Below are 57,091 nucleotides of genomic sequence, written 5' to 3'. Positions count from 1 at the left end.
AACGAGGGCACCGAGTTCCAGCGCGACGGCTCGCAGTTCGACCGGCTGTTCAAGGACGGCGACAGCTACACGATCGGCTCCATGACCGCCTATGCCATGCACACGCCCGGCCATACGCCGGCCTGCATGACGCATGTGATCGGCGATGCCGCCTTCGTCGGCGACACGCTGTTCATGCCCGATGGCGGGTCGGCCCGCGCTGACTTTCCCGGCGGCGACGCCCGCGAACTCTATCGCTCGATCAAGCGGGTGCTGGCACTGCCCGACGAGACGCGGCTCTTCATCTGCCACGACTACGGCCCGAACGGCCGCGACATCAAATGGGAAACCACGGTCGCGGAGGAGCGTCAGCACAATATCCATGTGCGTGACGGCATCACCGAGGACGAATTCGTTGCCATGCGCGAAGCGCGCGACGCCACGCTCGACATGCCGAAGCTGATCATTCCCTCGCTGCAGGTCAATATGCGCGCCGGACACTTGCCACCCGAGGAAGAAGACGGCAAAACCTATCTGAAGGTGCCGGTAAACGGACTTTGAGGGGCCTGCGCGCCCACCTTCACCACGCAGCACCGCAAGAGGTTCAAGACATGGAAATCCGCCAGATCAACCAGGATTTCGCCGTGGCCGGCCAGATCGGCGCCGAGCACGTTCAGGCCATCGCCGATGCGGGCTTCAAAAGCGTGGTTTGCAACCGGCCCGACAGCGAGGAAGGCGCGGTTCCGCATGACGAGGTCGAGGCCGCGGTTCGCGCGGCGGGGCTGGAGTTCCGCTTCATTCCCGTCGTGTCCGGCGCCGTGACCCAAGACAACGTCTCGGAGATGGCGGCGGCGCTTTCCGCGCTGCCCCGGCCCGTACTCGCCTACTGCCGCACCGGCGGGCGCTGCATGAACCTTTACGGCCTGGTGCAGCAAACGGCCGGCTAAGCGGCACCGAGAACGCTTCCAGGCGAAGCGGAAGCCGGTTCGCCGTTCGCAAACGCCGTAAAAAGTTAGAGCCGATCTGCGCTTGCGTGAAAGGCAGAACGGCTTAAGGGCGGCGCACGCCGGCCGCCCCGCGACCTGCAACAAGACTGGACCACGCGCCGGCGCCTGCCGCCGGCCGCCCGTGGCGTGCGCGCTGAAGGAACCTGCGGCATGAACAACAATAGCGCCGACAAGACCGGCCTCCTGCGCCGATATCTGCCGGTTCTCGACTGGGGACGGGACTATGGCCGCGGCGTGCTCGCCGACGATCTGCTCGCCGCCGTGATCGTCACCATCATGCTGATCCCGCAATCGCTCGCTTATGCGCTGTTGGCCGGCCTTCCGCCGGAGATGGGCCTTTACGCCTCCATCCTGCCGCTGCTCGCCTACGCGCTGTTCGGCACCAGCCGCGCGCTGGCGGTCGGACCGGTCGCGGTCGTGTCCTTGATGACGGCGACCGCGGTCGGAAGGATCGCCGAACAGGGCAGCACCGATTATGTGACGGCGGCGATCGCGCTCGCCTTCATGTCGGGCGTCATCCTTTTGGCGATGGGCCTGTTCAGGCTCGGTTTCCTCGCCAATCTGCTGTCGCACCCGATCGTGTCCGGCTTCATCACCGCCTCCGGTCTGCTGATCGCCGCCAGCCAGCTCAAACATGTGTTCGGCATCGACGCCGGCGGTCACAATCTTCTTGAAATCCTTGGATCGCTGGCGCGCAACCTGTCCGAGATCAACCCGATCACCGCCACCATCGGCGTCTTGTCGGCCGCCTTCCTGTTCTGGGTGCGCAAGGGCCTGAAACCGCTTCTCATGCGCGCCGGCCTCGGCGCGCGATCGGCCGACGTGATCGCCAAGGCCGGCCCGGTCGCCGCCGTCGCCGCCACCACGGTCGCGGCCTGGGGCTTCGGGCTCGCAGAGGCCGGCGTCAAGCTCGTCGGCGCGGTCCCGCAGGGCCTGCCGCCGCTCACCATGCCCGACCTGTCGCCCGATCTGTGGGCAAGCCTGTTCGGCTCGGCAGCACTGATCTCCATTATCGGCTTCGTGGAATCGGTTTCCGTGGCGCAGACGCTGGCGGCCAAGAAGCGCCAGCACATCGAGCCCGACCAGGAACTGATCGGGCTCGGCGCCGCCAACGTGGCGGCCAGCGTCACCGGCGGCTATCCCGTCACCGGCGGCTTCGCCCGTTCGGTCGTCAATTTCGACGCCGGCGCCAGAACGCCGGCGGCCGGTGCCTTCGCCGCCGTCGGCCTGGCGCTCGCAACGCTGTTCTTGACGCCGCTTTTGTTCTTCCTGCCGCAGGCAACGCTCGCCGCGACCATCATCGTGGCCGTGCTCTCCCTGGTCGATTTCTCGATCCTGCGCCGCGCCTGGACCTATTCGAAAGCCGATTTCGCCGCCGTTTCCGTAACGATCCTGGCAACATTGCTGGTCGGTGTCGAGGCCGGCATTTCCGCCGGCGTGGCGCTGTCAGTGCTGATTTATCTCTACAACACCTCGAAGCCGCATATGGCCGTCGTCGGCCGCGTGCCCGGCACCGAGCATTTCCGCAATGTCTGCCGCCACACGGTCGAAACCCAGCCCGGCATCCTGTCCTTGCGCGTCGACGAAAGCCTCTATTTCGCCAATGCGCGCTACCTCGAAGACAGGGTCTACGATCTCGTCGCCCAGACGCCCGACATCCGCCACGTCGTGTTGATGTGTCCGGCCGTCAACCATATCGACATGAGCGCGCTGGAATCGCTCGAGGCGATCAACCACCGCCTGGCCGACATGAACGTCACGCTGCATCTTTCGGAGGTCAAGGGCCCGGTCATGGACCGGCTCGAGCGCACCGATTTCCTCGACCACATGACCGGCGAGGTCTTCCTGTCCCAGCACATGGCGATCGCCAAGCTGGCGCCGGCCGCGACGGCTCAGTAAAGCCAGCGCAGCAGGAACAGCGAGATCGACGGAAACAGCACCAGGATCGCTGTGCGGGTCAGGTCCGCCGCCACGAAGGGCGCCACACCGCGATAGGTGTGCGAGATCGGCGTGTCCTTGGCCATCGAGTTGATGACGAACAGGTTCATGCCGACCGGCGGCGTGATCAGCCCCACCTCCACCACGATCAGCACCAGGATGCCGAACCAGATGGCGAATTCCTCCGCCGTCAGCCCGTAATCGAGCGCCGTCACGATCGGAAAGAAGATCGGAATGGTGAGCAGGATCATCGACAGCGAATCCATCACGCAGCCGAGGATCAGGTAGAGCAGCAGGATGAAGACGAGCACGACCCACGGATTGAAACCCTGGCCCGAAATATAGGCGGCGATTTCCTGCGGCACCTGCGACAGCGCCAGAAAGCCGTTATAGATCGAGGCGCCGAACACGATGAAGAAGATCATCGCCGTGGCGGTCGCCGTCGCCAGCACCGAATCGATGAAGGTCTTGCGCGTCAGCCCGCCATTGGCGAAGGCGATCAGACCCGTGCCGGCCGCGCCGACCGCCGCCCCTTCCGTCGGCGTGAACCAGCCGAAATAGATGCCGCCGACCACGGCGAAGAACACCATCAGCACCGGCCACACGTCGACGAGCGCGCGGAAGCGTTCCTTGTAGGGCGCGCGCGGGCTGGCGCCGGCGGAATCCGGAAACACGCGCACATAGATCGAGATCGCGATCATGTAGCCGATCGCGGCCAGGACGCCGGGCACGAAGGCCGACAAGAACAGCTTGGCGATGTTCTGCTCGGCCAGGATGGCGTAAATCACCAGCACGATCGACGGCGGGATCAGGATGCCGAGCGTGCCGCCGGCAGCCAGCGTGCCGGTGGCCAGCGCACCGGAATAACCGTAGCGGCGCAGTTCCGGCAGGGCCACCTGGGCCATGGTCGCGGCCGTGGCCAGCGACGAGCCGCAGATCGCGCCGAACCCCGCGCAGGCGCCGATCGCCGCCATCGCCACCCCGCCGCGGCGATGGCCGAGCCAGGTCTCGGCCGATTTGAACAGGGCCCGCGACATGCCGCCCAGGCCCGCGAACTGGCCCATCAGCAGGAACAGCGGGATGATGGACAGGGAATGGCTGGAAAAGGTCGAATAGGTTTCCAGTTTCAGCTTGCCCAGCATCGGCTTCCAGGTGCCGGTGACCAGATAGGTGCCGACGATGCCGCACAACAGCATCGACAGGCCGATCGGCAGCCGCAGGAAGATCATGAGCAGCAGGACCGGAAAGGACCAGACGCCGATTTCGAGATTGCTCAATGCCCGCCCCCATGGCGCTGCGCGAAAAGCGTCCTGCCCGTCGCCACTTCCCGCACCCGCATGGCCGTCATGTAGAGCGAGATGATCACGGCGACCACCGCCCCGACCATCGCGGCCGCAAAACCCCACCAGACCGGAAACTGCAGGATGAAGGTCGTCTCGCCATAGCGAAGCTTGTCGGCCATCCCGTAGGCCAGCCGCCAGGTCAACACGATGAGCGTGAGCGTCATCAGAATTTCGGCGACCAGGTCGATCCATCGATTAGCGCCGGCCGAAAGATAGCTGGTGAACAGGTCTACCGTCGCATGACCGCGGTTGAGTTGGCACCAGGGCAGAAAGGCGAAGACGGCAAACGCCGTTCCCGCCTCGACCAGTTCGAAATCGCCCGGCACAGGCGCCAGGCCGATCGGCACCAGCGAACGCCCGGTAACGCTGATCACGGTCAACACGGTGATCGCGGCCAGGACGATGCCTCCGACAATGGCCATCATCCGGGCAAGCGCGTAAATGACGCCGGAAATCCTCTCCATGATCCTCCCCGCTCGCAGGCTCGCGGCCGCGCTGGTCCCTTGATCGGCACCGATTTTTGCTATGCCCTATAACAATTAAAAGTCGCCGACAAGCCTTGATGCCATGGCATCGTTTGATGCGCAACGATCTGTGCCGCACGCACCGATCCCGACATATCACCTGCACATCGGCCTATGTGCGCCACGGACTGGAACGGGATGCGGGGCGCGCTGCAAAGCCCGCCCCGCCACCGGCATGCCGGATCACATATTGGTGTATTTCTCAATGAGGGCGCGGGCTTCGTCGATCAGCGCCTGGCCGTCGATGCCCTTGGCCTCCATCTCCTCGACCCACTTGTCGTAGACCGGCTGGGCGGCCTCCTTCCAGCGGGCGACCTCGTCCTCGTCAAGCGTGATGATATTGTTGCCGCGGTCGACCGCGGCCTGCTTGCTCGGTCCGTCAGCCGAGGCCTGGGTCCGTCCGGCGAAGGCGGAGAACTCGCGGCCCGAATTGTCGTCGATCGCCTTTTTCAGATCGTCCGGCAGGCTTTCGTAGCGCTCCTTGTTCATCGCCAGAACGAAGGCGGTGGTGTAGAGGGCATGGTCGCCGCCGAACTCGGTATGGTTGCTGACCAGTTCCGGCACTTTCAGCGCCGCCGTCACTTCCCAGGGAATGACCGCCCCGTCGATGACGCCTTTCGACAGCGCCTCGGTGACCGCGGGCACCGGCATGCCGACCGCCGTCGCGCCGAGTTCGCCGAGCAGACCGGTGATGATGCGCGTCGGCGCGCGCAGCTTCAGGCCCTTCATGTCGGCGAGCCCGTTGACCGGCTTGCTGGAATGGATCATGCCCGGTCCGTGCACCCAGGTGCCGATGATGTGGACATCCTTGAAGTCGGTGTCCTTCATCTCCTTGTCGAACAGATCCCAATAGGCGCGCGACGTCGCATCGGCATTCGTCATCATAAAGGGCAGTTCGAACACTTCCACGCGCGGGAAACGGCCGGGCGTGTAGCCGACCACGGTCCAGATCACGTCGACCGTCCCGTCGATCGCCTGGTCCATGAGCTGCGGCGGCGTGCCGCCAAGCTGCATCGACGGATAGTGCTCGACCTTGATGCGGCCGCCCGAGGCCTCCTCGACATCCTTGGCCCACACATCGAGCACCAGCTTGGGCACGTTCGCCTGCGCGGGCAGGAACTGATGCATCCTCAGCGTGACGTCCTGCGCGAAGGCCACGCTTCCCGCCAGGAACGTGGAGGCGGTGACCGCGCCGGCGAGTGCCAGCATCTTCAAGCAATTCATTTTCATTCTGTTCCTCCCATTTGATCCTAAGCCGGAGCTTGGCGACTGACGGCCACGACCAGCGTCCGGTCGGAATCTATCCTTAGCGGAAAAAGTGTAACAATAAAGCGGGCCGCGGCGATTTTATCGTAACATTGTTGCGCGCGATTACGCGCATGACCGGGTTGCTGGCCGGAATTCGGCGCCTGGCGGCCACCGGCGTTTAGCGCACCGGCAACCCGCCGGCTTCCTTGAGCGTTTCGAGCACGATCGCGGTTTTGACGTGCTGCACCGATTCGTGCGGCAACAGCACGCCGTTGACGAATTCCGACAGCGAGCGAAGATCGGGCGTGACGACTTTGAGCACATAGTCCATTTCGCCGGTCAAAGCGTGCGCCTCCTGCACCTCCGGCAGGCGCGACAAAAGCTCGGCGAAGCGGCGCGCATTGTCGCGATTATGGGTGGCAAGCGTGACGGATATGATGTTGACCAGCGAATAGCCGAGCTTCTCGCGGTCGAGCACGGCGCGATAGCCGCGTATGTAACCGTCCTCCTCCAGCCGCTGCCGGCGCCGGGAACATTGCGACGGCGACAGGTTCACCCGCTCGGCGATATCGTTGTTCGTCAGGCGCGCATCCTCCTGCAAATGCGCGAGTATCTTGCGGTCGAATTGATCGATCTGCGTCACGCTTCCCTCATAAGGCCTATATCGTGCATGATTTGTGCGAAAAAAGACCATTTTGCCGCCCAGATTGCAAGCCCCGTGCGGCGCCGTCGCGTTACACTGTTAAAAATCGCAAACGCGCCTTTCCCGCGCCGCCGACACCGAGGAGGACAGCATGGGACCGTTCCCGCACGACGCGCCACCGGCTAAAATCACCGAAAACAATCCGGCCGGAACGGACGGCTTCGAGTTCGTCGAATTCGCCCACCCCGAACCGGAAAAGCTCGGCGAGCTGTTTGCCCGGATGGGCTACAGCGCCGTTGCCCGGCACAAGACCAAGGCGATCACGGTCTGGCGCCAGGGCGACATCAACTACATCGTCAATGCCGAACCGGGCTCGCACGCGATGCGCTTCGTCGACCAGCACGGTCCCTGCGCCCCCGCAATGGCCTGGCGGGTCGTCGATGCCAGGCATGCTTTTGAACACGCCGTGTCGAAGGGCGCCACGCCCTATGAAGGCGACGACAAGACGCTCGACGTGCCGGCGATCGTCGGCATCGGCGGTTCGCTGCTTTATTTCGTCGAAAAATACGGCGACAAGGGCTCCGCCTACGAGGCCGAATTCGAATGGATCGGCAAGCGCGACCCGAAACCCGAAGGGGTCGGATTCTATTATCTCGACCACCTCACCCACAATGTCTATCGCGGCAATATGGACAAATGGTGGGACTTCTACCGCGAACTGTTCGGGTTTTCGCAGATCCATTTCTTCGACATTGACGGCCGCATCACCGGGCTGGTCAGCCGCGCCATCACCTCGCCCTGCGGCAAGATCCGCATTCCGCTGAACGAGTCCAAGGACGACACCAGCCAGATCGAGGAATATCTGAAAAAATACCGCGGCGAAGGCATCCAGCATATCGCCGTCGGCACGGACGCCATCTACGACGCCACCGACAGGCTGGCCGCAAACGGTCTGAAATTCATGCCCGGCCCGCCGCCGACCTATTACGAGCGCAGCCACGAGCGCGTCAGCGGCCACGACGAGCCGATCGAACGCATGAAAAAGCACGGTATTCTGATCGACGGCGAAGGCGTGGTGAACGGCGGCATGACCAAGATCCTGCTGCAGATCTTCTCCAAGACCGTGATCGGCCCGATCTTCTTCGAGTTCATCCAGAGGAAGGGCGACGAAGGTTTTGGCGAGGGCAATTTCCGCGCCTTGTTCGAATCGATCGAGGAAGACCAGCTTCGCCGCGGCGTGATCAAGACCGAAGCTGCCGAGTAGGCCGCGCCTTCAACTCGAAACGACGGAAAAAGCGGCGGGTTTCCGCCGCTTTTTCTTTGGCGATTTCGGCGGCCCGTGCATCAGGCGGCGTTCTTGCCGGCCAGCCACGCGGGCAGGCAGCGCAACGCCCTCAGGGTGGACTACGCCGGCTCTTGCCGGCAAGGTGGCGATGCGCCCGGCGCCAAGGTCGCGCCGTGAGTGCTTCCCCCGTGTAGCAACGCATCGAAGGATGACACGGTGACAGCAGACCAGATTCTTGCGGCCGTCGCCGCGCTCATTGCCGGAACGGAAAATCCCGACTTCGACCAGTTGCGCTCCGGCGGCCACGACGATCGCTATCCGGTCGAGGTCCATGCCTGCGATTTTCCGCCTGCGCCGTTCGAGGTCGAGGGCTCGACGATCCTCTGCGGCACGGTCAGCGTGCCCGAGGATTACGACAAGCCAGAAGGGCGTCGCGTCGGGCTGAAATTCGCGCTGTTCGATGCGCTCACCCAGTCGCCCGCCCCCGACCCGCTGGTCTATCTGCATGGCGGCCCGGCTGGAGGCACGCTGCACATGATCGATGCCGTCGCGACCGCCGCCTTCCCCAAACACCGGCTGACGCGCGACATCCTCACCTTCGATCAGCGCGGTGCCGCCCTTTCCGCCGGTTCGGTGGCCTGCACGACGGGCCTGGCGGATCACATGCTGGAGCTTGCGGTGGCGACGAAGGACTCGCCCGCTCGGGAAGCGGCCTATCTGTCCGAACTGGTCGCCCCTTGCGTCGAGGAGATCAAGGCCTCGGGCGCTGATCTGTCGGCCTACAATACCGAGAACAACGCCCGCGACGTTCGCGCCCTGGTGTCGGCGCTCGGCTATGGCGAATACAATGTCTATGGCATCTCCTATGGCACGCGCCTGGCGCTGGAAGTCATGCGCACAGCGCCCGAGGGCGTGCGTTCGGTCGTGATCGACGGAGTCGCGCCCGCCTTTGTCCCGATTCTCGACACCTTCAACACCCCCTTCGCAGACGCGCTGGACAAGCTTGCCGACCAGTGCGCGGCAGACGCCGCCTGTCACGCGGCCTACCCGGATATCAGCGCCTCGTTCAATGCGGCGTTCGAAAAGCTCCAGACCGACCCCATTGCCGGCGGCCCGCGAGACCAGTCCCTGGATGCGGGCGCGCTTTATCACGCGACCTTCGAGCTGCGGAACAAGTGGCGCCTGCAATACACCATCACCCCCTACTTGCCGCGCATCTTCGCCGAGGCGGTCGAGGGCAAGCGCGATGCCTTCGACGCGATGGTGGCCGGGTTCGGCAAGGCGCCGGATCCGAAGGCCGGTCTGGGAAGCGCCGAGCTGACGGAGGACGCGCGCGCGCTTGCCGCCGCCGCGCTGGACATGGCGGCCGCCATGCGCACCCTCGGCGCCTCGGCCGATGCGGTGGTCAGACAGTTGCGCGGAGACCTCAATGCCACGCTGCGATCGGTCAGCGTCGCCGAGGCCTTCGACCGGCGCGCCAGCGAAGCGCTGCGCGAGATGACCGACCGCGAAGCGGCGGCAAGGTTCATGACCGACTATACGGTGATGCGGTCGGGCCCGCCGTCGCGCGAGGCTCTGGAAAGCTTTGTTCGGGAGCATTTCACGGGACAGGATCGGGCCGACCTTCTGGCCCTCGTCGCCGCCATGGGCCCGGCGGATATCGAGCGCACCTTCGCCATCGCTGCGGAAACCACGAAACCCTACGAGATCGCAGTCGCCAAGGCGATCGGGTTCGATATCTATATCTGCCAGGAATCCGACAACAGCCTCGAAGGTTACGACCGTGTGACGAAGGAGATTGCCGCGCGCTACCCGATCTTCGGCGACGAGGATCTCCGCAAGATCGCCACTGGCGCGATCGACCAATGCGCCTATTTTGAGAAACACCGCCGCGAAGGGTTCCTGGACGCCGTCGTCTCGGACATCCCGACCCTGGCGCTGAACGGCACGCTCGACACCCAGACCTCGATGCACTGGGGCGCACTGGCCGCCGAGACGCTGGGCAATGCGCGCAACTACATCATCCCCGAGGCCGGGCACGGCACGATCATCTACCAAAGCTGCGCACGGGATATTGCGGCCGCCTTCACCAACGACCCGACGGCGGAACTGGACGTCTCCTGCATCGAAACGCTGCAGCCGAGATTCGTCCTGCCCGACGACCCGCTGCCTTAGCCTTGGAGCCGGAGGCATGCGCCGGGGCTACCCTCCCGGCGAGCTTTCGGCTCAAGACCCGCCCGTCGCCAGCCATCCCGCCATCAGCACGAAGCCAATCGCAACCAGTGCCAGATAGGCAAGCATGCGCCGCCGCAGCGCCTGGGTCTCGGCATCGCGCGCCACCTTGTAATTCGTCGCCGTGAACGGCATCGCGGCATAGCGCGGCAATCCGCTGCGATTGCGCAGGCCATCGGAACGGGCCTCGATGCGATAGCTAAGGCGGATCGCCTGAACGAAAAGCACCAGCATCGCCACCGCCCACAAGCCGCTGACCACGAAAAACAGGCCGTTCATTCCCCACGCACTCCCCGGCAGACGGATACACGATCACATAGCCTGACGCGGCCGCGACTGGCCGAAAAGGTCGCGATCCGCGTGCAAGCCGGCACGATAGCCGAAGCCGCCGCCATTACAATCTCTCGCTCACCGACCGAGATCAGGGCCGGTATTTCTCCACCGTCTGTTCGATCGCGCCGAAAATCGAATGGCCGGACGCGTCCTTCATCTCGATGCGCACCGTGTCGCCGAAGCGCATGAAGGGCGTTTTCGGCGCGCCGGTCTCGATGGTTTCGATCATGCGGATCTCCGCGATGCAGGAATAGCCGACGCCGCCCGCCTCAACCGGCTTGCCCGGCCCGTCGTCGAGCTTGTTGGAGACGGTGCCCGACCCGATGATCGCGCCGGCCGAAAGCGGCCGCGTCTTGGCCGCATGCGCAATCAGGGTCGGAAAGTCGAACGTCATGTCGGTGCCGGCATCCGCGCGCCCGAACGGCTTGCCGTTCAGGTCCACCCACAGCGGCAGCGCGAGCTTGCCGCCGTCCCAGGCCGCGCCGAGCTCGTCTGGCGTGACCGCGACCGGCGAAAAGGCGGAGGACGGTTTCGACTGAAAAAAACCGAACCCCTTGCCGAGCTCGGCCGGGATCAGGCCGCGCAGCGACACGTCGTTGACCAGCATGACGAGCCGGATCGCCGCGCGCGCCTCATCCAGGCTGGCGCCCATCGGCACATCGTCGACGATGACGGCGACCTCGCCCTCCATGTCGATGCCCCAGGCCTCGTCGGCCATCAGGATCGGGTCGCGCGGCGCCAGAAAGGCATCGGAGCCACCCTGATACATCAAGGGGTCCGTCCAGAACGAGGCCGGCATCTCCGCGTTGCGCGCCTTGCGCACCAGTTCGACGTGGTTGACATAGGCGGACCCGTCCGCCCACTGAAAGGCGCGCGGCAGCGGCGAATGCGCGTCGTGCTCGTGAAAGCGCTCCGCCGGCACGGAGCCGTGCTCCAGGCTTTCGGCCAGCGCCTCCAGATGCGGCGCGATCCGCTTCCAGTCGTCGAGGGCACCCTGCAATGTCGGCGCCAGGAACGAGGCGTCGGCATAACGTGTCAGGTCGCGCGAAACGACCGCCAGCCTGCCGTCGCGGGTTCCGTCTTTCAGCGTCGCGAGTTTCAAGTCCGCCTGCTCCCATGCTTTTGGCCGGCCCCGGCCCGGTCACGAAGGCCGGCCGGGTTTGACCCGTTGCGAAATTTGTTGCACCCGTAACGATCAAAAGTGCAACCATCAACGATTCTCGCCATGTCCTCTTCCCGCCATGAGACCATGGATGCGGCCGCGCTGGAACTGGAAAACTTCCTGCCCTACCGCTTCAACCGGCTGGCCGATGCGGTCAGCCGCGACTTCGCCCGCATCTACAAGGAACGCCACGGGCTGACCCGGCCCGAATGGCGGCTCTTGGCCACGCTCGGCCAGTACGGCACCATGACGGCGACCGCCGTGGGGCGCCATTCGGCCATGCACAAGACCAAGGTCTCGCGCGCCGTCACCGCGCTGGAAAAACGCCATTGGCTGACCCGCCTGCCCGACGGGGCCGACCGGCGGGTGGACAATCTCGCGCTGACGAAGGCCGGTGCGCGCGTCTATCGCGAACTCGTCCCGATCGCGCGCGATTTCGAGCAAAAACTTCTCGCCCGCATCAGCCCGCAGGATCGCGCCGCGCTTCTGGCCGGCCTGCGCGCGCTCGAACGCGCATTCGGTTGAGCGTCGCCCCAGCTCGTCCGGCGTGCGGCACACGCCCTACCAGTCCATCACCACCTTGCCGGCGCTGCCGTCGCGCATCGCCTCGAAGCCGGTCCGGTAGTCGTCGATGCCGATCCGGTGGGTGATCAGGCCCGACACGTCGAGCGGCCCCTGCACCAGGGCGATCATCTTGTACCAGGTCTCGAACATTTCCCGGCCGTAGATGCCCTTCAGGGTCAGCATCTTGAAGATGACCTTGTTCCAGTCGATCTCGAAGGCGGTCGGCGCGATGCCCAAAATGGCGATCTTGCCGCCATTGTTCATCACATCGATCATGTCGCGAAAGGCGATCGCCGAGCCCGACATTTCCAGCCCGACGTCGAAACCCTCCTTCATGCGCTCCTCCTCCATCACGTCGGCGAGCTTTTCCGCCGACGCATCGACCACGTGATGGACGCCGAGCTTGCGCGCCAGCGCGAGCCGCACCGGGTTGATGTCGGTGATGACCACCTTGCGCGCACCGACCGCCTGGGCCACCAGCGCCCCCATGATGCCGATCGGTCCGGCGCCGGTGACCAGCACGTCTTCGCCCACCAGATCGAACGACAAGGCGGTATGGACGGCGTTGCCGAGCGGATCGAAGATCGCGGCGATCTCGTCGGGCACGTCGTCGGGGATGGCGACCACATTGTGCTGCGGCAGGCTGAGATATTCGGCGAAACTGCCCGGCCGGTTGACGCCGACGCCGAGCGTGTTGCGGCACAGATGGCCGCGGCCGGCACGACAGTTGCGGCAATGGCCGCACACGATATGCCCCTCGCCCGACACGCGCTGGCCGACCCGGTACTCGCTGACGGCCTGGCCGACATCGACGACCTCGCCGACGAATTCGTGCCCCGTCACCATCGGCACCGGCACGGTCTTTTGCGCCCATTCGTCCCAATTGTAGATGTGGACGTCGGTGCCGCAGATCGCCGACTTCCCGACCTTGATCAGGACGTCGTTGGGGCCGATCTCGGGCACCGGCACCCGTTCCATCCAAATCCCCGGCTCGGCTTTCGCCTTCACCAGCGCCCGCATCATGTTGGACATGGCTCAAATTCCCAAACGTAACGAAAAACCGCCTCGCAAACCGCGCCTCGACGCCGCCTGCCGTTCGTCGAAACCGAAACAGTCAGGATTGCTCCAGTTCGATCACATTGCCCTCCGGATCCCTCATATAGACCGCCAAGAAGGCTGACTTGGACGTTCCAAGTTCAGTAATTTTCCCCTGATCCGTTCCGCCCAACCGAATGATTTCGCTTCTCATCGCTCGAATATTTTCCACCTCGAAGGCAATGTGAGCAAAGCCCGGGTCATTGACGTGTGGTGGTGGGCGCTTTCTGGTTTCCTTGTCTTGGTGAATTTCCAGAAATGGCTTCTCACCGCCGGGCACCGCGACGTTCAGCGGTCACCGACAGCCTCACGCAATCTGCGGGCCATGTCCATGCGCTGATGGAGAATCGCGACGATCGCGACTTGATTGTCGGACCGCAATTTCCAGAACACGAAATGACTTTCGTATCGCGCAAAAAAACCGTCAACGTCGAAATCGCTTGGGATGCGCTGCCACGCGACCCGCCGTTCGGCGATGTCCTCGAACAGGGCAAAGGCGCCATCCAGATATTCGTCTGCCTGAACCGGGCCAAAGCGATCGAGCGTATAAAGAAATATCTCCTCCAGCCGTGCCGACGCGGCCGGCTGGAGGAAGTATTTTTTCATCGTCGTGCTCGCGCCAGCGCCCTTCGCCGGATATCGTCCGCCGAAAGATGTTCGTACTCGCTGTCAGGCGTGGCAAATCCATCCTGCAATCGCAGCTTCATGGCCTCGAACGCTTCCCGCTCGGCCCGCTCCTTGTCGTGTCGAATGAGGGCGCGGACATATTCGCTGACATTTTCGTAGTCGCCGCCAGAAATCGTTTCGGTCACAAAGTCGCGAAGCGAACCGCTGACTCGCACATTGAGGTTCATCGTTTCCGACATTGGTCATCTCCCGAACCGCTTTGCGACAATATCTTTAATATTGTCGCTGATCAAGCAATGATGCCCAGTTCCCTGCCGACCGCGCCGAACGCGTCGACGGCCCGGTCGATATCGTCAGGCGTGTGCGCCGCCGACATCTGGGTGCGGATGCGCGCCTGGCCCTTGGGTACGACCGGGAAGGAAAAGCCGATCACGTAGATGCCGCGTTCCAGCAGCCTGTCGGCCATGGCGCCTGCCAGCCCGGCGTCGCCGATCATCACCGGGATGATCGGATGGTCGGCACCGGCAAGCGTGAACCCGAGCTTGCTCATCCCGGCCCGGAAGCGCGCCGCGTTGGCGTAAAGCCGCTCGCGCAGCGCGCCGCCGCCTTCGATCAGGTCGAACACTTTCAGCGACGCACCCGCGATCGCCGGCATCAGCGTGTTGGAAAACAGATAGGGCCGCGAGCGCTGGCGCAGCCAGTCGACCACCTCGCGCCGGCCGGCCGTGTAACCGCCGGACGCCCCGCCGAGCGCCTTGCCGAGCGTGCCGGTGATCAGGTCGATACGGCCTTCCACGCCGCAATGTTCGGGCGAACCGCGCCCGCCGGCGCCGACGAACCCGACCGCGTGGCTGTCGTCGACCATCACCATGGCGTCGTGTTTTTCGGCCAGATCGCACACGCCCTCGAGATTGGCGACGATGCCGTCCATGGAAAACACGCCGTCGGTCGCCACCAGCCGGAAGCGCGCGTCGGCCGCCTCTTTCAGACAGCGCTCCAGGTCGGCCATGTCGTTGTTGGCGTAGCGATAGCGCCTGGCCTTCGACAGTCGCACCCCGTCGATGATCGAGGCATGGTTGAGCGCGTCGGAGATGATCGCGTCCTCCTGCGACAGCAAGGTCTCGAACAGGCCGGTATTGGCGTCGAAACAGGAAGAATAAAGGATCGCGTCTTCCATGCCGAGGAAGCCGGCGATGCGCGCTTCGAGCTGCTTGTGCTCCTCCTGCGTGCCGCAGATGAAGCGCACCGAGGCCATGCCGTAGCCGTAGCGGTCGAGCGCTGCCTTCGCCGCCTCGCGCAATTCTTCGCTGTCGGCAAGGCCGAGATAGTTGTTGGCGCAGAAATTGAGCACTTTGCCGCCGCCGGCGACCGCGATCTCGGCCGACTGGGTGGACGTGATCACGCGTTCGGATTTGTAGAGCCCGGCCCCCCGCAGTTCGGAAAGCTCGCTCTGCAGATGGGTGAGAAATGTCGTCGTCATCAAGAACCTCCTCGGTTCTTGTCGCGCATTCGGCGCATGCAAACAATGGTCGCCGAGCGCGCTCCGCGATATTCGCGCCGGATTGCCGCGCCAGGGCCGGCCGCGTCGCGAAAGCAAATGTTAGGACTGCCCAACTAGCGTGAAGGCACTGCCGGGAAGGAGAAACGGTACCGTGACCGGAGAGCTGGCCGACCACGAGGAACGCGACCTCATTTTGTCGATGCGCATGGACGCGATGCTCAATTCATCGCCCGCATCGTTTCTCAGCATTGTCGGCGGGTTGGTCGCGGTCTACGTCTACTGGGCACCATCGGTTGCATTTGGCCTGATCGCCTGGCTGGCCTGCATCGTGGCCGTCGCTCTCACCAATTTGCTGTCCACGCTCCTTTACGCCCGCGGCCTTCCGTCGGGCTGGAACGCCCGCTCCTGGGCCCGCTTCGTTAGCGTCATGCATCTGTTGTCCGGCCTGGCATGGGGCGTCGGCGGCGGCTGGATGCTCAGTTTCGCGAACGAGCATCAGGCGCTCGTGACCGTATCGATCGGCCTGGCCGCCGTCACCGTATCGATCCCGTCGGTCGTGCACCTGCCCGCCTACAATCTGTTCCAGTTGCCGATCTTCTGGTCCTACGCCGTCGGCGCGTTGTTCAGTTCGCTGCAATACAGCTGGCCGATCGCGATCGGCTTCTTTCTTCTCGGCGCCTTTGCCATCGTCATCGGCCGGGTGCTCGGCTACCAGCTTTCGACCGCGCTGCGTCTGTCGATCGAGAACAAGCGCCTGGCCCAGCATCTGGAGGAGCGCAGCGCCGCGCTCGAGGCCGCCAACCGCGAGCTCGAGATCGAAAGCCACACCGATCCGCTGACCGGCCTGGCCAACCGGCGCCGGCTGATGAGTTTCGCCCGCGCGGTGCGCGGCCGTTGCGCGATGATGATCGTCGATATCGACCACTTCAAATCGTACAACGACACCTATGGACATGTCGAAGGCGATACCTGTCTGGTGAGCGTGGCCAAAGCGCTGCTCGGCAGTGTCCGCCCGGAACACGATCTCGTCGCGCGCCTCGGCGGCGAGGAATTCGCGATCGTGCTGAGCGATGTCGGGGCTGAAGAGGCACGGGCACGCGCCGAGGCGATCCGCGCCAATGTCCAGGCGCTGCCAATGTCGGGCCCACACCGCGTCAGGTGCCGTGTTACCGTCAGCATCGGCGTCTCGACGCGCGCGGCGGATCGGCCGAAATCCCTGTCCGATCTGATGGAGGAGGCCGACGCCGCCGTCTATCGCGCCAAGTCGGAGGGCCGCAACCGGGTCTGCTTCGACAACCGCCCGCGCGCCCAGGACGTGGCCTGAGCGGGTTTTCCGCCCGAATTCCGGATCGCTCGACGTTCAGACAGGCACCGCGCGTGCTCCGCACTTACGCATGCCGCCACCCAACGCCCCTAAGGATGAAACTAATCCGGCGCAGTCTCCGTGGCTATGGGGCGATCTCAACACAGGAGACTTGTTATGCGCCAATTTCCAACTGCCGCTTTTGCCCTTGCCCTGTCGGGCTCCGCCGCGCTCGCGATGTCGAATGACGCGGTCATGGTCACCGACCAGGACGTTTCGTCCGGCGTCGTGACCGCCGACAAGATCACTGCCGAAGCCAATGGCTGGCTGGTCGTGCATCGCACCGATACGCAGATGAAACCTGGACCCGTCATCGGCTATGCCCCGCTCAAGGCCGGCGACAACATGGATGTCAGCGCGATCCTCCAAGAGGAGGTAAAATCGGGCGAGATGCTGATGCTTATGGTCCACGGCGAGGCCGGCGGCATGAAGACCGGCGTGTTCGAATACACGCTTGGCGCCAAGGAGGACGGTCCCGTCCGGGTTGACGACAAGCTGGTCATGACCGTGATTTCGGCGAAATAGACGGACCGGTCTTCGCGATAGTTCCGAAAATGCCCGAAGGGGGCGACGAACGGGCCTTCCCCGCGCTGTGGGAAGGCCCGTCCCGTCAGAAGAACGCCTGCAGGCCGGTCTGGGCGCGGCCCAGGATGAGCGCGTGCACGTCGTGCGCGCCCTCATAGGTGTTGACCGTTTCCAGGTTCTGCGCGTGACGCATGACGTGGTACTCGATCTGGATGCCGTTGCCGCCATGCATGTCGCGGGCAAGCCGGGCGATGTCGAGCGCCTTGCCGCAATTGTTGCGCTTGACGATCGAGATCATCTCCGGCGCCATGCGCCCTTCATCCATCAGCCGGCCGACGCGCAGCGAGCCCAACAGCCCGAGCGAAATGTCGGTCTGCATGTCGGCGAGCTTCTTCTGGTAAAGCTGCATGCCGGCGAGCGGCTTGCCGAACTGCTTGCGCTCCAGCCCATATTGCCGGGCGCGGAACCAGCAATCCTCGGCCGCTCCCATCGCGCCCCAGGAAATGCCGTAGCGCGCCCGGTTGAGGCAGCCGAACGGCCCTTTCAGGCCGGATACGTTCGGCAACAGCGCATCCTCGCCGACTTCGACGCCGTCCATGACGATTTCGCCGGTAATGGAGGCCCGAAGCGAAAGCTTGCCGCCGATCTTCGGTGCCGACAGCCCCTTCATGCCTTTTTCCAGCACGAAACCACGGATCTGGTTGTCGTGCGCGGCCGACTTGGCCCAAACGACGAAGACATCGGCGATCGGCGCGTTGGAGATCCACATCTTGGAGCCGGAAATCCGGTAGCCGCCGTCGATCTTTTCCGCCCGCGTCTTCATCCCGCCGGGATCGGACCCCGCATCGGGCTCGGTCAGGCCGAAGCAGCCAATATACTCGCCGGACGCCAGTTTGGGCAGGTATTTCTTGTGCTGCTCGGGCGTGCCATAGACGTGAATGGGATACATTACCAGCGAGGACTGGACGCTCATCATCGAGCGATAGCCCGAATCGATACGCTCGATCTCGCGCGCCACCAGCCCGTAGGTGACATAGTTGGCGCCGAGACCGCCGAGATCCTCGGGGATGGTGATGCCGAGCAGGCCCGCCTCGCCCATCTCGCGGAAGATCGCCGGGTCGGTCTTTTCTTCCATATAGGCGTCCTGCACGCGCGGCGCGAGCTTGTCGGCGGCGAACGCGGCCGCCGCATCGCGCATCATGCGCTCGTCTTCGGTCAACTGGTCTTCAATCAGGAACGGATCGTTCCACACGAAGCTCGCCGGCTTTTGAGCGGACATAGTCAAACAACCTCCCGGTCTGTTCTGCTGGACAGGGCCGCGACCATGGCTGGCACGAAAACCCTGCAAACGAAAAAGCCGCCTTTTCCAGCGGCATCGTCGACCATTGTAGACGCTCGGGCGATTTCGCGCTAACAACTATTTCGGACCGGATGATGCATTTTTTCGATAGATGACAGGCATAAGAACTCGATGCGCCGCGCCTTTATCCCGACGGTTTCGGAGCTTCAGGCGTTTCGCGCCTGTGTTCGCTTCGGCACCACGATGCGCGCGGCCGATCATCTTGGATTGACGCAAAGTTCGGTCAGCCGCTCGGTCGGGCAGTTGGAAGACCGGCTCGGCGTCCATCTGTTCCACCGCGTGCGCCAGCGCCTGGTGCTGTCGGATGCCGGCCGGCGCTTCCTGCGCGATGCCGACGCCATTCTCGACGACCTGCACGAGGCGGCGGTGCGCGTGATGGCCTTCGGCGGCCAGGCCGACGTGCTGAGCCTGGCCGTGCTGCCGACCTTCGCCGACCGCTGGCTGATCCCGCGCCTCGGCCGCTTCCACAAGCTCGCCCCGCACGTCACCGTCGACATCGCCGTCCGGCTCGACCCGGTCGATCTGGAGGCCGAGCCCTTCGACGCGGCCATCCAGCGCGGGCCGGTCGACCAGGCGACCACCGGCATCGTGCCGCTGTTCGACGAGGAGCTGATCGTGGTCGCCGCGCCCGCCCTGCTCGCCGGCCGCCAATTTCTCGACGACGCCGAACTCGCCGCGCTGCCGCTATTGCAGCAATCGACGCGGCCGACCCTGTGGCTGGAATGGTTCCAGGCCGCCGGCATCGACCCGCGCACCACCCTGCGCGGCCACCGCTTCGAGCAGTTTTCGATGTTGATCGAGGCCGCCGCCGCGGGGCTCGGCGTGGCGCTGGTGCCGCGCCTGCTGGTCGAAGCCGAACTCGAAAACGACCGCCTGGCGCTCGCCTCGCACAACGCGATCGCCGGCCAGCATCCCTACCGCCTCGCCTACCGGCCCGGCGGCGAGGAGCAGCCGGGCCTGCGCGAATTCCTGTCCTGGATCGAGACCGAGACGCGCGAGACGGGCTGAGCCGGCCTAGATCCGCAGCGCGTAGCGAATACCGTCATAGATCGCGGCGTGCACGTTGCGCGCGGCGACCGCATCGCCGATCCGCGCCAGGTCGAACGGCGCGGCCGCGTCTTGCGACGGAAACACCGCCCCGCCGCTGACAAGCCGTTCGTAGTCGACCGCGCCGCGATTGCGCGACAACGGCTTGAGCGCCAGGTAAAGCTCGTCGAGCGGCGCGGTGCCGTGCTCGGCCACCACCTGGTCGACCAGCCGCTCCTCGCGCCACTCGGGCGCGAAGTCCGAGCCGAGCACGGCGGCAAGCTGGTTGCCCTCGCGGCGCACGGCCAGAAGCCTGGTGTTGATCGTCACACGCACGCCATGCCGGTGGAAGGCGCGCATGTAGGGCACGTGGTTCATGCCGCCCATTTCCGGCGCGAAAAACCGTTCGGGCGAGACCAGTTCGACCGCCGCCCCCGACGACGCGGCGATTTCGGCGGCACCCATGCCCTGGTGGCCGCCATTGTCGTCATAGACAAGCACCGAACCGGCCGGCTTGGCCGCACCGGAAAGAATGTCCCAGCTCGTCGTCACCAGTTCCTCGCCCGCATCCAGCGGCGGCGGCTGCGGCAGGCCGCCGGTCGCGATCAGCACCATCTGCGGTGAAAGCGCGGTGACGTCGTCTGCCTCGGCCCAGCAATCGTAACGGATGTCAACGCCAAGCCGCTCGAGTTCGGCAAGCCGCCAGTCGACGATGCCGATCAGTTCGCGCCGGCGCGGGTTCTGCGCGGCAAGCCGCACCTGGCCGCCGGCCAAAGGCGCGGCTTCAAGCACCGTCACCGTGTGGCCGCGTTCGGCCGCCACCCGCGCCGCCTCCAGGCCCGCCGGTCCGGCGCCGACCACCACGACCCGTTTCAACGGCCCGTCGCTGCGCGTAATCACGTGCGGGATCGTCGCCTCGCGCCCGGTCGCGGCATTGTGGATGCACAACGCCTCCCCGCCCTCGTAGATGCGGTCGAGGCAATAGGTGGCGCCGACGCAGGGGCGGATGCGGTCCTCCTCGCCGGCCAGCACTTTTTTGACGATATGCGGATCGGCGATATGCGGCCGGGTCATGCCGACCATGTCGAGCTTACCGGCCGCGATCGCGTGGCGCGCGGTGGCAACGTCGGCAATGCGGGCGGCATGAAAGACCGGAAATTTCGTCTCCGCCCGGACAGCGCCGGCGAAGTCGAGATGCGGCGCCGACGCCATGCCGCTGATCGGGATCACCCCGGTCAGCGCGGCGTCGGTCTCGATATGGCCGCGGATGATGTTGAGGAAATCGACCTTGCCGCAACCGGCGAGCCGGCGCGCGATCTCCATCCCCTCCTCGCGCGACAGCCCCTTTTGCCAGTCCTCGTCGGCGACCAGGCGCACGCCGACGACGAAATCCGGGCCGACGGCCGCGCGCACGGCCTCGATCACCTGAAAGGCGAAGCGCAGCCGGTTGTCGAGCGTCCCGCCGAACGCGTCTTCGCGCCGGTTCGTCGCCGGCGACCAGAACGAATCCATCAAATGGCCGTAGGCCTCGAACTCGATGCCGTCGAGGCCGGCCGCCTGCATCCTTTGCGCCGCGGCCGCGTAGTCGGCGACGATGCGCTCGATGTCCCAGTCCTCGGCCTGTTTGGGAAAGGCGCGATGGGCCGGCTCGCGCACCGGCGAGGCCGACAGGACCGGCAGCCAGTCGCCCGTGTTCCAGCCCGTGCGCCGGCCGAGATGGGTGAGCTGGATCATCACCTTGCAGTCGTGTTCGTGGCAGGCGTCGGTCAGTTCGGCCAGCCACGGCACGATCTCGTCGCGGAAGGCGTGCAGATTGCCGAAGGCGGCCGGGCTGTCGCGCGACACCAGCGCCGATCCGGCCGTCATGGTCAGCGCCATGCCGCCCTTGGCCTTTTCGGCATGGTAGAGCCGGTAGCGCGCCTTCGGCAGGCCATCCTCGGAATAGGCCGGTTCGTGCGCGGTCGACATGACGCGGTTCTTCAGCGTCAGATGCTTGAGCCGATAGGGCTGGAGCAGCGGATCGTTGGTCATGGCATCACCGGGAGGTCAGTGTAGCGGCAGGCGGCGATAGCGGCCAGGCCGCGCCGGGTCGTCGAAATGACTCATCGGACCGTTTTCGGAAAAATGCGCCGCCCAGCGTTTCATCGCCGCCGGGTCGAGCTCCACGCCGAGCCCCGGCCCTTCGGGAACCCGGACCGTATCGTTCTTTTGCCGGAACGGCCCGTCACGAATGACGTCGCCGACCTGCCAGCGAAACAGCGATTGCGAGGCTTCGGTGATCCACGGCGTGGCCGCCACCACGTGCAGATAGGCCGCCGTCATGATGCCGAGATCGTTGGAGTAGCACCAGAACCCCTTGCCCATCGCCTCGCAGGCGGCGATGAATTTCAGCGTTTTTGACAGCCCGCCCAGGGCGGCGAAATTGCACACGAACGTGTCGGGCGCACCGAGCGCCACGGCGCGGCGAAGGTCGGGCACATGGGTGGAAAAAGGGATGGCCGAATGCTGGCGCAGCGCCGCCATGTCCTCGAACGTCGCGACCGGGTCCTCGTAATTGCGGATATTGAAAGGCTCGATCTCGCGCAGCACCCAGCGCGCGGTCGTCAGCGACCACTGCATGTTGGAATCGAGTTTGAGCTGGACCTCCTCGCCGAGCGCCTCGCGCAGCATGCGCACGGTGCGGATTTCGAGCTGCGGATCGCCGAGGATCAGCTTGCCCTCGAAGATCGAGGCACCGTGCTCGGCCCGCATCCTCAGGCAATAGTCGACGATCGCCTCCGGGCTCATCTCGCCGCCGGCGCCGTTCTGCGACGGGCGGAAGGCGAAATATTCCGAAAACGGGATGTCCTTCCTGACCGCACCGCCGAGGAGCTTGTAGAGCGGCAGGCCGAACGCCTTGCCGCGAATGTCCCACAGCGCGAGTTCGACCGCGCCGAAGGCGACGGAGGCGGCGTTTTCGCCGGTATTGGCGGTGATCTGCCAGGGCGGCACGCAGCGCGCCTCGCAATCGGCCAGGTCGAGCGGGTCGGCGCCGATCAGCGCCGGCGCGATCTCGGCCTTGATCACCTCGCCGAAATGCCACCACGGCGCCTCGCCGAGCCCGACCAGCCCCTGGTCGGTTTCCACCTCGACGATCGATTTCGACGCCCCGCCATAAAGCCCGGCCGTCCACCAGAACGGCGCATCGAACGGCACGTTGACGTGGGTGACGCGGATCTTGGTGATCTTCATTGGTCCGACCGTTCGATCGTTTTCATCGCAGCATTGCCCCTCGACGAAGCGCGCGATCTTGCCCCGATTATCCGGGCGGCAGGCTGCATCCTCAATACCACGCGTCCTCCATCGCCGCGTCCTTGCGCGCGATAAAATCCCTGAGCGCCTCGTCCACACCCGCATCGAGGGGCGGCGCCTCGAACTCGGCCAGCCGCGTCTTCCACAGACGGTTGGCCCGCGTCGCGGTATCGTCGGCGCCGGCCGCCTCCCATTTCTCGAACGGATCGTTGTCGGCCGTCTCGCTGTCCCAGAACGCCGTCTGGTAGTTGGCCATGGTGTGCTGGCAGCCGAAGAAATGGCTGCCGGGCCCGACCTCGCGAAACGCGTCGAGGGCAAGCTGGTTGTCGTCGATCACGACACCGTCGAGATAGCGGTGCAGCGCGCCGCACAGATCGGTGTCCATGACGAATTTTTCATACGACATCGACAACAGCCCGTCGAGGAAGCCGGCCGAATGCAGGATGAAATTCGCCCCGCAATAGATCGCGGCCAGCATCGACATGGTCGATTCCGTCATCGCCTGCGCGTCGGGCAGCTTCGAGGTGGTGAAATTGCCCGAGCATCTGAGCGGCAGGCCGAGCCGGCGGGCGAGCTGGCCGACCACCATCGAGCCGATCGCCGGCTCCGGCGTGCCGAAGGTCGGCGAGCCCGAGCGCAGCGACATCGACGACAGGAAATTGCCGAAGATCACCGGCGCGCCCGGCCGTTCGAGCTGGGCGAGCGCGCAACCGGCCATCGTCTCGGCCAGAGACTGGGCGATGGCGCCGGCATTGGTGACCGGTCCCATCGCGCCGCCGAGGATGAACGGCACGATCACCGTGCCCTGGTTGGCGCGCGCATAGGCGCGCAGCACCCTGGTCATCGTGCCGTCCCAGACCAGCGGCGAATTGACGTTTAGATTGCCGAGGATGACGCAATTGTCCTCGACGAACGGCGCGCCGAACAGCAGGCGGCACATCGCGATCGAATCCTCGGCCCGCTCCTCCGCCGTGACCGAGCCCATGAAGGGACGGTCGGAATAGCGGATATGGCTGTAGACCATGTTCAGATGGCGCTTGTTGACCGGCAGGTCGACCGGCTCGCAGATCGTGCCGCCGGAATGGTGCAGCCACGGCGAGGCCTGGCCGAGTTTGATGAAATTGCGGAAATCCTCGATGGTGCCGTAACGCCGCCCCTGGTCGAGATCCATCACGAAGGGCGAGCCGTAAGACGGCGCGAACACCACCGCGTCGCCGCCGATCCGCACGGTCTTGTCCGGGTTTCTGGCATGCTGGGTAAAGCTCGACGGCGCGGTTTTCAGCAATTCGCGCAACAGGCCGGGCTCGAAGGTCACCCGCACGCCGTCGACACGCGCTCCCGCGCGCCGCCAATGGTCGAGCGCGGCCGGATCGTCGCGGAACTCGATGCCGATCTCGGCCAGGATCCGGTCGGCCGTGGCCTCGATGCGCGCGAGGTTTTCGTCCGACAGGATGTCGTAGGTGGGAATGTTGCGGGTGATATAGGGCCGCCCGGGCCCCTGCCCGCCATGCGCGCGCTGTTCGCGACGCGCGCTGCGTCCGCCCCGTTCGCGGCGCGTCCCGTCCGTCGTGGCCTGAGTTGCCGCCGCTTCCATGGGACCTCCCGAACACAAGCAAGCAAAAGCAGGATCGAGGCTAACCGTGTCGCGATCTTTTGTGACGCTGGAAAATCTTCAGTCTTTCTATAAGCTCCGATTATGCAAAGCCTGCGTCACCTGCTGCCGTCGGCCGGCAGCCTGATCGTCTTCGAGGCCGCGGGACGGCTGCAAAGCTTCACCGCCGCCGGGCGCGAGCTCGGTATGAGCCAGGCCGCCGTCTCCTACGCCGTTCGCGGCCTGGAAGAACGGCTCGGCCTGCCGCTGTTCGAGCGCCGCCACCGGCAGGTTCGTCTCACCGAGGCGGGCAGCCATTTCTTCGCCGACGTGTCGCTGGGGCTTTCCCATATCCGCAAATCGGCCGAGGACCTGCGCCTGGCCGCCAGCGGCGGCCACGTCACGCTGTCGGCTTCGACCGCCTTCGCCTCGTTCTGGATGATGCCGCGGTTGCAGCTTTTTCGCGAGCAGGTGCCCGGTATCGATCTGCGCATCCAGACAGCCGAGCGCGACCTCGACATCGTCGCCGAGAATATTCCGCTCGGCATTCGCGGCGGCGACCCGAAGCAATGGCCGCGCTACGAAGCGCTGCCGCTGGCAAAAGAGGTGATCTTTCCCGTCGCAAGCCCGGCCTACGCCGCCCGTTTCGGCGTGCCGGAGACGGTGGCCGAACTGCACGCGCATCGCCTGATCCACCTGGAGGAGCCCTATCGCGAGGCGGCGAGCTGGGCCGACTGGTTCCGATCGGCCGGCCTCACGGGCCAGGTAGCGAGCCGCAGCCTTTTGATCAACGACTACGCGCTGGTCATTCAGGCCGTGATGGAGGGCCAGGGCATCGCGCTGGGATGGCAGCACCTGGCCGGCCGGCTGCTTGGCAGCGGGCTTTTGGTCCGCGTTACCGACCACGCCATGACGACCGGCAAGCGGTTTTTCGTCGTCTGGCCGCGCGACCGCGAGCTCACCGAAAACGCCCGCACCGTCCGCGACTGGCTTTTGAGCCAGGCCTGACCCCGGTCGGCAGCGGCAAGATCGGCTCGCCGCCCCCGCTGTCCTTGCCGGCGAATCCGGCTATAAGCGCGCCATGCCCATTCGCCAGCTGACCGACACGATGATCAACCAGATCGCCGCCGGCGAGGTCATCGAGCGTCCCGCCAGCGTCGTCAAGGAACTGGTCGAGAACGCGCTGGACGCCGGCGCCGGGCGTATCGAGGTGACGACCGCCGGCGGCGGGCTCAACCTGATCCGCGTCCTCGACGATGGCGGCGGCATCGCCGAGGACGAATTGCCGCTTGCCGTGGCGCGCCATTGCACCTCCAAACTCTCCGACGACATCCACGACATCCGCTCGCTCGGCTTTCGCGGCGAGGCGCTGCCCTCGATCGGCGCCGTCGCCCGGCTCGTCATCCGATCGCGCGTCAGGGGCGCGGGCAGCGGCAGCGAAATCCGTGTCGAGGGCGGGGTTCTCAACGGCCCCCAACCGGCGCCGGCCAATCCGGGCACGATGGTGGAGGTGCGCGACCTCTTCTTCGCCACCCCGGCGCGGCTGAAATTCATGAAGGGCGAGCGCGCCGAAACCAGCGCCGTCACCGATATGGTCAAGCGCATCGCGGTCGCTTTTCCGCAGGTCCGCTTCACGCTCACCAGCGGCGACCGCACGCGTCTCGACCTGCCCGCCGAGGCGCCCGGCCCCAATGGCATGCTCGCCCGGCTCGCCCGCGTGCTGGGCGACGAATTCGCCGAAAACGCGCTTGCCGTGGAAGCCGAGCGCGAAGGGGTGAAACTGTCGGCGCGGATTTCCATCCCCTCCTTCAGCCGCGCCAACGCGCTGCACCAATATGCCTATGTCAACGGCCGGCCGGTGCGCGACCGCCAGGTCGCCGCGGCGATCCGCGCCGCCTATGCCGACGTTTTGCCGCGCGACCGGCACGCGGTCGCCGCCCTGTTCTTGACCCTCGACCCCGCCCTTGTCGACGTCAATGTCCATCCGGCCAAGGCCGACGTCCGTTTCCGCGACCCCGGTCTGGTGCGCGGTCTGATCATCGGCGCCATCCGCCAGAGCCTCGCCGAGGCCGGCATCCGCCCCGCCACCAGCGCCGCGAGCGAACTGGTCGAGGCCTTTCGCCCGGGCGCGGCCGCCGGCCGGCCGGCCGGCCCCGGCCACGGCGCGCCCGCCTCCTGGCCGCGCCCCTTCGCCGGGCCGGGTTTCGACCCGGCGCGCTCGCCGCACCGTCCGCTCGTCGACGGCTTCGCCGAGCCAGGCCAGGCCGCCTTCTTTGCCGCCGCAGAACCGAGCGCCGACGCGCGGGCGGCCGCGCCCGACGTCCCGGCCGAATTGTTGCGTGCGCCGCTGGGGGCCGCCCGCGCGCAGGTGCACGAAAACTACATCGTCGCCCAGACCGCCGATTCGCTGGTCATCGTCGACCAGCACGCCGCGCATGAGCGCCTGGTCTACGAGGCGCTGAAGACCGCGATCCACGCCCGTCCCCTGCCCGCCCAGCTCCTGCTTCTGCCGGAGATCGTCGACATGGCCGAGGACGACGCCGACCGGCTGGCGCGCCATGCCGATACGTTGCGCCATTTCGGGCTCGGCCTGGAACGTTTCGGCCCCGGCGCGGTGGCGGTGCGCGAGACGCCGGCCATGCTGGGAAAAACCGACGCCGCCGCCCTGGTGCGCGACCTCGCCGACGAGATCGCCGAAAGCGACACCGCCGACACGCTGAAGGAGCGGCTCGACCGCATCGCCGCGACCATGGCCTGCCACGGCTCGGTACGCTCCGGCCGCCGACTGAAGGCCGAGGAGATGAACGCGCTCCTGCGCCAGATGGAAGCGACCCCCGGTTCGGCCACGTGCAATCACGGCCGGCCGACCTATATCGAATTGAAACTGGCCGACATCGAGCGCCTGTTCGGTCGCCGCTGACGCGCTTTTGACCGCGCGGGCGGCACGCGGTGCCCGGGCCGGCTTGACCCGGCGGGCGAAATATGGCGCTTAGGTCGCACATCGCAACCATGGAAAGCGGACGATGAACCGGTTCGAAGGACCAGGCGCCAAGGAAGCGCGATTGCGTTATCTGGACGGAGACTTTCAGGTCACCAGCCCGGGATCCTTCGTGCGCTGCGCGGTGACCGGCGAGCCGATCCCGCTCGACGAGTTGCGTTACTGGAGCGTGGCGCGCCAGGAAGCCTATGTCAGCGCCACCGTGTCGCTCGACCGCGAGATCGACCTCGACCCGGATTTGCGCCGCCGCGACTGACCGTGCCCGGCCTCGCCCGGCCGCTGCGTCGATGACGGCCGGCAGCCGATGCCGGTGGTGCGCCCTTCAGCCGTGTCGCGACACGCCATGGCGCCGGGTCTCGTAGGCTTCAAGCGTTGCGGCGATGATGCGCTGCGGCGCGTCGGCCGGCTCGAAGGCGAGCCCGATCTCCAGAACCGTGGCGGTTTGCGCCAGCGCCCGCGCGGCATCCGAGCCGGTGGCAAGCCGCACCGCGTCCTTTTCGGTCGTGATCAGGTCGAGATCCTGCGCCGCCGCCTCGGCCGCGAGATCGGCGATCTCGTCCTCCGCGAACACGTGATGATCGCCGAAGCCGCGGCGAACGACAACGGTGCCGCCCACGGCCTCGACGGTCAGGAAGAATTTTTCAGGGTCGCCGATGCCGGCAAACGCCAAAAACCGCCGGCCACGCAGGGCACGGGCCTTTTTCGGCTTGACCGTCGCCGCATAGACCGGCTTGCCGGCGCGCGAGGCGCGCCGGATCACCCCGGCGGCGCCGGCGCCGTCGCCGACCGCGAGCACGGCGTCGGCGAACGCCATCTGCCGCACCACCGGCGCGCGCACCGGACCGCCGGGAATGGTGTGACCGTTGCCGAGCCCGCGCCGCGCGTCGATGACGATCAGCGCGCAATCGATATGGATGTGGGCGCTCTGGAAACCGTCATCCATGATCACAAAATCGCAGCCTTTGGCGATCAGCGCCCGCGCGCCCTCGGCCCGTTTCGGCGTCACGACGACCGGCGCGTGTCTGGCCAGAAGCAACGGCTCGTCGCCGACATGGCGCGCGGCGTCGCGCTTGGCGTCGACGACATGCGTGCGCATATTGGTTCCGCCATGGCCGCGCGACAGGATGCCGGGCTTGTAACCGGCGCGCCGGGCGGCCCGCGCCATCGCGATCGCGGTCGGCGTCTTGCCGGCGCCGCCGACGGTCAGATTGCCGACGCACAGCACCGGCGCGGCCACCTTCTCGCGCGGCGCGTGCGCCATCCGCCGGCCGGCGACGAGGCCGTAGACCCAGGACAACGGGAAAAGGGCGCGCGCGCGCCAATCCGCTTTCTCCCACCAGAAAAGGGGGGCCTCGCTCGCCACTGTCAGCGCCTCCTGGCGCTCGCATCCTCGAGCCGGGCCTTGACGATCAGCGGCTGGATATAGGGCTCGAGGGCGCGCAGGGTGGTGGAAAGCGCGCCGCGCATGTCTTCGACGGCCGCGCGCCCGGCAACGATCATCTCGCGGCGCTTGGCTTCATTGTTGAGCAGGAAATTGACGGCCCCGGCCAGCATGTCGCGATCGTGGACCAGCCGCGCGCCGCCGCGTTCGATCAGTTGCTGATAGGCGTCGCGGAAATTCTGGACGTTCTTGCCCGAAAGCACCGCCGTGTCGAGCATTGCCGGCTCGAGCGGGTTTTGCCCGCCCTGGGCCACCAGAGAACGCCCGACGAAGGCGATTTCGGTCAGGCGCAGATAAAGCCCCATCTCGCCGATCGTGTCGCCCAACAGAATGTCGGTGTCGGGCGTCACCGGCTCGCCGCGGCTGCGGCGGGCGACCTTCAGTCCCTTTTCGGCGAACAACGCCAGCAAGGCGTCGGCGCGCTCGGGGTGGCGCGGCACGATGATCGTCAGGATATCAGGATGGCGCGACTTCAAAAGCGCGTGGACGTCGGCGGCGATCGCCTCCTCGCCGTCATGGGTGGAAACCGCCGCCCAGCTCGGACGCGCGCCGATATCGGCGCTCAGTTGCGCCAGGCATGCCTGATCGACCAGCGGCGGGTCGGTATCGACCTTCAGATTGCCCGACACCGTCACCGGACGGGCGCCGAGCGCAGTGAAACGCTCGCCGTCGGTTTCCGACTGCGCCACGACATGGGCGAGATTTTCCAACAGCGCCTCGGCCAGGTGATTGCGCTTTTTCCAGGCCGCGAAAGACCGGTCCGAAAGACGGCCATTGACCAGGACCTGCGGAACCCGGCGCGCGCCCAGTTCCAGAATGGTCATCGGCCAGATCTCCGATTCGGCGATGATGGCCAGATCGGGCGACCAGTGCGACAGGAACCGGCTGACCGCCGGCTTCAGGTCGAGAGGCACATATTGATGGATGACCCGGTCGCCGAGTCGCTCCCTGACGACGCGCGCCGAGGTGACCGTCCCGGTGGTCATGACGACGCCGATACCGTACCCCACGATGCGCTCGATCAGCGGCACCACGGCGTTGGTTTCACCGACGCTGGCCGCATGCATCCACACGATCGGCCCGCGCGGGCGCGCCACGGTGGTGAAGCCGTATCGCTCGCGCCGGCGGCCGGCCTCTTCCTTGCCCCGGGTCGAGCGCCACGCCACGTAGCCGCCGATCAGCGGATAGGCCGCCGCTCCGGCCAGCCGGTAGGCCGACAGCAAGGTGCGCGCCCAGCGTTCGCTCATTGCCGCGCGCTAACCAGGCGATAGGCCTCGGCGGTGGCCGCGTTCAGCCCGGCGGTGATTTCGCGGCGCTTGCGCTCGAGCTCGGCATCGTCGGCATCCGCCGGCACATGGATCGGATCGCCGAAAACCACCGCCTTGCGCCCGAACGGCAGATTGATCGTCGTCTTGTCCCAGCTGCTTTCGATCACCTTGCGCCGGCTGGTGGCAAACGCGACCGGCACGATCGGGCGGCCGGAAATCCGCCCCAGCATGGCTATCCCCAGACCTGCCTCGCGCGGGGTTCCGTGCGGAATATCGGCGATCATGGCGACCGCCTTGCCGCCGTCGAGGGCTTTTTTCAGGCTCAGGAGTGCGCGAATACCGCCCTTTTCGAGCGTGCGCGCGCGGTCGCGTCCGCCCGAACCGCGCACGATCTCGAACCCGAACCGTTCGGCGACCCGCGCATTGAGCTCGGCGTCGCGACTGCGCGAAAACAATGCCGCCATCTCCGCGCCTTTCGGCTTCACGCAAGGGGCCAGGATGTGCTGGCCGTGCCAGAAGGCGGCGATGCCGGGCGCATGGGCGTCGAAGGCGGCGGTGGCGTCGTGCGACCCCTTGACGGCCCTGTTGGTGGCGTAGATGAAGCGCAACGCCGCGCCGATTGCCACCGCAATGCCGTCGAGCACAAAGGTGGATTCGGCGAGCGGAGCCCGCACCTTGCGCCAAAGCCTCTTGGTCATGGCCGGTCGCTTTCTCGCGCGCGGGGCCGGCGCATCGTCAAGGCGGCCCAGATGCTCATCCGTCATCGGATCCGTCCCGCTAACCGTCCGTCTCTGGATCGAGAAGACGATGCAGGTGGACAATGAAATAGCGCATATGCGCGTTGTCGACGGTGGCTTGCGCCTTGGCCCGCCAGGCCGCTTCCGCCGCCTTGTAGTTCGGATAGACCCCGACGATGTCGAGCGCCTCGAGATCGCGGAAATTGACGCCGTCGAGGGAATCGAGCTCGCCGCCGAAAACCAGGTGCAAAAGCTGCTTCTCGCCGGTGTCCTCAGCCATTTCCTTGCCCGCCATCATGTTCGAAATTCCGAATCTGCTTAAATCATTCATGCGCGGATGGAAACACACGCTTTTCCGTTTACGTAAACCGCCGGGTCCGTTTCACGCGTTCGCCGCCACATCAGCGATTCGGACGCGCATCCTCTCACGCCGCCTGCGGATCGATGGTTTTCGCCAGCGCCCGCACCAGATCGCCGCTGCCGGCCACCAGCGCGCCGTGGCGCACCTCCGGCCTGCCATAGATCGGTGCTTGCCCGAATTCGTTCAAGATAAGCCCGCCCGCCTCCCTCAAGATGAGATCGGCGGCGGCAAGGTCCCAATCGTGCGAATTGGGACTGACGAACGTGGCGTCGAGCCGGCCGCAGGCCAGGAGCGCGAGACGGTAGGCCAGCGACGGCACGTAGGCGGCACGCTTGATGCCGGAGCGGAGCGGCTCGGCCACCGCGCCCACGAGCCCTTTCGGACCGCCGACAAGCGCCGGCTCGCCGGGCTGCCTGACGGCAATACCGCGCCCGTCCAGAAACGCGCCCTGCGCCGGCGTCGCCCAAAAGGTCTCCGACGTGGCCGGACATTCGAGGACGCCTGCCAAAGGCTTGCCGTCCTCGATGACGGCGATACTGACGCACCACGTGTCGCGGCCCTCAAGAAAACCGCGTGTTCCGTCGATCGGATCGACGACGAAGGTTCGCCGCGCCGTCAGCCGTGCGGGCGAATCCTGGGTTTCTTCAGAAAGCCAGCCATAGTCCGGCCGCGCCGCGGTCAGGGATTTGCGCAGGAAGCGGTCGACCTTGAGATCGGCCTCGCTGACCGGCGAACGGCCGCCCTTGAGCCAGACCTCCGGATTCTTGCCGAAATAGCCGAGCGCGATCCGGCCCGCCTCGGCCGCCGCCTCGCGGATCAGATCGAGATCAGCCTCGTGAAGCCGGGTGGGGTCAGTCTCCCGCAAGCGTCATTCCTTCGATCAAAAGGGTCGGCGCCGCGGTGCCGAAGCTGCGGTCGATGTCGTTCGCCGGAACCATGCGCATGAACATGTCCTGGAGATTGGACGCGATCGTGACTTCCGAAACCGGCCGCGTCAGTTCGCCGTTTTCGATCAGAAACCCCGACGCACCACGACTATATTCACCCGTCACCATGTTGACGCCCTGACCGAACACCTCGGTGACGTAAAACCCGGATTGCACCGAGGCGATCAGCTCCTGCGGCGACGCCTCGCCGGGCTCGATCGCCAGATTGGTGGAGGCCGGCGTGACGGAGGAGCCCGAGCGCACGCCGCGGCCATTGGTGCGCAGGCCGAGTTCGCGCGCGACCGAGGTCGACAAGAACCAGTGCCCGAGCACGCCCTTGTCGATCATCACCAGCGCCTCGCCGGCAACCCCTTCGCCGTCGAAGGGCCGTGACGAGGGGCCGCGCACGCGACGCGGCGCGTCGGTTACCGTAATCGCGGCCGCGGCCACGGACTTGCCCATGCGGTCGCGCAAAAAACTGGTCTTGCGGGCCACCGCCGCGCCGTTGATGGCGCTCGCCAGATGCCCGGCGATGCCGCGCGCCACACGCGGATCGCATATCACGGTGATCGGCCCGCTTCCGGCCTTGCGTGCGCCGAGCCGGCGCACCGCGCGTTCGCCCGCCCTGCGTCCGATCTCCTCGGGAGCGTCGAGTTCGGAAAAATGCAGCCGCGAGGAAAAATCGTAATCGCGCTCCATCGCCGTGCCCTCGCCGGCAATCACGCTTGCCGCGCGCGAAAACCGGGTTTTGGTATAGTGTCCGAAAAATCCGTTCGAGGTCGCCAGCACCAGTCCGCCGAGACCGGCACTGGCCGAACTCCCGCCAGAATTGGTGACGCCCTCGACCGCGAGCGCGGCCTCCTCGGCCGCCAGCGCGTCGGCGCGCAGCCGCTCGCTGGTCAACTCCGTGGGATCGAACAAGTCCAGATCGGGAAAGTCGGCCGCCAGCAGGGCCGGCTCGGCCAACCCCTGAAACGGGTCTTCCGGCGAGGCATTGGCCATGGCGACGGCGCGCTCGGCGAGTGCGGGAATATCCGCGCCGTTGGTGGCCGAAACGCTCGCCACGCGCCGACCGACGAAAACCCGCAGCGCGACCGAATCGCTTTCCGACGAATCGGTCGATTCCACCTTGCCGAGCCGCACCGAGACACTGGACAAGCGGCTGCGCATGACGACGGCGTCGGCTGCATCGGCCCCGGCGCGCGTGCCCGCCTCGACCAGTGCCGTGACAAGGTCGCCAAGCTTTTCGGTATTCATGCGGTCTGACATACGTTATTTCCGGTGGAAAGCCTCGCCATGCGGGCAGGAGCGGCCGCGACGCGGACAGGTTCCATCTATTGCGCCGCAGGCTCATGTGCAATGGCGCGCATCGCCGCGCTCGAACGATTACCGGGGAGGTCCATGGCTGCCGAAGGCGCGACATATTTCTCGCAGGCGCTTCTGCTTCTCGGCGGGGCCGTGATCGCGGCGCCGCTTTTCAAGCGGATCGGCCTGGCGACGGTGCTTGGTTATCTAGCCGCCGGCGTGGCGATCGGCCCGGTCGCGACCCTGATCGCCGACGGCGAGGAATTGCTGCACGTCGCCGAGCTCGGCGTGGTGTTGTTGCTGTTCGTCATCGGGCTGGAACTCAAACCCTCGCGCCTGTGGGCGATGCGCCGCGACATTTTCGGCCTCGGACTGAGCCAGGTGATGGTCACCGGCCTTGTCCTGACCGCGGTCACGCTGGCTTTCACCGATCTGGTCTGGCAGTCCGCCATGATCGTCGGGTTCGCGCTCGCGCTGTCCTCGACCGCCTTTGCCATGCAGCTTCTGGAGGAACGCGGCGACACCAACCGCCATTACGGCCAGACGTCGTTTTCGATCCTGCTGTTTCAGGATCTGGCGATCGTGCCGCTTTTGGCACTGGTGCCCTTGTTTGCGCCCGGCGGCGGCGAGAGCGAACGCACCGGTCTCGAGCAGTTCGCGATCGCGGTCGTGGCGGTCGTCGCCCTGCTCGCCGCCGGCCGCTATCTGCTCAACCCCTTGTTTCGCATCATCGCCAATACCGGCGCCAAGGAAGCGATGATCGCGGCCGCCCTGTTCGTCGTGCTGGGCGCCGCCGCGCTGATGCAGTTTGCCGGCCTGTCGATGGCGATGGGCGCCTTCATCGCCGGGGTGATGCTGGCCGAATCGTCCTACCGCCACGAGCTGGAGGCCGATATCGAGCCGTTTCGCGGCATCCTGATCGCGCTGTTCTTCATGGCCGTCGGCCTGTCGCTGCAGCTCGACGTTATTTTGGAGAACTGGCTGACGATCGTGGTATCCGTGCCGATCCTGATGGCGATCAAGGCCGCCTGTATCTATGCGCTGTGCCGCCTGTTCGGCTCGCCGCATGCCCCCTCGGTGCGCGTCAGCCTGCTGCTGCCGCAGGGCGGCGAGTTCGGGTTCGTCATTTTCTCGGCCGCCGCCTCGGCTTCGATCTTCCCCGAGACCACCGCCTCGCTGCTGATCTCGATCGTGACGCTGTCCATGGTGCTGACGCCGATCGGCGCCGGACTGTCGCGTTGGCTCATCCCCGCCGAGGAGGCCGAAACCATGGAAGAGGATTTCGACGGCGCCGGCTCCGACGTGCTGATGATCGGCTTTTCGCGCTTCGGCCAGATCGCCGCCCAGATCCTGCTGTCGGGCGGCCGCGACGTCACCATCATCGACCATTCCGCCAACCGGGTGCGCGCGGTGGAGAAATTCGGCTTCCGCATCTATTTCGGCGACGGCTGCCGCAAGGACGTGCTGGAGGCCGCCGGCATTCGCCACACCAAGATCGTCGCAATCTGCACCAGGGAGAAGGAGACGACCGACCGCATCGTCGACCTGATCCAGATGGAATATCCGCACGCCAAGCTCTATGTGCGCTCTTACGACCGCACGCACGCGCTCGAACTGCGCGCCAAGGGTGTCGATTACGAACTGCGCGAAACCTTCGAATCCGGGCTTTTGTTCGGCCGCCGGACTCTGGAGGCCCTGGGCTTCGACGAGGAAACCGTCGCCGGGATCGGCGAGGACGTGCGGCGGCGCGACGAGGAACGCCTGGCGATCCAGGCGGTCGAGGGGCTTTACGCCGGCACCGACATGTTGAAGACCCGGCCCATGACACCCGAACCGCTGGTCAAGCCGAGCCGGGAGGCGCGGCGCATCGACAAGGACGCCGAGGCGTCCGGCAACACCGAACCCGCCCGATAAACGCCTCGTGCCCGCATTCTTTCTGGAACCCGACCGGATGACCGCATTTTCACCAGCACGCGCCCGTGCCCGGACGAGCCCCGTCGAGCGGGTGGTTGCGGCATGACCGCCGAACCGGAAACCGGCACGCCGCCGCCCGCGCAGGCCAAGTTCACCACCGGGTCGACGATGCGCCACGTCGTGGTGATGACGGCCACCGGCTCGGTCGGTCTGGTATCGATCTTCATCGTCGACGCGCTCAACCTGTTCTACATCTCGCTGCTCGGCGTCCAGGAACTCGCCGCGGCGATCGGCTTTGCAACCACGCTGATGTTCTTCACCGTTTCGGTGGGCATCGGGCTGACGATCGCGACCTCGGCGCTGGTGTCGCGCGCTCTTGGGCGCGGCTCGCGCGACGACGCCGCCGCCGCCGGTGGCGCCGCGCTCGTCTACATGGCCGCCACGCTCGGGCTGATGACGGCGATCGCCTGGCCGTTCCTGCGCGAACTCGTCGCCCTTCTCGGCGCGGAGGGCAGAACCCTCGACATGGCGACGCGCTTCCTGCAGATCGTGCTGCCGTCGGCGCCGATCGTGGGCGTCGGCATGGCATTAACCGGCGTTCTGCGCGGCACCGGCGACGCCCGCCGCGCCATGTACGTGACCTTGACCAGCGGCTTCGCCGCCGCGATCCTCGATCCGCTGCTGATCTTCGGCTTCGGTCTCGGCCTCGACGGCGCCGCCATTTCCACGGTTTTGTCGCGCATGGTGATGATCGTGGTCGGCCTGCACGGCGCCCAGATCGTGCATGGGCTTATCCGCTGGCCGGACCGCACGCGCTTCATGGCGACGGCGCGCCCGTTCTTCTCAATCGGCATTCCGGCCGTGCTCACCCAAATCGCGACGCCGGTCGGCAACGCCTATGTCACCAGCGTCATTTCCCGTTTCGGCGACGAGGCGGTGGCCGGCTGGGCCATTATCGGCCGCCTGATTCCCGTCGCTTTTGGCGCGATTTTCTCGCTTTCCGGCGCGGTCGGCCCGATTCTTGGCCAAAATTACGGTGCCCGGCGTTTCGATCGGCTCTACGACACGATGCGCAGCAGCCTTATCGTCACGGTGGTCTATGTGCTGTTTGCCTGGGCGTTGCTTGCGCTGTTAAGCGAGCAGATCGCCGCCCTGTTCAACGCCCATGGCGGCGCACGCGACCTGGTGGTGTTCTTCTGCCTGTTCGCGGCCGGCAGTTTTCTGTTCAACGGCGCCCTGTTCGTGGCCAACGCCGCCTTCAACAATCTCGGCTATCCGACCTATTCGACCGCCTTCAACTGGGGGCGCTCGACGCTCGGCGTCATCCCGTTCGTGTGGGCCGGCGCCCATTTCTACGGCGCCGAGGGCGTGATCGCCGGCTGGGGCCTGGGCGCGGTGATGTTCGGCCTGGCGGCGGTCGTCGTCTGTTTCAGGGTGGTGCGCCGGATCGCGGACGATCCACCCGCCGAACCGCCCCTGCCCGGGCCGCCGCCGGCCGGCCAGTCGCCGTTTTCCACCGGCAAGGCCGCGACCGCCGGATAGGCCGGTTCCGGAACGGCAAGGCCTATTCGGCGGGAATTTTCGCGTGTTTCGCCACCGCAACGTCGACGGCGCGCTTGAGTTCGTCCTTGATCGACACCGTGTCGGCCATCACGGCGTCGATCTTCAGGAAATCGAGCACCCGGAACCGCGAGACCGGCGGCCGCAGCAGGATCGCCGGCCGGGACGACTGCAGCTTCAGCGCGATGATCGACTGCATCATCAATTGCGTGGCGCCGAACATCAGGTCGATCGAATTGGGCATCTTGGTGGCTTCGGGCGCCGGCGCGCCGACGACGTCGATGCCGATCACGATATCGGCCAGGCCCTCGACCAGATCGAACGGCACGGGATTGTAGATGCCGCCGTCGATCAGGATGCGTCCGTCGCGCCGCACCGGCCGGAACACGGCCGGTATCGCCGCCGACGCGGCAAGCGCGGAATTGAGCTCGCCGCTGTCGAACACCGCCAGGTCGTGGCGGTAATAGTCGGTGGCGGTCACCTTGAGCGGTATCGACAACTCCTCGAACGTGTCCGGTATCGCGTCGGGCAGGAAGGATTTCAGGATGCGTTCGACATTGAATTGGCTGACGCGGACGCCCCCCGACACGAATTCGGCGAAACTGCCCGGCCGCGCGCGCCACATCCGCGTCGCGACCTCGGAGCGGCGCCCGAGAATGGAGCGCGCATAGGCGTGAATGTCGCGCCCGCTCATGCCGGCCGCCATGCCCGCGCCCATGATCGCGCCGATTGAGGAGCCGCTGATCGCGCGCGGCCGGATGCCGAGTTCGTCGAGCGCCTCGATCACGTGGATATGCGCAAGGCCGCGCGCGCCGCCGCCGCCGAAGGCGACCGCGAATGTCGGCCCGCCGCCGGTGCCGCCGCCCCGCCCCGCTTCATCCCGCACCGCTCAGTCCTCCTTGTTGGCACCGGTCGCCGGTCCGACGATCATCACCGCCGGTTCGGCCGAGAGCAAGCGTTTGGCCGCTTTTTTTACCGCGTCCAGGCTGACGGCGTCGATCAGCGCCTCGCGCCGTTCGATATAGTCGATGCCGAGATCCTCCACCTGCAAATCGACCAGCGTGCGCGCGATCGCCATCGAGGTGTCGAGATTGCCGATCGCGTAGGCGCCTTTGACATAGGCCTTGGCGTCCGCCAGTTCCTGCGCGGTCGGCCCGTTCTCGGCCATGTCCGCGACCACGTCTCGGATGACGGCCAGCGTCTCGGCCGCGCGGTCGGCGCGGGTCGACGTCCCGATCATCAACGCGGAGGAATAGTCGCGGTTCACGATTCCCGAGCCGATACCGTAGGCCAGGCCGCGCTTTTCGCGCACTTCGGTGAACAATCTCGAGGAAAACGTGCCCCCGCCCAGAACGTGGTTCATCAGATAGGCGGCGAAGAATTCAGGATCGTCGCGCGCCATGCCGGGATAGGCCAGACGCAACGAGGCCTGCGGCACGTCGAAATCGAGCGCGATGCGCTGATCAAGCTTCGGCTCGACCTGGTTGACGGGCGCAAGCCGCGGCGCGGCCGGCAGCGTGCCGAACACGCGGTCGAGTTCGCCCTTGAGCGTTTCGGCATCGATCGCTCCGACCACGCCGACGACCAGATTGCCGCGCGCGAATAGGCGGGAGTGAAACGCCGCCAGATCGTCGGCCGTCAATCCGGCCAGGGTTTCGGCCGTGCCCTCGCTGCGGCGCGCATAGGGATGTTCGCCGTAGATCGCGCTGGTCCAGGCGATATCCGCGCGGGTTGCCGGGTCGCGCTCGCGCGCCTTGAGCCGCGCGATCAATTGGGCGCGGATGCGCGCCAGCGGCTCCGCGTCGAAGCGTGGTTTGTTGACGGCGAGCGCCAACAGTTCGAAGGCCGCGGCCCGTTCCTCGGCGAGCATGCGCATCGACCCGTAAAACGCGTCGGCGCCCGAGCTGAACGACATTTCCGCGCCGCTGGCGTCGAGACGCTCCTGAAACGCCTTGCGCTCGAGATCGCCGGCGCCTTCGTCGAACAGGCCGCCCATGAGCTTCGCCAGGCCTTCCTTGCCGGCCGGCTCCTGGGTGCTGCCGCCCTCGAAGGCGAAACGGATCGAGATCAGCGGCACCGAATAGTCTTCCACCAGCCAGGCGGTGATGCCCTTGTCGCTGACCACTTTCTGGATTTCGACCGCCGCCCGGGCCGGCGCGATCGCGATCAAGGCGCTCGCCAGGACGGCGACGCAGGCGGCAAGGATGACGGCCGGGCGCAACGGTGCCGCGGCAAGGATCGGTTTCTGCATCGGACGGAAAAGCATCACGGGCGGGCCTCCTCGAGCGGCAACAGATAACCGGCCACCGACCGGTCGAGCACCAGATAGCGTCGCGCGACGTCCCGGAGCTGTTCAGCGGTGACGGCCTCGATGCGCTCAGGCCATTTTTCGATGTCTTCGATCGTGCCGCCCGTCGTCAGGGTCGCGCCGTAAATATGCGCCATGCCGCGCTGGCTGTCGCGCGCGAAGATCAGCGAGCGGACATAACGCTTCTTGGCGGCGGCAAGCTCGTCTTCGCTCACCCCGTCCGTGACGATCCGGTCGATTTCGGCGTCCAGCGCCTCCTCGACCTCAGCGATCGTCGCGCCGCCGCGCGGCCGGCCGTAAATCTCGAAGCTGGTATCGTCGAGGGCGTCGGACTGGTAATATGCGCCCACCGACGAGGCGATGCCTTGTTCGACCACCAGCGCCTCATAGGCGCGGCTGCGTACGCCGCCGCCGAGAATTTCCGACAGAAGGTCGAGCGCCTCGGCCTCCCCGGAGGCGCCGGTCGCGTAGGACGGCACCACCCAGGCCTTGCGGAAGGAGGGCTGCGACACGCGCGCATCGTTCAGCGTCACCGTACGCCGGGTATTCTGCTCCGGCTCGCGCGGCCGCAGCCGCGGCGGCAGCGCCGGACCGCGCGCCACCTTGCCGTAAGTCCGTTCGGCAAGCGTGCGCACCCGCTCGGCCGAGACGTCGCCGGCCACCACCAGCACCGCATTGTTGGGCGCGTAATAACGCTCGTAAAAAGCGATCGCGTCGGTCCGGTTGAGGGCCTCGATCTCGTGCATCCAGCCGATCACCGGCACGCCGTAGGGATGGTTCTGGTAGAGCGTGGCGTTGACCTCCTCGCCCAGCAGGCCGCCCGGTTCGTTTTCCACCCGCGAGCCGCGCTCTTCCAGAATGACGTCGCGCTCCGGCCCGATCACCGCCTCGGTCAGGACGAGATTGCGCATGCGGTCGGCCTCGTAGGCCATCATCGTCTCAAGCGCCTCGGGCGTCACCTGCTGGAAATAGGCGGTATAATCATACGAGGTGAAGGCGTTTTCCTGGCCGCCGATCTCCGCGACACGGCGCGAAAACTCGCCCGGTGCGTGGTTGGTGGTGCCCTTGAACATCAGATGCTCGAAGAAATGGGCGATGCCGGACTTGCCCGGCGCCTCGTCGGCGCTGCCGACCTTGTACCACAACATATGGGTGACGATCGGCGCGCGGCGGTCGGGTATGACGACGATTTCGAGCCCGTTGTCGAGCACGAAGCGGCTGACCGCCGATTGCCCGTCCGGTTTGGGAGCCGGCGCCGGCGGTGCGGCGCTGGCGGCGGAAAGCATGACCGCACCCGACATGACGGCGGCGGCCGCCAGTCGAAAACGGTATCGGGCCTGTGGCATGATGAATCACCTCGATCGTGGATCTGTCCCGCGCAGCCTAGCGCAACGCGGCCGTTGCCTGAACGGCGCGCCGATGAACTCTTCGGCACCGCCTTGCGCGGAGGGCTCAGGTCGCTTGCATGAAGCGAAGGATCGTGTCGCCAAAATGGCGCTCTTCGACAATCTGCGTGCCGGCAGGCGATGCGAAGGCGGCCGACGCGGCCTCTTCCAGCACGATCAGCGCATCGGGCTTGAGCCAGCCGCCAGCCAGCGCGGCCGCGATCGCGCGCTCGCCCAGCCCCTTGCCGTAGGGCGGATCGACAAAGACCAGGTCGAAGGGCATGATCGTGCCCGCCTCGCCCAGGCGCGCGGCGTCGCGGCGGAAAATCTTGGTGCGTCCCTGCAGGCCGAAACTTTCGACATTGGCGCGGATCAGGGCGCGCGCCGGGGCCGCCTCCTCCACGAACAGGCAGAACTCCGCCCCCCGCGACAGCGCCTCCAGGCCGAGCGCGCCGGTACCGGCGAAAAGATCGAGCACGCGCGCGCCCTCGGGCCGGCCGGAAAAACGGTGTGCGAGAATGTTGAACAACGCCTCGCGGGCGCGGTCGCTCGTCGGCCGGATGGCGTCCGAGCGCGGCGCGCTCAGCGGCCGGCCGCGCAGTGCACCGCCCACAATCCGCATCAGCGTGCCTTCGGCTTCACCCGCGGACCGCTCTTGCGCGGACCGCCGCCGGGTTTGCCGGCAAAACCGCCGGGCTTGCCGCCCTTGCCGGCCGCGTCAGCCGGTTTTGCGCCGGGCCTGCCTGTCGGCTTGCCCCCTGCGCCGGCCCGACCCGGCGGACGGGGCTTGCCGCTATTGCCCTTGCCGGTGAAATCCTTGCGCGGGCCGGCCGGCTTGCCGTCATGGCGGACGCCTTCGGCCTTACCCCGCTCTTCGCCCTTGTCGCGCTCGGGCCGCGCGTAAGGCTTGCGCGGGCCGTCGCCGCGTCCCTCGGTCCTGTCGCGCTCAGGCCGCGCATAAGGTTTGCGCGGGGCCTCGCCGCGTCCCTCGCCCTTGTCGCGCTCGGACCGCGCATAAGGCTTGCGCGGGCCGTCGCCGCGTCCCTCGGTCCTGTCGCGGTCGGGCCGCGCGTAAGGCTTGCGCGGGCCGTCGCCGCGTCCCTCGGTCCTGTCGCGCTCGGGCCGCGCATAAGGCTTGCGCGGGCCGTCGCCGCGTCCCTCGGTCCTGTCGCGCTCGGGCCGCGCATAAGGCTTGCGCGGGCCGTCGCCGCGTCCCTCGGCCCTGTCCCGATCGGGCCGCGCATAAGGTTTGCGCGGGGCCTCGCCGCGCGTGCCCTTCCGCTGCCGCTCCGCTTCGGCCGGCTCGTCCGCCTTCGCCTTGCCCGGCGGTCTGGCTCCGGGCGCCATCCACACATTGGCCGAGCGGGCGCGACGCGGTTCGGCCGTTTTCTTGGCCCCGAAATCCTTCCGTTGCGGCTTGGTGTCGAGCCGCGACAGCGCGCCCTCCCGGCGATCGTCGCGCGACCGGCGCTTCGACTTGATCAGCCCGCCCTCGCCTGCCTCCAGCGGCTCGCGGCGCCGGCGCTCGCCCGGCCCGGCCGGTTCGCGCGCCGGCCGGGCCGGCGACGCGACGACGGGACTGTTGGAAAAAGCCGTGACGACCGGCGCGTCGAAATTGGCGCCGGCCTCCTCGATCAGCCGTTCGCCGAGCTGGTCGCGCAGGGTCTTGCCCTTGACCTCCAGCACGGCGCCTTCGGCGAGGTCGGCCAGTTGGAAGGGACCGAAGGAAATGCGAATGAGCCGCGTCACCTCCAGGCCGAGCGACCCGAGCACGTTCTTGACCTCGCGATTCTTGCCCTCGCGCAGGCCGATGCTCAGCCAGGCATTGCTGCCCTGCTGGCGTTCCAGCGTCGCCTCGATGGAGCCGTAGAAAACCCCGTCAACGGCGATGCCGTCGGCAAGCGCCTTCAGACGCGCCTCGTCGACGGCGCCATGCGCGCGCACACGGTAGCGCCGCAACCAGCCCGTCGACGGCAGTTCCAACGTCCGCGCCAAGCCGCCATCATTGGTCAGAAGCAAAAGCCCCTCGGTGTTGATGTCGAGCCGGCCGACCGTGATCAGGCGCGGCAGGTCCTTGGGCAGGGCATCGAAAATCGTCGTGCGGCCTTCCGGGTCGCGATTCGTGGTGACCAGACCGGCCGGCTTGTGAAACAGAAAAAGCCGCGTGCGCTCCACCGCCGGGATTGGCTTGCCGTCGAGTTCGATCCGGTCGGCCGGCCCGACATTGATCGCGGGACTGTCGAGCACCCGGCCATTGACGGCCACGCGCCCGGCCGCGATCAGCGTTTCCGCCTCGCGACGCGACGCGATGCCGGCCCGCGCCAGACGTTTGGCAATCCGCTCGCCGGTCTCGCGCTCTGCGTCCGGCGCCCCGCGGCCGCCCATTTTCGCGCGCTTGGCAAAGCCTGGCTTGGAGCCCGCGCCGCCGCCCGGCTTGCGATCCTGGTCGCGCCGGCCGCGACCCGCCTTGTCATCCTTCGACATCGTCTCGTCTTGCTTTCTCGTTGCGTGCCCGCGACCGGTAACGGGCATGGCGCCGTCTCGTCCAAACGCGATCACGCCCTGTCATCGCCGGGTCGTGCCTGATCTGCGGGATGGCCGCCCGTGCCTCCATTGGCTCTGGTCTCAGCCGTCCCGCGCGGCTAACTATCAGCAAGCCCGAAGGCATGCGAGAGAATTATCCAATGGAGACGCCGTGAAACGTCCCGATTTCATGGGCGAGGCGCTGGCCGAGGCGCGCGCCGCCGCCGCGCGCGCCGAAGTGCCGGTCGGCGCCGTCATCGTCGCCGACGGAAAGATCGTCGCGCGGGCCGGAAACCGCACCCGCGAACTGAACGACCCGACCGCGCATGCCGAGATACTCGCGATCCGTCAGGCCTGCCGCGCCGCCGGCTCGCAGCGCCTCGACGGGGCCGATCTCTACGTAACCCTGGAACCCTGCGCCATGTGCGCGGCGGCGATCTCCTTCGCCCGCATCCGCCGGCTTTATTTCGCCGCCGCCGACGTCAAGGGCGGCGCGGTCGACCATGGCGGCCGATTCTTCGCCTCGGCCACCTGCCACCACGCGCCGGAAATCTATTCAGGCTTCGCAGAACGCGAAGCCGCCGCGCTGTTGAAGGATTTTTTTCGCGACCGTCGCGATTAGCGCCGTTCTGCCTTTCACGGTTCCGCAGACCGGCTCTGACTTATTGACCTAACGCGCTTCCGAACGGCGAGCGGGTTTCCACTTGGCCTGGAAACGCGGTCGCGGGTCACGATCATGTGAGCCCCGGCGCGTCAGGCACGCGCGCTCACCAGGGCACGAGATCGCGCAGGCTCCAGCTTCCCTTGGTGCTGCCCTGCTCGCGGCGCTTCTTCTTGCGCCATTCGTCCTCGCCGACATCCCCGGCGGGAGCCGAGGCGGCCGGCGCGCGGTAATCGAGCGGCGGTTCGGACAGATATTTGCGGTTGGTGGGGCTGCCCTGATTGTTCTCCGCCAGCCGGCGGTTGAATTCCTTGCGACCGCTTCCCGTGTTTTCGAGGATCGAATTGCCGTTGATGTCGACCGGATCGCCTTTCGTATGTCTTAAAGGCATACGCTGCCTTCTGGTCGCGGCACCGTCGACCACTTCCGGTTCGAAATTATAGGCTTCGCTGCCGATCGAGGCTTCGGCGCGAATGCGCTCGCGGCGCTGCTCGGGCGATTCCGGCCAGGCCGGGTTCGACGCGGTCACGACATCGTCCTGCGGCGCCGGCAGGCTCGCGGTCGAGGCCGGTTTGACCAGTTCGGGACGCGGCTTGTATTGGATCGTCTTCTTGTCCTTCGGCCCCAGCGACAGAACGCCGGTCAGATCCTCCAGCAATTGCTGGTCGGCGGGCTTGTCGGTGCCGTAGGTCGGTGCGCCCATGCAGGCCGTCAGCGAAACGGCCGCCGCGGCAAGCATCAGCACTTTCGCCCCGGCGGGACCGCCTGTGCGTAAAACGCCAGTTGTTTTCACTTCAAACCGCCTCTTGGTCTTGCAAATCTGCCCGTCCGCACCGTCTTGAGCCGAAAATCCGGCAACAAATTGACGGGACATCGGCCCGCCTTTTACCTGAAGCCCGAAACAAGAGCAACGCGCCCGCCCCCGGCAGGCGCGTCTGCCCGATCACAATCGTCCCGCCGCCTGTAACTCGCGCAGCGCCGCGGCGTCGCGCGCCGACACGTCGGGAAAGTCCGGATCGGAGCCGACATCGTCGGTGAACCGCCAGGAGCGCGCGCATTTTGTGCCCGCCGCGCGGGCAAAGACGACGCCGACGCCATCGACCTCGGCAAGGGCGAACGCGCCGTCGGGTGCCGCACCGGCCACCAGTTCGGCACCGCTGGTGATCGCGATCTCGGCGAGATCCACGCCGTCGAGCGCGGCCAGAAGCTCGGCGTCGGCGACGTGGACGACCGGGGCCGCCTCCAGCGACGAGCCGATCGTCTTGCGGGCCCGCTCCAGTTCCAGCGCCCCGGTGACGACCCGACGCACCTGCCTGATCTTGCGCCATTTGGCCGCGAGCGCCTCGTCGCGCCAGTCGGCGGGGATCTCGGAAAACTGTTCCAGATGCACTGAAACCGCATTCGTGTAGCGCGCGAGCCAGGCTTCCTCCATGGTGAAGGGCAGCATCGGCGCCAGCCATTTCACCACCGCGTCGAACAGCCGGCGCACGACCACGATCGCCGCCTTTCGCCGGACGCTCGACGGCGCGTCGCAGTAGAGCGCGTCCTTGCGGATGTCGAAATAGAACGCCGACAGGTCGACGACCATGAAATCGACCAGCGCGCGGGCGATGCGCTTGAAGTCGAAATTGTCGTAGCCGGTGCGCACCAGCCCGTCGAGCTCGGCCAGCCGGTGCAGCATCAGCCGCTCCAGTTCCGGCATGTCGGCGAGCGCCACCTCCGCGCCGTCGTCATGCGCGAGCGTGCCGAGCATCCAGCGGATCGTGTTGCGCAGCTTGCGATAGGCGTCGACATTGGTCTGGATGACGTTCTTGCCGAGGCGCTGGTCCTCCCAATAGTCGGTGGTCGACACCCACAACCGCAGGATGTCGGCGCCCGACTTGGCCATTACGTCCTGCGGAAAGACCTGGTTGCCGAGCGATTTCGACATCTTGCGCCCGTCCTCGGCCATGGTGAAGCCATGGGTGATGACGGTGTCGTAGGGCGCCCGGCCGCGCGTGCCGCAGCTTTCCAGCAGCGAGGAATGGAACCAGCCGCGATGCTGGTCGGAGCCTTCCAGATAGACGTCGGCCGGCCATTTCAGATCGGGCCGGTCCTCCAGCGTGAACGTATGGGTGGAGCCGGAATCGAACCACACGTCGAGGATGTCGGTAACCTGGTTCCACTTTGCCGGATCGTGTTCGTTGCCGAGAAAGCGTTCCTTGGCGCCCTCGGCGAACCAGGCGTCGGCGCCCTCGTTTTCGAACGCCTTGAGGATGCGGGCATTGACGGCCTCGTCCTTCAGCACGGTGCCGTTTTCGTCGGCGAAGACGCAGATCGGCACGCCCCAGGCGCGCTGGCGCGACAACACCCAGTCGGGGCGCTCCTCGATCATCGAGCGCAGCCGGGTCTGGCCGGCGGCCGGCACGAAACGGGTGGCGTCGATGGCGTTCAGCGCCCGCGAGCGCAGCGTGGTGGCATCGCCGAGATCCTTGTCCATATGGACGAACCATTGCGGCGTGTTGCGGAAGATCACCGGTTTCTTCGAGCGCCAGGAATGCGGGTAGGAATGTTTCAGCCGCCCGCGCGCGAACAGCATGTCCTTTTCGATCAGCGCTTCGATGACGGCCTTGTTGGCGTCGCCCTTCTTGCCGTTATCGTCGATGACGCGCGCCGCCCCGCCCTCGCGGTCCGGACCGAGGCCCGGCGCGTCCCTGGTGAAGAAACCGGCATCGTCGACGGTGAACGGGATCGCGGTGTCGATGCCGCGCGCGCGCAGATCCTTGCCCGCGTCCATCCAGGCGTCGAAATCCTCGCGGCCATGACCGGGCGCGGTATGCACGAATCCCGTGCCGGCGTCGTCGGTGACGTGCTCGCCGGCGATCAGCGGGACGAAAAAGTCATAGCCGCCGCCGAGACCCTTCAACGGGTGGGCGCAGGTGATGGCGCCCAGTTCTTCAGGGGAGACATCGCGCAGGCGCTTATAGTCCAGCTTCGCCTTGGTGAAGGATTCTTCGGCCAGCGCGTCGGCGAAGATCAGCTTTTCGCCGGCCCGCGGCCCGAAATCGTTCTCGGCGGCGGTGACCTCGTAGAGACCGTAGGCGATGCGCGGCGAAAACGACACGGCACGGTTGCCGGGGATCGTCCAGGGCGTGGTCGTCCAGATGACGACAAAGGCGCCAAGCAGCTCATCGGCGCCTTCTGCCACCGGAAACTTCACCCAAACCGTGTCGGATTCGTAGTCGTGATATTCGACTTCGGCCTCGGCCAGCGCGGTGCGTTCGACCACCGACCACATCACCGGCTTGGAGCCGCGATAGAGCTGGTCCGACATGGCGAATTTCAGCAATTCGCCGGCGATCCGCGCCTCGGCGTGGAAATTCATCGTCGTGTAGGGCCGTTCGAAATCGCCCTCGATGCCGAGCCGCTTGAACTCCTCGGTCTGCACCTCGATCCAGTGCTGGGCGAAGTCGCGGCACTCCCGGCGGAACTCGTTGACCGGCACCTCGTCCTTGTTCTTGCCCTTGGCGCGGTACTGCTCCTCGATCTTCCATTCGATCGGCAGGCCGTGGCAGTCCCAGCCGGGAACGTAGTTGGAATCGTAGCCGCGCATCTGGAAGGAGCGGGTGATCATGTCCTTGAGGATCTTGTTGAGCGCGTGGCCGATATGGATGTTGCCGTTGGCATAGGGCGGCCCGTCATGCAGCACGAAGCGCGGCCTGCCGGCCGCCGCCTCGCGCAGCGTCTTGTAAAGCCGCATCTCCTGCCAGCGCGCCACGAGTTCTGGCTCCTTCTGCGGCAGGCCGGCGCGCATGGGAAAATCGGTCTTCGGCAGATAAAGGGTCTTGGAATAGTCGAGCTTGTCGGACGTGTCGGTCATGGTCTCGCCGTGTCGGTGGCCGCGGGGCTGTGGCGCCCGGGCCGGGCTGAAAAGAACGAAGGGGATGCGCGAGGCGCAGAACTACCCGGACCTTCCGGCAGCCTCAGGCCGCCCGCAGGGCCGGGCCCGTAATTCGTATCGCAATCCGGCGAAGGCGAGCGCTTTTCCACATGATGGCGTTCTTTAGCCGAGCCGGCGGCGAGAATAAAGAGCGCAATTCACCACACCGCGCGCCCGAGCCGCTCGAACACCAGACGCCGCATCCAGCGTGTGACGGCCTGCGGTCGCAGGCGCCCGGCGAGCGCGACCAGCCGCGCCCTGCGTCCGGGAACCACCAGGCGCCGGCCGCTGATCGCCGCGTCGAGGATGACCCGCGCCGCCATGGCCGGTTCCAGGCGCATGGTTTCGTCCGCGCCGTCGGGCGCGTGCCGGGCCGCATGCTCGGTCTTGAGCGGCCCCGGGCAGGCGAGCGTGACCGAAACGCCCCTGCGGGCGAAGGGTTTTCGGACGCTTCTGGCATAGACGGCGAGCGCGTCCTTGGAGGCGGCGTAGGCGGCCGCGCCGGGATAACCGGTGAAATGCGACAGCGACGACACGAAGCACAGCCCGCCGCGCACCGCGCCGGCCTTCATCAACGCGGCAGCCATCACCATCGGCGTTTCGGCGTTCACGGTCAAAAGCCGGCGATAGGCCGCAGCCGGAATCTCCTCGAACCGGCCGGTGGCGCTGACGCCCGCATTGAAGAACGCGAGATCGAACGGGCCGGCCTCTATCAGGCCCGGCAGCATCCGGTCGACGGCGTCGCGATCGGCAAGGTCGCACACAAGATCGGTCACGCCGGCCCGGCCCGCGCCCGCCACGCGGTCGACCGCAACCACCGCATAGCCGCGTTCGACCAGCAGCGCGGCCAAGGCGCGACCGAGCCCGTGCGTTGCTCCCGTGACCAGGGCGCGTTTCATCGCGGCTTCGGCGCCCGTCGCCAGGCAAAGCGAGCAAACGACACCGTCGTTGCCGGCCGGGCCGAACCGGCTGCACGCTCGATCAGCATCGCCATCGTCTCCGGGGAGGCGAACAGGCGCGCAAACCGGCCGGGATCGTGGCCGGCCTTGGCGTGCATCGCGGTCGCCGTCGGGCCGGGATGGACGATTTTGACCGCGACCCGACCGCGCCATTCCTCGGCGAGCGCGCGCGCCAATCCGTGCAGGCCGGCCTTCGAGGCGGCATAGCCGGCGAAATCCGCCGCGCCGCGCCGTGCCGTCGAACCGACGAGCACCAGCCGTCCCCGGCCGAAGGCAAGACGCGGGTAGAGCGCACGGCTGATCAGCACGGCCGCGACCAGATTGGCATCGAGCGTGGCGCGCAGGCGCGCGGCCGGCTCGTCTGCCGGATCGCCGACGAAGCCGATGCCGGCATTGAGCACCGCCAGGTCGAGCCCGTCCCAGCCGAGCCGGGCAAGCGCGGCCTCGATCTCGGCCACCGCCGCCTCGGGAGCGGACTGGTCCGCCCGCGCATAGGCGGCATCGGCCGGCAACACCGACCGCACCGCCTCATCGGGGCTCCGCCCGGTCAAAAGCAGCCGCCCGCGCTGCGAAAGCCGGTTGGCGAGCGCAAGCCCGATGCCCGACGTGGCGCCGGTGATCAGCACGCGATCGGCCATGCCGGGCGGGCGCAGCCCCGGTTCGGCTTGGGCTTGGTGCGTGGCCGGCGCGCGTCGTGTCATGGCCGCGTGTCTTAGTCGGTTTCGCGGACGGGTGAAATCACGCTGCCGTGACGGAGGGCCCCGGCACGGCGGCCGAGGCCTACATGGAAAAGTCGAAACGATAGGTGGCCGAGGCGCCGACCAACACCTGATCGGCCGAGCCGGTCTGGCGCACGATGCTGGAATCGGCGGCCGGGCCGAGCAGGCGCGTATATTCGGCAAACACGCTGGTGGTTATCTTCTCGGTCGTCTTCCAGGTGACCGCGCCGCCAACGCCAGCCGATTTGAGGCCGCCGTCCGGATCGTAGACGGCCAGCCCGGTTGCCGCGGATTCGACCGCGTTGACGCCGTAATAGGCGTCGAAATAACCGCCGGTGGCAAAGGAAAGCCGCGGGCCGCCCGACAGCCGCACGGCCGGCGTGATATCCACGAAGGCGTCGGCGGCAAGATCGGCGACCACGCCGCTATGGGAGCGGATGCCGTGGCGCACCTCGCCGCGAATGCGCAGCCAATCGAGCGGGTAGGCTTCCGCGAACAGGCCGGCCTCGCCGCCCCAGCGCACGTCGCTGAGCCCGACAAGCGGCGCATAGTCGGCGGAATCGCGGCCGAACAGGATTTTGCCGGTCGCGCCGGCGCGGAAATCGCCGGTATCGATGAACGCCAGCGAAATATTGTCGTTGCGCGAGGAAAAGCGGGTTTCACTGCCGGCCCGGCCGAGCGAGATCAGCGGCGAGGCCGAAAACAGATAATCCTTGGCGCCTTCGAAATCCGGAGCGGTGAACAGCGCCACGCCGACGGTCAAATGCCAGTCGCCCGACCACCAGGCCTCCGCCTTCGCCTCGGAGGCTGCGAGCACCAGTCCCGCGGCCAGCATCGTGCCAAAAATCCTGTATGTCATAACGGTATTTGCCCCATTTCGCCGTTCGGCCGCACTATCTCAATCCCAATAGGCTGAAACATCTCTTAATCGCCACTCACATACGCGTGTCGGCGCGTCCTGGATCAGGTCCAGGCACCTCAAAAGGCGATCCCGCCGTCAAGCTCGGAAAGCGGGCGCACGCCCGACAGCAACGCCCTCGCCTCGGCCTCGTCGCGGCGCATCTGCTCGCACAACGCCTCGAGATCGGCGAATTTCTCCTCGCCGCGCAGGAAACCGAACAGCGACACCCGGCAGGTCTCCCCGTATAGGTCGCCGTCGAAATCGAAAATGAAGGTCTCCAGCAGCGGCGCGCCATTGTCATCGACCGTGGGACGCCGGCCGAAGCTCGCCACGCCGTCGTGCAGGCTGCCGTCGGCGCGGCGCAGGCGCACCGCGTAGATGCCGTGCCGCAGCGCGGTCTGCGGCGGCAGCGCCATATTGGCGGTGGGAAAGCCGAGCGTGCGGCCGAGCTGCTTGCCGCGCACCACCTCGGCCTCGACCGTATGGCGATAGCCGAGCAGGCCGGCGGCGGCCGCCACCTCGCCCTCGACCAAAAGCCCGCGGATGCGGCTCGACGAGATGATCTCGCCACCCTCGTCGCCGAAGGCGTCGACCAGCGTGACCGCGAAGCCGTGGCGCGCGCCCGACGCCTTCAGATAGGCCGGATCGCCCTGGCGGTTGCGGCCGAAATGAAAGTCGAAACCGGTCACGGCATGGGCGATGCCCAGGCCGCCGACCAGCACATGCTGGACGAATTGCTCGGCATCCTGGTCGGCGAAGGCGCGGTCAAAGCGTTGCTCGACGACCGCGTCGAAACCGATGGCGGCCAGAAGCCCGGCCTTGAGCGGCGCCGGCGTCAGCCGGAAGACCGGCTCCTCGGGGCGGAACAGCGTGCGCGGATGCGGCTCGAAGGTCAGCGCCAGAGCCGGAGCGTCGCGCTGCTTCGCTTCGGCCAATGCCCTGCCCAGAACGACCTGGTGACCGCGATGGACGCCGTCGAAATTGCCGATCGCAACCACGCCGCCGCGCCAGCCGGACGGCAAGTCGGCGACATCGGCAAGGCGGGCGAAACCGGTCTGGTTCATGTGCGGCATCCGTGCCCGACACCCCTCAGCGCAAATGCGGCATGACCGCGACCGGGTCGTGGCCATGCTTGGCGAGAAAGGCTGCGAGCCGCTCCGGGTCGGGCCGGCCGGGCTCGCCGTAATCGCGCGCATGAATGCCGCCGGAAATGTAAAGCGCGTCGATATCGTTCTGCGCGGCGCCCTTGATGTCGGTCAGGATGCCGTCGCCAATCGCGAGCGCCCGGTCGGCGCCGATCGGTTCTCCGGCGATCTCGCTCGCCTCGGCCAGCGCCAGTTCGTAGATCGGGCGGTGCGGCTTGCCGGCGATCAGGGTCCGGCCGCCGCGCAGCCCGTAGTCGCGCGCCAGCGCGCCCGCGCACCACACGAGCCGGTCGCCGCGTTCCACCACGATGTCGGGATTGGCGCACACCATCGGCAGGTCGCGGGCGCGAAAGCGCATCAGCATCTCGGCATAATCGTCCGGGCCTTCGGTTTCGTCGTCGACGAAGCCGGTGCATATCACCGCGGACGCCTCCGGCTCCTCGACGAGTTCGACATCGATCCCGTCAAACAGCGGCAGGTCGCGCTCCGCGCCGAGATGGAACACCCGCCGCGGACCGGAGCGGATCAGGTCGCGGGTGGCATCGCCCGAGGTGACCAGCCGGTCATAGGCGTCGGCCGGAACGCCGAGCGCGCGCAACTGCACCTCCACCTCCCGTCGCGGACGCGGCGCGTTGGTCACCAGCACGACGATCTTTCCGGCATGGCGTGCGCGCTGCAACGCGGCAACCGCGTCGGCGAAAACATGGACGCCGTTGTGAACCACGCCCCATACATCGCACAGGATCACGCGGTAGCGCCCGCTAATATCGTCGAGCCTGTCGAGCGTGATCGGTAAGTTGGACATGAAACTCCGCCTGCGGATCGGGGACACCCGCCCGGACGGGCGCGCTCGGCACCGGGAATTAACCGAACCGGTTCACCGTGTCATCAGGTTTCGCTTAACCTGGCGCGCCGCTCATGGGAAACTGCAGCCTGTGGACGGAGTGGAGACGGGTTTGGCCGTGACGCGCCTGTGCGGGAAAAATGATCGGGGCAAAAGCCGCGTCCGGGTGGCTGCCGGCCTGCTCGCGGCAGCCTTGACGGCCGGACCGACGCCCGCTCACGCCGCCGAGGGCGCGGTCTCGACCGCCGTCCTGCTCGCCGGCGCCGCGCTCGCGGCCTCGCTTCTTGCCCTGGTGTTGGCGCTTGTCGCCCATTTGCGCGCCAAACGCATCGCCGACCAGTTCGAAATCCTGCTGCGCTCCGTCGACCACGCCCTGAGGCAGGTGGCCTCGACGAGCAGTTCCAGCGCCGGCACGATCGCGCAGATGCAGGAAACCATTCGCGGCGAAATCGAAACGCTGTCGCAACGGGTCGCCGAACGCGACGAGCGCGAGGCGGACACGCCCAACGTTGTGTCCATCACCGCCGTCCGGCCGAAACCGGCGCAAACCGAGCCCGCCGGTCAAACCAACCAGGACGACCGCGCCGTCGAGCTTGCCCTGTCGCGCGCGCTGACCCAGGAGCGCCTGGAGCTCAGCCTGCAACCGATCGTTTCCGTCAGCGCCAACGCGGCCGCCGGTTTCGACGTCTTCGTGTTGATCGCGCTGGAAAACGGCGAAACGGTCAATGTCGGCCGGATCGCCGACAACGCCGATCTGCCGCGCGCCAGGCTGGAACGTCTCCTGATAAGCCGCGCCGCGGAAGCCGCGCGCCGCCTTTTGGGAACAGACGGCGAGGCGACGCCGCTGCACTGTCCGATCTCCGAAAGCCTTTTGCAGGACGGCGACGAGCTGCGTCGGGCGATCGAGTTCCTGACCTTGCATCCGCCGCTGAGCCGGCTTGTGGTGTTGTCGGTGCCGTCCGCCGTACTGACCGATGCGGCTGCGCCTTTGCGCGAGGCACTGGAGACGTTGCTGGAAACCGGCGTGGCACTCGCCGCCGAGGGCTGGGACGGGTCGACGAAGGCGCTGCCCGCCCTGCGCGGGCTGCAGGTCGGTCATCTGAAGCTGGAGGCGGACCGGCTGCTCGACCGCACCAAAAAGCGCCGCCGAGACCCGGCCGGGCTCGACATTATCAACGCCGCCGCCGAGAGCGGGATCCAGGTGATCGCGACCGGCGTGTCGAATGACGAGGACGCGGTCAACCTGCTCGATCTGGGCATCGATCTCATGGTCGGCGACCGCTTCTCGCCGCCGCGGCGCGTGCGGTCCGGCATAGGGCGGGTCGCCTGACGGCGCAGGGTTAACGGCGCCTGAACCTCTATTCGACAATTCGAGCCTTTGCACAAACCGCATTTTAGCGGGCTTCTGTCATTCTCCCTCAGTCATAGGATTGCAGGGGTGCAAAGACGATGCTTCGGAAGTTCCTTCGCGACAGACGCGGCGACTACATGATCGCCACAGCCATCGCCATCGTGCCGATCATGGGCGGGCTGGCGCTGGCGATCGACTATGCCGAGATCACCCGTCAGCGCGCCACCACCTTGAACGCGCTCGACGCGGCCGGGATCGCCACGGCCCGCCGCATCGTGGAAGGCGCCGACGAGGACGAGGCCAAACGATACGCGCTCGCCTTCTTCAAGGCCAATATGCCCGACGCCGACACCTCAAAGACCAAGTTCAACGTCATCCTGCCCGCGAGCAAGCAGGGCGGCGGTCTTTTGACCATCGAGGCCGAACACCCCTACGAGCCCTATTTCCTGTCGGCCTTCGGCAATCTGCTGGGCGCCGAAATCGGCGAGATCAATTTTGCCGCCAAGACCCAGGTCAGGCTGAAGAACACGCTCGAGGTGGCTCTGGTGCTCGATAATTCGGGCTCGATGGACTATAAGGGTTCGGGATCCGGCAAGAAGCGCATCTCGCTGCTCAAGGACGCCGCCAAACAGCTCGTCAAGAAGCTCGCCGACGAAGCCGAACAGATGAAACAGGTGGCCAAGCCGGTTCAGTTCGGACTGGTGCCGTTCGCCGCCTCCGTCAATGTCGGGCCGGGCAATGCCGGCGCGGACTGGATGGATACCGAGGGCCGCTCGCCGATCCACCACGAGAATTTCGACTGGTCGACGATGCCGAACGACAAGAAGGTCGTGCCGGCGGGCGGGGTCTACGTCAAGAGCGGCGACGGCTGGCAGGACGAAGACGGTGCCGTCGTCACCCGGTTCACCCTCCTCGACGAGATGCAGCGCATCACGGGCAGCACCTGGGAAAGCAACTGGGAATATGTTTGTACCCGCTATAGGAGGGGCAGGTGTAAGAGATACGGCTGGGTCGACAACGGCGAATACACATACACCTATGGTTCCTACGCCAACTGGCAAGGCTGTGTGGAAGCCCGCCCCTATCCGTACAACACCAACGATGCGGCGCCGAACAAGAGCACCCCGGCGACGCTGTTCGTGCCCATGTTCGCGCCCGACGAGACCGACCTGACCTATGGCGGGCGGGCGTCGAACAGCTACTGGTCGGACGCGACGTCGGGCAACTCGGCCTACCGGCAGGGCTTCATGTGGAAATATTTCACGCCCTCTTCGTCCTCCAGCGCGGCCGGCAACGGCGAAGGCCCCAACTATTCGTGCACGACCAAGCCGATCACGCCGCTGGTCGACGTAACCACGACCGCGGGCCTCGACGAGATCAACGATGCGATCGACGACATGAGCCCCAACGGAGGCACCAATGTACCCGAAGGCCTGGCCTGGGGCTGGCGCGTCGTTTCCGGCGCCGCCCCCTTCAGCGAAGGTCGGCCCGATTCCGAAAACGGCAACGACAAGGTGGTGATCGTGCTGACCGACGGGGAAAACACCTACTACACCCCCGGCTCGCTCGGTCATTCCGACGATGCCGACAACAAATCGATCTATTCCGCCTACGGCTACACCGCAAAGTCCCAACCCGGCGCCTCCTTCACCCGGCTGTTCATGGGAACCGGCACCGGCATCAACAAGTCCGGCTATTATAACGACAACTACACGGCGGCCATGAACGACCACATGCAGCAGCTCTGCGACAACGCCAAGTCCGAGGGGCTGATCCTGATGACCGTGTCGCTCGACCTGAGCGAAAGCAAGTCGGGCGAAAGGGACGCCATCCAGGCGCTGAAGGAATGCGCATCGGAATCCCGCTTCCGCAAGGATCCGGACAATCCGTCCAAGGCGGCGAAGCTGTACTGGAACGCTACCGGCGGCAATCTCGCGGAAAAATTCGAGGAAATCGCCGACGAATTGTCCAATCTGCGCATCGTGGGATAGGCGACGCGCCGGGACCGGTGCGGGCGGCAAACCGCAAACCTTGCCGCCCGCTTCCAGCGCCGCCGGGCACATACCGCCGCAAACGACCGGCCGCCCCGCCAGTCCCGACCGCCGAAACCGGCAGCCACCGCTCCACACCATACCGCACCGCGCATCATCGGCTGCCCCGGCAAAGCCGCGCGCCCGCCCCTTGCAGAGCGCTGCCGTTAACCCCAAATGCGGGTCGTGGTTGACGCGGCCCCCGCACCGATGTCACCCAGCGCCCGGCGATCCGGCTCTTCAGCCCGTCAAAATCGCCCCCTTCCCATCCTTGACACGATCCGGCCGACCAACTATCTCAGCGCTCGTTAGCACTCTCCTTTGACGAGTGCTAACGCCTTCCGGGTCCGCCGGAACATATTTCCAGTCACACCGTCCGCATTGAGGATATGCACATGGCTAAGTCGAAGTTTCGCCCGCTTCATGACCGCGTGGTCGTTCGCCGGGTCGAATCCGAGGAAAAGACGAAAGGCGGAATCATCATTCCCGACACCGCCAAGGAAAAGCCGCAGGAAGGCGAGATCATCGCCGTCGGCTCCGGCGCGCGCGACGAGAGCGGCAAGCTTGTTCCGCTCGACGTCAAGGTTGGCGACCGGGTTCTGTTCGGCAAATGGTCGGGCACCGAGGTGAAGCTCGATGGTGAAGATCTCCTGATCATGAAGGAGTCTGACATCATGGGCGTGATCGCCTGACCCATCCCCGTTTCAACACCATTCAACCGGACATTCGGGCGCAAGCCCAGGAGTTAGGATATGGCCGCTAAAGAAGTGAAGTTCTCCCGAGACGCGCGCGAACGCATGCTGCGCGGCGTCGACATTCTCGCCAACGCCGTCAAGGTGACGCTCGGTCCCAAGGGCCGCAACGTCGTCATCGACAAGTCGTTCGGCGCGCCGCGCATCACCAAGGACGGCGTCACCGTCGCCAAGGAAATCGAGCTTGAGGACAAGTTCGAGAACATGGGCGCGCAGATGGTGCGTGAAGTCGCCTCCAAGACCAACGACATCGCCGGCGACGGCACCACCACCGCGACCGTTCTGGCCCAGTCGATCGTGCGCGAGGGCGCCAAGGCGGTTGCCGCCGGCATGAACCCGATGGATCTGAAGCGCGGCATCGATCTGGCCGTGGCCGAAATCGCCGCGGACCTCGTCAAGAAGGCTAAGAAGATCAAGACCTCCGAGGAAGTCGCCCAGGTCGGCACC

The 57,091-nt window shown here is 66.4% G+C and carries 52 protein-coding genes (2 of these 52 running past the window's edge); 19 read left to right on the top strand and 33 right to left on the bottom strand.

The annotated features are described in order from the left end of the window. From EP380_RS16615 to EP380_RS16605, 3 genes are all read left to right on the top strand, one after another. On the top strand, positions 1 to 540 hold the 3' portion of the coding sequence (locus tag EP380_RS16615; protein WP_127599418.1) for an MBL fold metallo-hydrolase. It extends 357 nt beyond the left edge of the window; 540 of the gene's 897 nt are visible here — the last part of the coding sequence; its start codon lies off the left edge, out of view; its stop codon occupies positions 538 to 540. A 50-nt stretch (positions 541 to 590) separates the two neighbouring features. Beyond that, a complete protein-coding gene (locus EP380_RS16610; protein WP_106570645.1) occupies positions 591 to 926 on the top strand; it encodes a protein tyrosine phosphatase family protein in 336 nt (111 codons plus the stop codon). A gap of 210 nt (positions 927 to 1,136) precedes the next feature. Continuing rightward, positions 1,137 to 2,885 carry a SulP family inorganic anion transporter gene (locus tag EP380_RS16605; protein ID WP_127599415.1) on the top strand — a complete coding sequence of 583 codons (1,749 nt, stop codon included), beginning with the start codon at positions 1,137 to 1,139 and terminating at the stop codon, positions 2,883 to 2,885. Here the strand turns inward: EP380_RS16605 and EP380_RS16600 are convergent. From EP380_RS16600 to EP380_RS16585, 4 genes are all read right to left on the bottom strand, one after another. Continuing rightward, complete coding sequence (locus EP380_RS16600) at positions 2,879 to 4,201, bottom strand: TRAP transporter large permease (protein WP_106570647.1); 1,323 nt, start codon at positions 4,199 to 4,201, stop codon at positions 2,879 to 2,881. The genes EP380_RS16605 and EP380_RS16600 overlap by 7 nt on opposite strands. Next, positions 4,198 to 4,731: a TRAP transporter small permease gene (locus tag EP380_RS16595; protein ID WP_127599413.1), complete on the bottom strand. Its 534-nt coding sequence runs from the start codon at positions 4,729 to 4,731 to the stop codon at positions 4,198 to 4,200. Before EP380_RS16595 ends, EP380_RS16600 begins: the two co-directional genes overlap by 4 nt. Positions 4,732 to 4,974: 243 nt before the next feature. Then, on the bottom strand, positions 4,975 to 6,021 hold the full coding sequence (locus EP380_RS16590; protein ID WP_127599411.1) for a TRAP transporter substrate-binding protein: 1,047 nt from the start codon (positions 6,019 to 6,021) through the stop codon (positions 4,975 to 4,977). Between the two features lie 196 nt (positions 6,022 to 6,217). Then, positions 6,218 to 6,682: an Lrp/AsnC family transcriptional regulator gene (locus EP380_RS16585; protein WP_238719894.1), complete on the bottom strand. Its 465-nt coding sequence runs from the start codon at positions 6,680 to 6,682 to the stop codon at positions 6,218 to 6,220. Positions 6,683 to 6,833: 151 nt separating this feature from the next. On the opposite strand from EP380_RS16585, the gene hppD reads away from it, so the two are divergent. Further along, positions 6,834 to 7,946 (top strand): 4-hydroxyphenylpyruvate dioxygenase, encoded by a 1,113-nt coding sequence (gene hppD / locus EP380_RS16580; RefSeq protein WP_127599408.1) that lies wholly within the window; start codon positions 6,834 to 6,836, stop codon positions 7,944 to 7,946. Positions 7,947 to 8,183: 237 nt separating this feature from the next. Then, positions 8,184 to 10,142, top strand: a complete 1,959-nt coding sequence (locus tag EP380_RS16575; RefSeq protein ID WP_127599406.1) for an alpha/beta hydrolase — start codon at positions 8,184 to 8,186, stop codon at positions 10,140 to 10,142. A 51-nt stretch (positions 10,143 to 10,193) separates the two neighbouring features. Here EP380_RS16575 and EP380_RS16570 read toward each other — a convergent pair whose 3' ends face one another. Both EP380_RS16570 and EP380_RS16565 read right to left on the bottom strand, forming a co-directional pair. Next, positions 10,194 to 10,478 carry a hypothetical protein gene (locus EP380_RS16570; protein WP_127599404.1) on the bottom strand — a complete coding sequence of 95 codons (285 nt, stop codon included), beginning with the start codon at positions 10,476 to 10,478 and terminating at the stop codon, positions 10,194 to 10,196. A 142-nt stretch (positions 10,479 to 10,620) separates the two neighbouring features. Further along, positions 10,621 to 11,634: a fumarylacetoacetate hydrolase family protein gene (locus EP380_RS16565; RefSeq protein ID WP_106570654.1), complete on the bottom strand. Its 1,014-nt coding sequence runs from the start codon at positions 11,632 to 11,634 to the stop codon at positions 10,621 to 10,623. Between the two features lie 123 nt (positions 11,635 to 11,757). On the opposite strand from EP380_RS16565, the gene EP380_RS16560 reads away from it, so the two are divergent. After that, a complete protein-coding gene (locus tag EP380_RS16560; RefSeq protein ID WP_238719893.1) occupies positions 11,758 to 12,219 on the top strand; it encodes a MarR family winged helix-turn-helix transcriptional regulator in 462 nt (153 codons plus the stop codon). 36 nt (positions 12,220 to 12,255) lie between these two features. Here EP380_RS16560 and tdh read toward each other — a convergent pair whose 3' ends face one another. From tdh to EP380_RS16535, 5 genes are all read right to left on the bottom strand, one after another. Beyond that, a complete protein-coding gene (gene tdh / locus EP380_RS16555; protein ID WP_127599402.1) occupies positions 12,256 to 13,290 on the bottom strand; it encodes an L-threonine 3-dehydrogenase in 1,035 nt (344 codons plus the stop codon). Positions 13,291 to 13,372: 82 nt separating this feature from the next. After that, positions 13,373 to 13,633 (bottom strand): VOC family protein, encoded by a 261-nt coding sequence (locus EP380_RS16550; protein WP_164749889.1) that lies wholly within the window; start codon positions 13,631 to 13,633, stop codon positions 13,373 to 13,375. A gap of 8 nt (positions 13,634 to 13,641) precedes the next feature. Continuing rightward, entirely contained in the window at positions 13,642 to 13,959 is a 318-nt protein-coding gene (locus tag EP380_RS16545) for a type II toxin-antitoxin system RelE/ParE family toxin (protein WP_127599398.1), read from the bottom strand. Then, positions 13,956 to 14,219, bottom strand: coding sequence for a type II toxin-antitoxin system ParD family antitoxin (locus EP380_RS16540; protein WP_199190431.1), 264 nt, complete (start codon positions 14,217 to 14,219; stop codon positions 13,956 to 13,958). The genes EP380_RS16545 and EP380_RS16540 overlap by 4 nt, the downstream gene beginning before the upstream one ends. A gap of 50 nt (positions 14,220 to 14,269) precedes the next feature. Further along, positions 14,270 to 15,460: a glycine C-acetyltransferase gene (locus EP380_RS16535; RefSeq protein ID WP_127599396.1), complete on the bottom strand. Its 1,191-nt coding sequence runs from the start codon at positions 15,458 to 15,460 to the stop codon at positions 14,270 to 14,272. A gap of 172 nt (positions 15,461 to 15,632) precedes the next feature. Between EP380_RS16535 and EP380_RS16530 the strand changes: the two genes are divergently transcribed. Both EP380_RS16530 and EP380_RS16525 read left to right on the top strand, forming a co-directional pair. Then, the gene (locus tag EP380_RS16530; protein ID WP_127599394.1) at positions 15,633 to 16,805 is read left to right on the top strand and encodes a GGDEF domain-containing protein; all 1,173 of its coding nucleotides are present in this window, start codon (positions 15,633 to 15,635) and stop codon (positions 16,803 to 16,805) included. A 156-nt stretch (positions 16,806 to 16,961) separates the two neighbouring features. After that, positions 16,962 to 17,369, top strand: coding sequence for a DUF7282 domain-containing protein (locus tag EP380_RS16525; RefSeq protein WP_127599392.1), 408 nt, complete (start codon positions 16,962 to 16,964; stop codon positions 17,367 to 17,369). Positions 17,370 to 17,454: 85 nt separating this feature from the next. Here the strand turns inward: EP380_RS16525 and EP380_RS16520 are convergent, their stop codons facing one another. Beyond that, complete coding sequence (locus tag EP380_RS16520; RefSeq protein WP_127599390.1) at positions 17,455 to 18,648, bottom strand: acyl-CoA dehydrogenase; 1,194 nt, start codon at positions 18,646 to 18,648, stop codon at positions 17,455 to 17,457. A gap of 192 nt (positions 18,649 to 18,840) precedes the next feature. On the opposite strand from EP380_RS16520, the gene EP380_RS16515 reads away from it, so the two are divergent. Next, entirely contained in the window at positions 18,841 to 19,737 is an 897-nt protein-coding gene (locus tag EP380_RS16515; RefSeq protein WP_106570663.1) for a LysR substrate-binding domain-containing protein, read from the top strand. A gap of 6 nt (positions 19,738 to 19,743) precedes the next feature. On the opposite strand, the gene EP380_RS16510 is transcribed toward EP380_RS16515, so the two are convergent. The 3 genes from EP380_RS16510 to EP380_RS16500 form a co-directional block, all read right to left on the bottom strand. Continuing rightward, complete coding sequence (locus EP380_RS16510; RefSeq protein ID WP_127599388.1) at positions 19,744 to 21,786, bottom strand: NADH:flavin oxidoreductase; 2,043 nt, start codon at positions 21,784 to 21,786, stop codon at positions 19,744 to 19,746. A gap of 15 nt (positions 21,787 to 21,801) precedes the next feature. Next, the gene (locus tag EP380_RS16505; protein WP_127599386.1) at positions 21,802 to 22,986 is read right to left on the bottom strand and encodes a mandelate racemase/muconate lactonizing enzyme family protein; all 1,185 of its coding nucleotides are present in this window, start codon (positions 22,984 to 22,986) and stop codon (positions 21,802 to 21,804) included. A gap of 91 nt (positions 22,987 to 23,077) precedes the next feature. Beyond that, entirely contained in the window at positions 23,078 to 24,640 is a 1,563-nt protein-coding gene (locus tag EP380_RS16500) for a trimethylamine methyltransferase family protein (RefSeq protein WP_127599384.1), read from the bottom strand. Positions 24,641 to 24,742: 102 nt separating this feature from the next. Between EP380_RS16500 and EP380_RS16495 the strand changes: the two genes are divergently transcribed. From EP380_RS16495 to EP380_RS16485, 3 genes are all read left to right on the top strand, one after another. Further along, entirely contained in the window at positions 24,743 to 25,645 is a 903-nt protein-coding gene (locus EP380_RS16495) for a LysR substrate-binding domain-containing protein (RefSeq protein WP_127599383.1), read from the top strand. 73 nt (positions 25,646 to 25,718) lie between these two features. After that, on the top strand, positions 25,719 to 27,557 hold the full coding sequence (gene mutL / locus EP380_RS16490; protein WP_127599382.1) for a DNA mismatch repair endonuclease MutL: 1,839 nt from the start codon (positions 25,719 to 25,721) through the stop codon (positions 27,555 to 27,557). A 103-nt stretch (positions 27,558 to 27,660) separates the two neighbouring features. Beyond that, positions 27,661 to 27,891: a DUF2093 domain-containing protein gene (locus EP380_RS16485; protein ID WP_106570669.1), complete on the top strand. Its 231-nt coding sequence runs from the start codon at positions 27,661 to 27,663 to the stop codon at positions 27,889 to 27,891. 66 nt (positions 27,892 to 27,957) lie between these two features. Here the strand turns inward: EP380_RS16485 and lpxK are convergent, their stop codons facing one another. The 6 genes from lpxK to EP380_RS16455 form a co-directional block, all read right to left on the bottom strand. Continuing rightward, positions 27,958 to 28,998, bottom strand: coding sequence for a tetraacyldisaccharide 4'-kinase (lpxK, locus tag EP380_RS16480; RefSeq protein ID WP_127599381.1), 1,041 nt, complete (start codon positions 28,996 to 28,998; stop codon positions 27,958 to 27,960). 2 nt (positions 28,999 to 29,000) lie between these two features. Beyond that, positions 29,001 to 30,323: a lipid IV(A) 3-deoxy-D-manno-octulosonic acid transferase gene (gene waaA, locus EP380_RS16475; protein WP_106570671.1), complete on the bottom strand. Its 1,323-nt coding sequence runs from the start codon at positions 30,321 to 30,323 to the stop codon at positions 29,001 to 29,003. After that, positions 30,320 to 31,042: a lysophospholipid acyltransferase family protein gene (locus EP380_RS16470; protein ID WP_238719892.1), complete on the bottom strand. Its 723-nt coding sequence runs from the start codon at positions 31,040 to 31,042 to the stop codon at positions 30,320 to 30,322. Before EP380_RS16470 ends, waaA begins: the two co-directional genes overlap by 4 nt. Positions 31,043 to 31,121: 79 nt before the next feature. Beyond that, complete coding sequence (locus EP380_RS16465; protein ID WP_106570938.1) at positions 31,122 to 31,361, bottom strand: DUF4170 domain-containing protein; 240 nt, start codon at positions 31,359 to 31,361, stop codon at positions 31,122 to 31,124. A 145-nt stretch (positions 31,362 to 31,506) separates the two neighbouring features. Then, a complete protein-coding gene (locus EP380_RS16460; RefSeq protein ID WP_127599380.1) occupies positions 31,507 to 32,307 on the bottom strand; it encodes a 3'(2'),5'-bisphosphate nucleotidase CysQ in 801 nt (266 codons plus the stop codon). After that, positions 32,294 to 33,637, bottom strand: coding sequence for a TldD/PmbA family protein (locus EP380_RS16455; protein ID WP_127599379.1), 1,344 nt, complete (start codon positions 33,635 to 33,637; stop codon positions 32,294 to 32,296). The genes EP380_RS16460 and EP380_RS16455 overlap by 14 nt, the downstream gene beginning before the upstream one ends. A 132-nt stretch (positions 33,638 to 33,769) precedes the next feature. On the opposite strand from EP380_RS16455, the gene EP380_RS16450 reads away from it, so the two are divergent. Beyond that, positions 33,770 to 35,587: a monovalent cation:proton antiporter-2 (CPA2) family protein gene (locus EP380_RS16450; RefSeq protein WP_106570675.1), complete on the top strand. Its 1,818-nt coding sequence runs from the start codon at positions 33,770 to 33,772 to the stop codon at positions 35,585 to 35,587. 102 nt (positions 35,588 to 35,689) lie between these two features. Then, on the top strand, positions 35,690 to 37,129 hold the full coding sequence (locus tag EP380_RS16445; protein WP_238719891.1) for an MATE family efflux transporter: 1,440 nt from the start codon (positions 35,690 to 35,692) through the stop codon (positions 37,127 to 37,129). Positions 37,130 to 37,151: 22 nt separating this feature from the next. Here the strand turns inward: EP380_RS16445 and EP380_RS16440 are convergent, their stop codons facing one another. The 5 genes from EP380_RS16440 to EP380_RS16420 form a co-directional block, all read right to left on the bottom strand. Further along, positions 37,152 to 38,033, bottom strand: a complete 882-nt coding sequence (locus tag EP380_RS16440; protein WP_127599378.1) for a patatin-like phospholipase family protein — start codon at positions 38,031 to 38,033, stop codon at positions 37,152 to 37,154. A gap of 3 nt (positions 38,034 to 38,036) precedes the next feature. Then, a complete protein-coding gene (locus EP380_RS16435; protein ID WP_238719903.1) occupies positions 38,037 to 39,413 on the bottom strand; it encodes a M16 family metallopeptidase in 1,377 nt (458 codons plus the stop codon). Next, positions 39,413 to 40,801 (bottom strand): M16 family metallopeptidase, encoded by a 1,389-nt coding sequence (locus EP380_RS16430; RefSeq protein ID WP_164749888.1) that lies wholly within the window; start codon positions 40,799 to 40,801, stop codon positions 39,413 to 39,415. Before EP380_RS16430 ends, EP380_RS16435 begins: the two co-directional genes overlap by 1 nt. Before the next feature lie 106 nt (positions 40,802 to 40,907). Then, complete coding sequence (gene rsmD, locus EP380_RS16425; protein ID WP_127599377.1) at positions 40,908 to 41,462, bottom strand: 16S rRNA (guanine(966)-N(2))-methyltransferase RsmD; 555 nt, start codon at positions 41,460 to 41,462, stop codon at positions 40,908 to 40,910. After that, positions 41,462 to 43,324 (bottom strand): pseudouridine synthase, encoded by a 1,863-nt coding sequence (locus tag EP380_RS16420; protein ID WP_238719890.1) that lies wholly within the window; start codon positions 43,322 to 43,324, stop codon positions 41,462 to 41,464. The genes rsmD and EP380_RS16420 overlap by 1 nt, the downstream gene beginning before the upstream one ends. A 211-nt stretch (positions 43,325 to 43,535) precedes the next feature. Here EP380_RS16420 and EP380_RS16415 point away from each other — a divergent pair, with 211 nt between their 5' ends. Beyond that, positions 43,536 to 43,985, top strand: coding sequence for a nucleoside deaminase (locus EP380_RS16415; RefSeq protein ID WP_106570679.1), 450 nt, complete (start codon positions 43,536 to 43,538; stop codon positions 43,983 to 43,985). 145 nt (positions 43,986 to 44,130) lie between these two features. Here EP380_RS16415 and EP380_RS16410 read toward each other — a convergent pair whose 3' ends face one another. From EP380_RS16410 to EP380_RS16380, 7 genes are all read right to left on the bottom strand, one after another. Then, positions 44,131 to 44,763 carry a hypothetical protein gene (locus EP380_RS16410; RefSeq protein WP_127599375.1) on the bottom strand — a complete coding sequence of 211 codons (633 nt, stop codon included), beginning with the start codon at positions 44,761 to 44,763 and terminating at the stop codon, positions 44,131 to 44,133. A gap of 204 nt (positions 44,764 to 44,967) precedes the next feature. Continuing rightward, positions 44,968 to 47,883, bottom strand: a complete 2,916-nt coding sequence (gene ileS, locus EP380_RS16405; protein ID WP_127599374.1) for an isoleucine--tRNA ligase — start codon at positions 47,881 to 47,883, stop codon at positions 44,968 to 44,970. Between the two features lie 218 nt (positions 47,884 to 48,101). Further along, positions 48,102 to 48,842 (bottom strand): SDR family NAD(P)-dependent oxidoreductase, encoded by a 741-nt coding sequence (locus EP380_RS16400; protein WP_127599373.1) that lies wholly within the window; start codon positions 48,840 to 48,842, stop codon positions 48,102 to 48,104. Continuing rightward, positions 48,839 to 49,603, bottom strand: coding sequence for an SDR family NAD(P)-dependent oxidoreductase (locus tag EP380_RS16395; protein WP_238719889.1), 765 nt, complete (start codon positions 49,601 to 49,603; stop codon positions 48,839 to 48,841). The genes EP380_RS16400 and EP380_RS16395 overlap by 4 nt, the downstream gene beginning before the upstream one ends. A 79-nt stretch (positions 49,604 to 49,682) precedes the next feature. Beyond that, a complete protein-coding gene (locus tag EP380_RS16390) occupies positions 49,683 to 50,480 on the bottom strand; it encodes a MipA/OmpV family protein (protein ID WP_127599372.1) in 798 nt (265 codons plus the stop codon). 119 nt (positions 50,481 to 50,599) lie between these two features. Continuing rightward, on the bottom strand, positions 50,600 to 51,595 hold the full coding sequence (locus EP380_RS16385) for a bifunctional riboflavin kinase/FAD synthetase (protein ID WP_420845873.1): 996 nt from the start codon (positions 51,593 to 51,595) through the stop codon (positions 50,600 to 50,602). Positions 51,596 to 51,611: 16 nt separating this feature from the next. Continuing rightward, positions 51,612 to 52,472: a TIGR01459 family HAD-type hydrolase gene (locus EP380_RS16380; RefSeq protein ID WP_127599370.1), complete on the bottom strand. Its 861-nt coding sequence runs from the start codon at positions 52,470 to 52,472 to the stop codon at positions 51,612 to 51,614. Positions 52,473 to 52,629: 157 nt separating this feature from the next. Between EP380_RS16380 and EP380_RS16375 the strand changes: the two genes are divergently transcribed. The 4 genes from EP380_RS16375 to groL form a co-directional block, all read left to right on the top strand. Beyond that, on the top strand, positions 52,630 to 53,841 hold the full coding sequence (locus tag EP380_RS16375) for an EAL domain-containing protein (RefSeq protein WP_238719901.1): 1,212 nt from the start codon (positions 52,630 to 52,632) through the stop codon (positions 53,839 to 53,841). 119 nt (positions 53,842 to 53,960) lie between these two features. After that, on the top strand, positions 53,961 to 55,853 hold the full coding sequence (locus tag EP380_RS16370; RefSeq protein ID WP_127599368.1) for a TadE/TadG family type IV pilus assembly protein: 1,893 nt from the start codon (positions 53,961 to 53,963) through the stop codon (positions 55,851 to 55,853). 434 nt (positions 55,854 to 56,287) lie between these two features. Then, positions 56,288 to 56,584 (top strand): co-chaperone GroES, encoded by a 297-nt coding sequence (groES, locus tag EP380_RS16365; RefSeq protein WP_106570944.1) that lies wholly within the window; start codon positions 56,288 to 56,290, stop codon positions 56,582 to 56,584. 60 nt (positions 56,585 to 56,644) lie between these two features. Continuing rightward, a protein-coding gene (gene groL, locus EP380_RS16360; protein ID WP_106570687.1) for a chaperonin GroEL crosses the window boundary here: on the top strand, positions 56,645 to 57,091 show its start. 1,206 nt of this gene lie beyond the right edge of the window; 447 of the gene's 1,653 nt are visible here — the first part of the coding sequence; it begins with the start codon at positions 56,645 to 56,647; its stop codon lies beyond the right edge, outside the window.

The organism is Nitratireductor alexandrii (genome assembly GCF_004000215.1).
Classification (GTDB): Bacteria; Pseudomonadota; Alphaproteobacteria; order Rhizobiales; family Rhizobiaceae; genus Mangrovimarina; species Mangrovimarina alexandrii.
This window is presented reverse-complemented; position numbering and strand designations above follow the sequence as displayed.

Bases quoted from the DNA above. Each gene is read 5' to 3' on its own strand.
- EP380_RS16520 (WP_127599390.1), bottom strand. From the start codon at position 18,648: ATGTCCGCTCAAAAGCCGGCGAGCTTCGTGTGGAACGATCCGTTCCTG.
- EP380_RS16505 (WP_127599386.1), bottom strand. From the start codon at position 22,986: ATGAAGATCACCAAGATCCGCGTCACCCACGTCAACGTGCCGTTCGAT.
- EP380_RS16590 (WP_127599411.1), bottom strand. From the start codon at position 6,021: ATGAAAATGAATTGCTTGAAGATGCTGGCACTCGCCGGCGCGGTCACC.
- hppD (WP_127599408.1), top strand. From the start codon at position 6,834: ATGGGACCGTTCCCGCACGACGCGCCACCGGCTAAAATCACCGAAAAC.
- EP380_RS16465 (WP_106570938.1), bottom strand. From the start codon at position 31,361: ATGGCTGAGGACACCGGCGAGAAGCAGCTTTTGCACCTGGTTTTCGGC.
- EP380_RS16455 (WP_127599379.1), bottom strand. From the start codon at position 33,637: ATGTCAGACCGCATGAATACCGAAAAGCTTGGCGACCTTGTCACGGCA.
- EP380_RS16470 (WP_238719892.1), bottom strand. From the start codon at position 31,042: ATGACCAAGAGGCTTTGGCGCAAGGTGCGGGCTCCGCTCGCCGAATCC.
- EP380_RS16430 (WP_164749888.1), bottom strand. From the start codon at position 40,801: ATGCCACAGGCCCGATACCGTTTTCGACTGGCGGCCGCCGCCGTCATG.
- waaA (WP_106570671.1), bottom strand. From the start codon at position 30,323: ATGAGCGAACGCTGGGCGCGCACCTTGCTGTCGGCCTACCGGCTGGCC.
- EP380_RS16385 (WP_420845873.1), bottom strand. From the start codon at position 51,595: ATGCCGCACATGAACCAGACCGGTTTCGCCCGCCTTGCCGATGTCGCC.
- EP380_RS16605 (WP_127599415.1), top strand. From the start codon at position 1,137: ATGAACAACAATAGCGCCGACAAGACCGGCCTCCTGCGCCGATATCTG.
- EP380_RS16435 (WP_238719903.1), bottom strand. From the start codon at position 39,413: ATGCTTTTCCGTCCGATGCAGAAACCGATCCTTGCCGCGGCACCGTTG.
- EP380_RS16450 (WP_106570675.1), top strand. From the start codon at position 33,770: ATGGCTGCCGAAGGCGCGACATATTTCTCGCAGGCGCTTCTGCTTCTC.
- ileS (WP_127599374.1), bottom strand. From the start codon at position 47,883: ATGACCGACACGTCCGACAAGCTCGACTATTCCAAGACCCTTTATCTG.
- EP380_RS16560 (WP_238719893.1), top strand. From the start codon at position 11,758: ATGTCCTCTTCCCGCCATGAGACCATGGATGCGGCCGCGCTGGAACTG.
- EP380_RS16510 (WP_127599388.1), bottom strand. From the start codon at position 21,786: ATGACCAACGATCCGCTGCTCCAGCCCTATCGGCTCAAGCATCTGACG.
- EP380_RS16390 (WP_127599372.1), bottom strand. From the start codon at position 50,480: ATGACATACAGGATTTTTGGCACGATGCTGGCCGCGGGACTGGTGCTC.
- EP380_RS16400 (WP_127599373.1), bottom strand. From the start codon at position 48,842: ATGAAACGCGCCCTGGTCACGGGAGCAACGCACGGGCTCGGTCGCGCC.
- EP380_RS16445 (WP_238719891.1), top strand. From the start codon at position 35,690: ATGACCGCCGAACCGGAAACCGGCACGCCGCCGCCCGCGCAGGCCAAG.
- EP380_RS16610 (WP_106570645.1), top strand. From the start codon at position 591: ATGGAAATCCGCCAGATCAACCAGGATTTCGCCGTGGCCGGCCAGATC.
- EP380_RS16395 (WP_238719889.1), bottom strand. From the start codon at position 49,603: ATGACACGACGCGCGCCGGCCACGCACCAAGCCCAAGCCGAACCGGGG.
- EP380_RS16535 (WP_127599396.1), bottom strand. From the start codon at position 15,460: ATGACGACGACATTTCTCACCCATCTGCAGAGCGAGCTTTCCGAACTG.
- EP380_RS16495 (WP_127599383.1), top strand. From the start codon at position 24,743: ATGCAAAGCCTGCGTCACCTGCTGCCGTCGGCCGGCAGCCTGATCGTC.
- mutL (WP_127599382.1), top strand. From the start codon at position 25,719: ATGCCCATTCGCCAGCTGACCGACACGATGATCAACCAGATCGCCGCC.
- EP380_RS16525 (WP_127599392.1), top strand. From the start codon at position 16,962: ATGCGCCAATTTCCAACTGCCGCTTTTGCCCTTGCCCTGTCGGGCTCC.
- rsmD (WP_127599377.1), bottom strand. From the start codon at position 41,462: ATGCGGATTGTGGGCGGTGCACTGCGCGGCCGGCCGCTGAGCGCGCCG.
- EP380_RS16545 (WP_127599398.1), bottom strand. From the start codon at position 13,959: ATGAAAAAATACTTCCTCCAGCCGGCCGCGTCGGCACGGCTGGAGGAG.
- groES (WP_106570944.1), top strand. From the start codon at position 56,288: ATGGCTAAGTCGAAGTTTCGCCCGCTTCATGACCGCGTGGTCGTTCGC.
- EP380_RS16570 (WP_127599404.1), bottom strand. From the start codon at position 10,478: ATGAACGGCCTGTTTTTCGTGGTCAGCGGCTTGTGGGCGGTGGCGATG.
- EP380_RS16420 (WP_238719890.1), bottom strand. From the start codon at position 43,324: ATGTCGAAGGATGACAAGGCGGGTCGCGGCCGGCGCGACCAGGATCGC.
- EP380_RS16370 (WP_127599368.1), top strand. From the start codon at position 53,961: ATGCTTCGGAAGTTCCTTCGCGACAGACGCGGCGACTACATGATCGCC.
- EP380_RS16515 (WP_106570663.1), top strand. From the start codon at position 18,841: ATGCGCCGCGCCTTTATCCCGACGGTTTCGGAGCTTCAGGCGTTTCGC.
- EP380_RS16380 (WP_127599370.1), bottom strand. From the start codon at position 52,472: ATGTCCAACTTACCGATCACGCTCGACAGGCTCGACGATATTAGCGGG.
- EP380_RS16540 (WP_199190431.1), bottom strand. From the start codon at position 14,219: ATGTCGGAAACGATGAACCTCAATGTGCGAGTCAGCGGTTCGCTTCGC.
- EP380_RS16500 (WP_127599384.1), bottom strand. From the start codon at position 24,640: ATGGAAGCGGCGGCAACTCAGGCCACGACGGACGGGACGCGCCGCGAA.
- EP380_RS16485 (WP_106570669.1), top strand. From the start codon at position 27,661: ATGAACCGGTTCGAAGGACCAGGCGCCAAGGAAGCGCGATTGCGTTAT.
- EP380_RS16595 (WP_127599413.1), bottom strand. From the start codon at position 4,731: ATGGAGAGGATTTCCGGCGTCATTTACGCGCTTGCCCGGATGATGGCC.
- tdh (WP_127599402.1), bottom strand. From the start codon at position 13,290: ATGTCCAACATGATGCGGGCGCTGGTGAAGGCGAAAGCCGAGCCGGGG.
- EP380_RS16410 (WP_127599375.1), bottom strand. From the start codon at position 44,763: ATGCTTGCCGCGGCGGCCGTTTCGCTGACGGCCTGCATGGGCGCACCG.